The sequence below is a fragment of the Microcystis sp. 0824 genome (assembly GCF_003112475.1).
Lineage (GTDB): Bacteria > Cyanobacteriota > Cyanobacteriia > Cyanobacteriales > Microcystaceae > Microcystis > Microcystis aeruginosa_C.
The window spans coordinates 1-53,095 of the sequence record NZ_BDSM01000002.1 but is presented as its reverse complement, the minus strand read 5'-3'; the positions used below and the strand labels follow the sequence as shown (position 1 = coordinate 53,095).

The 53,095-nt window shown below is 42.7% G+C and carries 53 protein-coding genes, 2 pseudogenes and 1 riboswitch; of the genes and pseudogenes, 33 read left to right on the top strand and 22 right to left on the bottom strand.

The window, feature by feature from the left end; translation table 11 throughout:
• Nucleotides 1-557: 557 nt before the first annotated feature.
• Entirely contained in the window at nt 558-1,214 is a 657-nt protein-coding gene (locus N0824_RS00450; protein WP_108935304.1) for a sigma-70 family RNA polymerase sigma factor, read from the top strand.
• A gap of 113 nt (nt 1,215-1,327) precedes the next feature.
• Complete coding sequence (locus N0824_RS00445; protein WP_108935303.1) at nt 1,328-1,879, top strand: anti-sigma factor; 552 nt, start codon at nt 1,328-1,330, stop codon at nt 1,877-1,879.
• 3 nt (nt 1,880-1,882) lie between these two features.
• Here N0824_RS00445 and N0824_RS00440 read toward each other — a convergent pair whose 3' ends face one another.
• Complete coding sequence (locus N0824_RS00440; protein ID WP_108935302.1) at nt 1,883-3,088, bottom strand: acetate kinase; 1,206 nt, start codon at nt 3,086-3,088, stop codon at nt 1,883-1,885.
• 467 nt (nt 3,089-3,555) lie between these two features.
• On the opposite strand from N0824_RS00440, the gene trxA reads away from it, so the two are divergent.
• The gene (gene trxA, locus N0824_RS00435) at nt 3,556-3,879 is read left to right on the top strand and encodes a thioredoxin (protein WP_108935301.1); all 324 of its coding nucleotides are present in this window, start codon (nt 3,556-3,558) and stop codon (nt 3,877-3,879) included.
• Nucleotides 3,880-3,888: 9 nt separating this feature from the next.
• Here the strand turns inward: trxA and dprA are convergent, their stop codons facing one another.
• From dprA to N0824_RS00410, 5 genes are all read right to left on the bottom strand, one after another.
• Nucleotides 3,889-5,037, bottom strand: coding sequence for a DNA-processing protein DprA (gene dprA, locus N0824_RS00430; protein WP_108935300.1), 1,149 nt, complete (start codon nt 5,035-5,037; stop codon nt 3,889-3,891).
• A 411-nt stretch (nt 5,038-5,448) separates the two neighbouring features.
• Entirely contained in the window at nt 5,449-6,153 is a 705-nt protein-coding gene (gene cobI, locus N0824_RS00425) for a precorrin-2 C(20)-methyltransferase (RefSeq protein ID WP_108935299.1), read from the bottom strand.
• Nucleotides 6,150-6,776, bottom strand: coding sequence for a precorrin-8X methylmutase (locus N0824_RS00420; RefSeq protein ID WP_108935298.1), 627 nt, complete (start codon nt 6,774-6,776; stop codon nt 6,150-6,152). The genes cobI and N0824_RS00420 overlap by 4 nt, the downstream gene beginning before the upstream one ends.
• Before the next feature lies 1 nt (nt 6,777).
• Nucleotides 6,778-8,202 carry a precorrin-3B synthase gene (cobG, locus tag N0824_RS00415; RefSeq protein ID WP_108935297.1) on the bottom strand — a complete coding sequence of 475 codons (1,425 nt, stop codon included), beginning with the start codon at nt 8,200-8,202 and terminating at the stop codon, nt 6,778-6,780.
• Nucleotides 8,203-8,257: 55 nt separating this feature from the next.
• Nucleotides 8,258-8,414, bottom strand: a riboswitch (cobalamin riboswitch).
• On the bottom strand, nt 8,388-9,056 hold the full coding sequence (locus tag N0824_RS00410; protein WP_158269528.1) for a DUF3782 domain-containing protein: 669 nt from the start codon (nt 9,054-9,056) through the stop codon (nt 8,388-8,390). It overlaps the preceding riboswitch by 27 nt.
• Nucleotides 9,057-9,119: 63 nt before the next feature.
• On the opposite strand from N0824_RS00410, the gene cbiE reads away from it, so the two are divergent.
• Complete coding sequence (gene cbiE / locus N0824_RS00405; RefSeq protein WP_108935296.1) at nt 9,120-10,388, top strand: precorrin-6y C5,15-methyltransferase (decarboxylating) subunit CbiE; 1,269 nt, start codon at nt 9,120-9,122, stop codon at nt 10,386-10,388.
• A gap of 93 nt (nt 10,389-10,481) precedes the next feature.
• On the opposite strand, the gene N0824_RS00400 is transcribed toward cbiE, so the two are convergent.
• A complete protein-coding gene (locus N0824_RS00400) occupies nt 10,482-11,063 on the bottom strand; it encodes a Uma2 family endonuclease (protein WP_108935295.1) in 582 nt (193 codons plus the stop codon).
• A gap of 230 nt (nt 11,064-11,293) precedes the next feature.
• Between N0824_RS00400 and N0824_RS00395 the strand changes: the two genes are divergently transcribed.
• The 4 genes from N0824_RS00395 (at nt 11,294) to N0824_RS00380 (ending at nt 15,107) form a co-directional block, all read left to right on the top strand.
• The gene (locus N0824_RS00395; RefSeq protein WP_108935294.1) at nt 11,294-11,941 is read left to right on the top strand and encodes a hypothetical protein; all 648 of its coding nucleotides are present in this window, start codon (nt 11,294-11,296) and stop codon (nt 11,939-11,941) included.
• Nucleotides 11,942-12,012: 71 nt separating this feature from the next.
• The gene (locus N0824_RS00390) at nt 12,013-12,264 is read left to right on the top strand and encodes a BolA family protein (RefSeq protein WP_002755721.1); all 252 of its coding nucleotides are present in this window, start codon (nt 12,013-12,015) and stop codon (nt 12,262-12,264) included.
• Between the two features lie 97 nt (nt 12,265-12,361).
• Nucleotides 12,362-13,657 (top strand): P-loop NTPase fold protein, encoded by a 1,296-nt coding sequence (locus tag N0824_RS00385; RefSeq protein WP_108935293.1) that lies wholly within the window; start codon nt 12,362-12,364, stop codon nt 13,655-13,657.
• A 10-nt stretch (nt 13,658-13,667) separates the two neighbouring features.
• A complete protein-coding gene (locus N0824_RS00380) occupies nt 13,668-15,107 on the top strand; it encodes a tetratricopeptide repeat protein (RefSeq protein WP_108935292.1) in 1,440 nt (479 codons plus the stop codon).
• 138 nt (nt 15,108-15,245) lie between these two features.
• On the opposite strand, the gene N0824_RS00375 is transcribed toward N0824_RS00380, so the two are convergent.
• A complete protein-coding gene (locus N0824_RS00375; RefSeq protein WP_002747500.1) occupies nt 15,246-15,836 on the bottom strand; it encodes a PAP/fibrillin family protein in 591 nt (196 codons plus the stop codon).
• Between the two features lie 179 nt (nt 15,837-16,015).
• Entirely contained in the window at nt 16,016-16,579 is a 564-nt protein-coding gene (locus N0824_RS00370) for a phycobilisome protein (protein ID WP_108935291.1), read from the bottom strand.
• Between the two features lie 149 nt (nt 16,580-16,728).
• Between N0824_RS00370 and rseP the strand changes: the two genes are divergently transcribed.
• From rseP to N0824_RS00355, 3 genes are all read left to right on the top strand, one after another.
• Entirely contained in the window at nt 16,729-17,820 is a 1,092-nt protein-coding gene (gene rseP / locus N0824_RS00365; RefSeq protein ID WP_108935290.1) for an RIP metalloprotease RseP, read from the top strand.
• Nucleotides 17,820-18,476 (top strand): endonuclease III, encoded by a 657-nt coding sequence (gene nth / locus N0824_RS00360; protein WP_108935289.1) that lies wholly within the window; start codon nt 17,820-17,822, stop codon nt 18,474-18,476. Before rseP ends, nth begins: the two co-directional genes overlap by 1 nt.
• Before the next feature lie 69 nt (nt 18,477-18,545).
• On the top strand, nt 18,546-19,154 hold the full coding sequence (locus N0824_RS00355; RefSeq protein ID WP_108935288.1) for a rhomboid family intramembrane serine protease: 609 nt from the start codon (nt 18,546-18,548) through the stop codon (nt 19,152-19,154).
• Here the strand turns inward: N0824_RS00355 and N0824_RS00350 are convergent.
• Nucleotides 19,151-19,477: an antibiotic biosynthesis monooxygenase gene (locus tag N0824_RS00350; RefSeq protein WP_002759792.1), complete on the bottom strand. Its 327-nt coding sequence runs from the start codon at nt 19,475-19,477 to the stop codon at nt 19,151-19,153. The genes N0824_RS00355 and N0824_RS00350 overlap by 4 nt on opposite strands.
• A 162-nt stretch (nt 19,478-19,639) precedes the next feature.
• Between N0824_RS00350 and N0824_RS00345 the strand changes: the two genes are divergently transcribed.
• Nucleotides 19,640-20,182, top strand: coding sequence for an NADPH-dependent FMN reductase (locus N0824_RS00345; RefSeq protein WP_108935287.1), 543 nt, complete (start codon nt 19,640-19,642; stop codon nt 20,180-20,182).
• Here N0824_RS00345 and folB read toward each other — a convergent pair.
• Nucleotides 20,169-20,525 (bottom strand): dihydroneopterin aldolase, encoded by a 357-nt coding sequence (gene folB / locus N0824_RS00340; RefSeq protein ID WP_108935286.1) that lies wholly within the window; start codon nt 20,523-20,525, stop codon nt 20,169-20,171. The genes N0824_RS00345 and folB overlap by 14 nt on opposite strands.
• A gap of 159 nt (nt 20,526-20,684) precedes the next feature.
• Between folB and N0824_RS00335 the strand changes: the two genes are divergently transcribed.
• From N0824_RS00335 to N0824_RS00295, 9 genes and pseudogenes are all read left to right on the top strand, one after another.
• Entirely contained in the window at nt 20,685-21,605 is a 921-nt protein-coding gene (locus N0824_RS00335) for a glycosyltransferase family 2 protein (RefSeq protein ID WP_108935285.1), read from the top strand.
• 14 nt (nt 21,606-21,619) lie between these two features.
• Entirely contained in the window at nt 21,620-22,579 is a 960-nt protein-coding gene (locus N0824_RS00330) for a GDP-mannose 4,6-dehydratase (protein WP_108935284.1), read from the top strand.
• 2 nt (nt 22,580-22,581) lie between these two features.
• The gene (locus N0824_RS00325) at nt 22,582-23,385 is read left to right on the top strand and encodes a glycosyltransferase (protein WP_108935283.1); all 804 of its coding nucleotides are present in this window, start codon (nt 22,582-22,584) and stop codon (nt 23,383-23,385) included.
• Between the two features lie 29 nt (nt 23,386-23,414).
• Nucleotides 23,415-24,149 (top strand): annotated as a pseudogene (locus N0824_RS00320) (glycosyltransferase family 2 protein); the annotation flags it as partial.
• 151 nt (nt 24,150-24,300) lie between these two features.
• A pseudogene (locus N0824_RS00315) lies at nt 24,301-24,549 on the top strand (glycosyltransferase); the annotation flags it as partial.
• Nucleotides 24,550-24,576: 27 nt separating this feature from the next.
• Nucleotides 24,577-25,131 (top strand): phycobiliprotein lyase, encoded by a 555-nt coding sequence (locus N0824_RS00310; RefSeq protein ID WP_002804207.1) that lies wholly within the window; start codon nt 24,577-24,579, stop codon nt 25,129-25,131.
• A gap of 85 nt (nt 25,132-25,216) precedes the next feature.
• Entirely contained in the window at nt 25,217-25,609 is a 393-nt protein-coding gene (locus N0824_RS00305) for a heavy metal-responsive transcriptional regulator (protein WP_108935282.1), read from the top strand.
• A gap of 5 nt (nt 25,610-25,614) precedes the next feature.
• Entirely contained in the window at nt 25,615-26,835 is a 1,221-nt protein-coding gene (locus N0824_RS00300; RefSeq protein WP_108935281.1) for a hypothetical protein, read from the top strand.
• Nucleotides 26,832-27,614, top strand: a complete 783-nt coding sequence (locus N0824_RS00295) for a hypothetical protein (RefSeq protein WP_108935280.1) — start codon at nt 26,832-26,834, stop codon at nt 27,612-27,614. Before N0824_RS00300 ends, N0824_RS00295 begins: the two co-directional genes overlap by 4 nt.
• Before the next feature lie 161 nt (nt 27,615-27,775).
• On the opposite strand, the gene metK is transcribed toward N0824_RS00295, so the two are convergent.
• Nucleotides 27,776-29,026 carry a methionine adenosyltransferase gene (gene metK, locus N0824_RS00290; RefSeq protein ID WP_108935279.1) on the bottom strand — a complete coding sequence of 417 codons (1,251 nt, stop codon included), beginning with the start codon at nt 29,024-29,026 and terminating at the stop codon, nt 27,776-27,778.
• Between the two features lie 326 nt (nt 29,027-29,352).
• Here metK and pcrA point away from each other — a divergent pair, with 326 nt between their 5' ends.
• The 5 genes from pcrA to N0824_RS00265 all read left to right on the top strand — a co-directional run bounded on the left by pcrA (nt 29,353) and on the right by N0824_RS00265 (nt 36,108).
• On the top strand, nt 29,353-31,674 hold the full coding sequence (gene pcrA / locus N0824_RS00285) for a DNA helicase PcrA (RefSeq protein ID WP_108935278.1): 2,322 nt from the start codon (nt 29,353-29,355) through the stop codon (nt 31,672-31,674).
• Between the two features lie 376 nt (nt 31,675-32,050).
• Complete coding sequence (locus N0824_RS00280) at nt 32,051-32,479, top strand: CAAD domain-containing protein (RefSeq protein ID WP_104396012.1); 429 nt, start codon at nt 32,051-32,053, stop codon at nt 32,477-32,479.
• A gap of 628 nt (nt 32,480-33,107) precedes the next feature.
• Complete coding sequence (groES, locus tag N0824_RS00275; RefSeq protein ID WP_002737272.1) at nt 33,108-33,419, top strand: co-chaperone GroES; 312 nt, start codon at nt 33,108-33,110, stop codon at nt 33,417-33,419.
• A 46-nt stretch (nt 33,420-33,465) separates the two neighbouring features.
• On the top strand, nt 33,466-35,091 hold the full coding sequence (gene groL, locus N0824_RS00270; RefSeq protein WP_108935277.1) for a chaperonin GroEL: 1,626 nt from the start codon (nt 33,466-33,468) through the stop codon (nt 35,089-35,091).
• 402 nt (nt 35,092-35,493) lie between these two features.
• Nucleotides 35,494-36,108, top strand: coding sequence for a choice-of-anchor R domain-containing protein (locus N0824_RS00265; RefSeq protein ID WP_306438732.1), 615 nt, complete (start codon nt 35,494-35,496; stop codon nt 36,106-36,108).
• A 108-nt stretch (nt 36,109-36,216) separates the two neighbouring features.
• Here N0824_RS00265 and N0824_RS00260 read toward each other — a convergent pair whose 3' ends face one another.
• From N0824_RS00260 to N0824_RS00245, 3 genes are all read right to left on the bottom strand, one after another.
• Complete coding sequence (locus N0824_RS00260; RefSeq protein WP_108935275.1) at nt 36,217-36,504, bottom strand: shikimate dehydrogenase; 288 nt, start codon at nt 36,502-36,504, stop codon at nt 36,217-36,219.
• A gap of 164 nt (nt 36,505-36,668) precedes the next feature.
• Nucleotides 36,669-36,878 (bottom strand): hypothetical protein, encoded by a 210-nt coding sequence (locus N0824_RS00250; protein WP_108935274.1) that lies wholly within the window; start codon nt 36,876-36,878, stop codon nt 36,669-36,671.
• Between the two features lie 109 nt (nt 36,879-36,987).
• Nucleotides 36,988-37,191 carry a type II toxin-antitoxin system HicB family antitoxin gene (locus tag N0824_RS00245; RefSeq protein WP_004160718.1) on the bottom strand — a complete coding sequence of 68 codons (204 nt, stop codon included), beginning with the start codon at nt 37,189-37,191 and terminating at the stop codon, nt 36,988-36,990.
• A 203-nt stretch (nt 37,192-37,394) separates the two neighbouring features.
• Here N0824_RS00245 and N0824_RS00240 point away from each other — a divergent pair, with 203 nt between their 5' ends.
• On the top strand, nt 37,395-38,672 hold the full coding sequence (locus N0824_RS00240; RefSeq protein ID WP_108935273.1) for a recombinase family protein: 1,278 nt from the start codon (nt 37,395-37,397) through the stop codon (nt 38,670-38,672).
• A 91-nt stretch (nt 38,673-38,763) separates the two neighbouring features.
• Entirely contained in the window at nt 38,764-39,924 is a 1,161-nt protein-coding gene (corA, locus tag N0824_RS00235; RefSeq protein ID WP_108935272.1) for a magnesium/cobalt transporter CorA, read from the top strand.
• A gap of 751 nt (nt 39,925-40,675) precedes the next feature.
• On the opposite strand, the gene N0824_RS00230 is transcribed toward corA, so the two are convergent.
• The 3 genes from N0824_RS00230 to N0824_RS00220 all read right to left on the bottom strand — a co-directional run bounded on the left by N0824_RS00230 (nt 40,676) and on the right by N0824_RS00220 (nt 42,532).
• The gene (locus N0824_RS00230; protein WP_108935271.1) at nt 40,676-41,185 is read right to left on the bottom strand and encodes a tetratricopeptide repeat protein; all 510 of its coding nucleotides are present in this window, start codon (nt 41,183-41,185) and stop codon (nt 40,676-40,678) included.
• A gap of 107 nt (nt 41,186-41,292) precedes the next feature.
• Entirely contained in the window at nt 41,293-41,805 is a 513-nt protein-coding gene (locus N0824_RS00225; RefSeq protein WP_108935270.1) for a hypothetical protein, read from the bottom strand.
• Between the two features lie 241 nt (nt 41,806-42,046).
• Nucleotides 42,047-42,532: an allophycocyanin subunit alpha-B gene (locus tag N0824_RS00220; protein ID WP_004161407.1), complete on the bottom strand. Its 486-nt coding sequence runs from the start codon at nt 42,530-42,532 to the stop codon at nt 42,047-42,049.
• Nucleotides 42,533-42,764: 232 nt separating this feature from the next.
• Here N0824_RS00220 and N0824_RS00215 point away from each other — a divergent pair, with 232 nt between their 5' ends.
• Nucleotides 42,765-43,550 carry a slipin family protein gene (locus tag N0824_RS00215; RefSeq protein ID WP_108935269.1) on the top strand — a complete coding sequence of 262 codons (786 nt, stop codon included), beginning with the start codon at nt 42,765-42,767 and terminating at the stop codon, nt 43,548-43,550.
• A gap of 46 nt (nt 43,551-43,596) precedes the next feature.
• Here N0824_RS00215 and gorA read toward each other — a convergent pair whose 3' ends face one another.
• Nucleotides 43,597-44,949: a glutathione-disulfide reductase gene (gene gorA / locus N0824_RS00210; protein ID WP_108935268.1), complete on the bottom strand. Its 1,353-nt coding sequence runs from the start codon at nt 44,947-44,949 to the stop codon at nt 43,597-43,599.
• A gap of 174 nt (nt 44,950-45,123) precedes the next feature.
• Between gorA and dacB the strand changes: the two genes are divergently transcribed.
• Both dacB and glgA read left to right on the top strand, forming a co-directional pair.
• Complete coding sequence (gene dacB / locus N0824_RS00205; protein ID WP_108935267.1) at nt 45,124-46,548, top strand: D-alanyl-D-alanine carboxypeptidase/D-alanyl-D-alanine-endopeptidase; 1,425 nt, start codon at nt 45,124-45,126, stop codon at nt 46,546-46,548.
• A gap of 256 nt (nt 46,549-46,804) precedes the next feature.
• Nucleotides 46,805-48,283 (top strand): glycogen synthase GlgA, encoded by a 1,479-nt coding sequence (glgA, locus tag N0824_RS00200; RefSeq protein WP_108935266.1) that lies wholly within the window; start codon nt 46,805-46,807, stop codon nt 48,281-48,283.
• A 137-nt stretch (nt 48,284-48,420) separates the two neighbouring features.
• On the opposite strand, the gene N0824_RS00195 is transcribed toward glgA, so the two are convergent.
• From N0824_RS00195 to trmB, 3 genes are read right to left on the bottom strand one after another with little or no spacing between them, the layout of a single operon-like run.
• Nucleotides 48,421-49,221, bottom strand: coding sequence for a tetratricopeptide repeat protein (locus tag N0824_RS00195; protein WP_108935265.1), 801 nt, complete (start codon nt 49,219-49,221; stop codon nt 48,421-48,423).
• Nucleotides 49,222-49,240: 19 nt separating this feature from the next.
• Nucleotides 49,241-49,849, bottom strand: a complete 609-nt coding sequence (locus N0824_RS00190) for a hypothetical protein (protein ID WP_108935264.1) — start codon at nt 49,847-49,849, stop codon at nt 49,241-49,243.
• A 34-nt stretch (nt 49,850-49,883) separates the two neighbouring features.
• A complete protein-coding gene (gene trmB / locus N0824_RS00185; RefSeq protein WP_108935263.1) occupies nt 49,884-50,519 on the bottom strand; it encodes a tRNA (guanosine(46)-N7)-methyltransferase TrmB in 636 nt (211 codons plus the stop codon).
• A gap of 65 nt (nt 50,520-50,584) precedes the next feature.
• On the opposite strand from trmB, the gene N0824_RS00180 reads away from it, so the two are divergent.
• Both N0824_RS00180 and N0824_RS00170 read left to right on the top strand, forming a co-directional pair.
• On the top strand, nt 50,585-51,721 hold the full coding sequence (locus N0824_RS00180) for a metallophosphoesterase (RefSeq protein WP_108935262.1): 1,137 nt from the start codon (nt 50,585-50,587) through the stop codon (nt 51,719-51,721).
• A 717-nt stretch (nt 51,722-52,438) separates the two neighbouring features.
• Nucleotides 52,439-53,095, top strand: a 657-nt coding sequence (locus tag N0824_RS00170; RefSeq protein ID WP_199224868.1) for a reverse transcriptase N-terminal domain-containing protein, incomplete at its 3' end; no start/stop codon positions are given.

Below are 53,095 nucleotides of genomic sequence, written 5' to 3'. Positions count from 1 at the left end.
GGTTTGACTTCTTTGTTATAGAATTGCTTCTAAACGAGGCTTTTTTTGCTTGGCTTTCAAACTATTGTTTTGTCTAGGTTCGAGCGTCGTTTGTTTCGCTTCGCTTTCGCTTCGCTTCAACCGCGCATTTACCAATGTATCTAACTTCCCCAGGTTTGTCAACCCCTTTTGGCAAAATTTTTTGATCTTTTTTCTATCCCTTGCTACGTAAGCCTTTCAGCTTTTGGTCTTTTTTTGGTGGGGTATTTTTGTTTAGTACTTTTGTTCTAATTAGCTCTTGATGGTGGTGACAGCGTTTCTCATAGGTGGGAACTGTTTAGGCATCAAATAAGGATGCAGTGGCTGAAATAACTGATTAGCAAGGGTTTCAGCCCCGTGGACCAACAAGATTGAATGCCCCGCTCAAATCCCAGTCCAGCAACTACCAACCCGATCAGATCGCTTCGATCAGTTAGAATCAAAATATGGAAAAAAAATTATTTATTTTTGGGAACCTTTGCTAACTTCTCCCGTCCTCAAGCCCTGAGTGAGGAGTTTATATCCTTAGAGGAAATCCCATGAGTCAATCGATTCCAGCATCTTGGTCACTTGAGACCAAAAAGTCTCAAAACCCCGTGTCCCCTGACAAACTCTCCAACTACGATCTAATTGCACGCTGTCAGGAAGGGTGTCAGCCAGATCGAGCAGCCTTTGCGGAACTGCTGCGGCGCTATCAAGCTCATGTTGATAAATTACTCTATCATTTAGCTCCCGATTGGCAAGATCGAGCTGATTTGGCTCAAGAGGTCTGGATTCGCGTCTATCGCAATATTAACCGTCTCCATGAACCTCTCAAGTTCCGCGGTTGGTTAAGTCGCATTGCTACTAATCTTTTTTACGACGAATTGCGGAAACGCAAGCGGGTTAATCACCCCATTTCTCTCGATGCTCCCCGGCGCGTGGAAGATGGCGAAATCGATTGGGATATCGAGTCCGATTACCCCAGTCCCGATGAACATCTCACCACCCACGAATTCTACGATCAATTACAGGCGGCGATCGCTGATTTACCAGAGGCTTTTCGGACAACTATTATTCTCCGAGAAATTGAAGGTATGGCCTACGAAGAAATTGCCGAGATCACGGGAGTTTCTTTAGGAACTGTTAAATCTCGCATTGCTCGCGCTCGCGCTAAATTACAATCTGTTTTACAGCACTATTTTACAGAAGGCTAAAGAATATTGTGGTGATTCGGCACTAACGGCCGAAGTGAGGAGTCGTTAAAGTTAACTAGCTCCGTGCTGGTAAAAAGTGATTGCATACCGATCTCTTCTGGTCGAGGTCAACCATGAATAATTATCAACCCGAAGACGTTCAATGGATCAAGTCTTTGTTACGTCACGATGACAGCGATTGCAACTCCGCAGCCGAGGATATTTTGTTTTTAGATGAGGATAACGAGGAAAGTCATCGTTTCGATTTAATTAGCGCCTATATTGATAACGAAGTAACGGCAGAGGAAAGAAAGCTAGTTCAGCATTGGTTAGACCATGATGCTGCCGCTAAAAAACTCTATCGGCAGCTCTTGGGATTACAAACTAATTTAAGGCAGATTCCCGTACCGGCTACAATGGCCAACGACCGATTGGCAGAACAGGTGTTCAGAAAAGTCGATGGTCAGCGTCGTCGGCAATATTGTGTTTATGGTGGCGCAATTTTAACGGCTATGGCGATCGCTGTTGGCTCCTACTTCGTCTCGGGACGCAATGATCCCCTCTCCCAAATGGCGAGCAGTCCGAGCAGTATTAGCCAAGAGGGAGACCATTTGATGATTGCTCTCAACCATCCGATTATGGAGATTCCCACAACGGAAGAGCCAAAAGAGAATGGCCAAAGGTAAGGTCTATGGAGATAAATGCCAGCATTCTCGTGCGATCGCCCAATCTTCCGCCGTAGCAATTACCATCACTCGCACTTTAGATGTGTCGGTGGCGATATCCTCATCCCGGGGACGAGCGGCATTTTTAGCCAAATCTAACTCTAAACCCAAAAAAGACCAGCCTTGACTGGCTTTTTCCCGTACTAAAGCTGAATTTTCGCCGATTCCTGCCGTAAATACCAACACATCCAACCCCTCTAGAGAAGCGATCATCGATCCGATTAAACTTTTCAGACGATGAATATACATCTCAAATGCTAATTTTGCCCTCTCGTTGCCTTCGTCTATCGCCGTGGTAATTGCCCGCATATCCCCAGAAATACCCGAAATTCCCTTTAAACCCGATTCTTTATTGAGTAAACTATTTAAACTATCGGGATTATATTGATATTCTCGCTCTAGATAAATCAGAATCCCTGGATCGATCGAACCGCTGCGGGTTCCCATCATCAATCCCTCTAGGGGAGTAAATCCCATAGTAGTATCGACACTTTTACCCCCCTTGACTGCCGATAGGGAAGCACCATTGCCCAGATGACAAATCACCATTTTCAAGGATTCTAGGGGTTTTCCCAACAATTCGGCGGCCCGTTGCGAGCAGTACTGATGACTGGTGCCATGGAAACCATAGCGACGGATTCCCAGTTCACTCCATTGGTAGGGAATGGGATAAAGAGAAGACTCAGGAGGGATAGAACGATGAAAAGCGGTGTCAAACACTGCTACTTGAGGAACATCGCCCAAAACTTGCTCGATCGCCTCAATTCCTTCTAAATGAGCGGGATTATGGCTAGGAGCCAGTGGAATCAGCTTTTTAATCGTTTCTTTGACCTGGGGAGTGATCATGGTCGCCTGGGAATATTCCGTGCCACCATGGACAACTCGATGACCGACTATACTAATGTCGGCGAGGTTAGCTACTACCTTAGTTTCGCCAGTGACTAAGGTATCTAACATCCGAGCAATTCCCGCCGGACGGTCTTGACTAGAAAGATTAATTTCCTGTTTAATTCCCTGAGCTTTGACTGTTAAAACCCCGTAATCAGGGTTAACTGTCCAATCGATACCCGCTTGCCAAATTGGTTGCGGAGGATGGCCGGGGAGAAACTCTAAATCGTATAAACAACTTTTTTGACTGCTCGATCCCGCATTTAAGACCAGAATTTTCATAAAAAAGCTCAATTAGGAGGTGGCTTGTGCTGATCATCATCAAACTCAGGTTAAGCCTAGATAAAATCGATTACTTTTGGGGTTTTTCTTCAGGAAAATTTTATCTGGCTGCCATCACCCCTCCCTGACTTGAAAGAGGGTGTAGGGTCTGGGGTGTGGGGTGTAGGGAAGGAAACCTCTTTCATCTCTGGTGGTGAAAATTTTTTCATCGAGACTGACTCGGGCAATATTACAAAACTTTATCAAAAAAAAGTCAAAATAGAGCCTCTAGGGTTATAAAATAGAAGAATACCCCTTGTGAAATTGATCCAAGAAGCTACCTCTGATGCAAGTTAAGGCCTCTATAGTGGATTTAGAGCTAGTTCTCGTCCTTTTCACCAGTGGAATGTCAACATCGCACCACGAATCTCTAGAATGAAATTTTTGTGTATTCTAGATAACCGTGATTACTAGAGGATTTCTTAAGTATGTCAGAGGTTACTGCCGTTACAGATGCCACCTTTAAAGATGAAGTTTTAGATAGTGCCAACCCTGTCCTAGTAGATTTCTGGGCTCCTTGGTGCGGCCCTTGTCGAATGGTGGCTCCCGTTGTCGGAGAAATTGCCGAAATGTTCAAAGGGCAAGTCAAGGTGGTGAAACTCAACACCGACGAAAACCCCAATATCGCTAGTCAGTACGGGATTCGCAGTATTCCTACTCTGATGATCTTCAAAGGAGGTCAAAAAGTTGATATGGTGGTCGGGGCTGTACCGAAAACCACTTTAGCTAATACCTTAACTAAATACCTGTAGAGGAGTTGACTAGGTTTTCTGGTAACGCATACCGGGTAACTGAGTCACTAAGCCCATTAATTCTAATTCCAATAAAATCCCCGCCACTTCTGAGGTGGGGATTTGCATTTTTTGAACAATAATGTCAAACAACAGGGCATCTCTGTCAAATAACTGATACACTTGTGCTAGTCTAGGTTCTAGATTGACTGGAGGAGCAGCATTAACGACTGGGGATGTCTCTAGAGGGAGTGAAGGGGAGAGATTAAGCGGTGCAGATTGGTTCGTGGTGGGAATTGCCCCCAACATTTCTAATAATTTCTCCTCAGAAACGATAATTTCCGCTCCCTGATGAATGAGTTGTAAACAGCCCCTAGCGGCAGCAATATCGGGAGAATTGGGTAAAGCATAGATATCGCCGCCAAATTCGTTGGCATAACTGGCCGTAATCAGGGAGCCAGACCTTTCGGGGGCCTCGATAACAATCGTCGCGCGACTTAAACCAGCGATAATGCGATTACGACTGGGAAAATGGGGTTTATTCGGCTGAGTTGCGGCGGGATGTTCACTAATGACTAAACCCTGCTTTTGGATGTCCGCCTGTAGCTGCCGATGATGACTAGGATAAACCACATCGACCCCTGTTCCCAAGACGGCAATCGTTCTTCCCCCTGCTTTTAAACAGCTTTGGTGTGCCTCGCCATCAATTCCTTCGGCCATGCCAGAAACAATAGTAAATCCCTGTTGGGCCAAAAGGGTACTTAAGCGCCGCGCCCAGCGCCGGCCGTGATCCGTGGGGTTACGAGTACCCACAATGGCGACGGTGGGGATATTTCCCTGATTTTCCTCTAAATTGACCTTTCCTTGATAGTAAAGTAAGGGGGGAGGACTGGGAATTTCCCGGAGAAAGCGGGGATATTGTGGGTCGCTAGGAGTCCAAAAAAGGGGATTTTTCTGGATATGTTCGGCGAAAAGAGCTTCTGGGTCAATTTGCGATCGCCCTTCCCGTACCGCTACCATTAACTTTTTGCCAAATCCCGCCCCTTCTGCGATCGCACTATCGGTGGCATTCCAGGCCACAGCGACACTGCCAAAATGCTGATAGAGTCGCTTCAGGGAAATTGCCCCAACTCCAGCAATACTTGACCATGCTAACCAATAAACGCGCTCGTCTGTCAATTTAAAAAGCTCCTCAAACCAAGTAATATTTTCAGTCGGTTAAAACTGACTGCGGCCAGATGACCTTAATTTATTTTAATCATGCCGGAATCCCTTCCATTAGTTGTTGAGGTATGGTTGAGCCTCGTCGTGGGCGTAGCGTCGCCCCCAACCCCCCCGCGCATTAGCTTTTTGGTGGGATGCTTACAGGCAGCTGCTGATACATTTGTCATCATTTAAGAGTCACTGATAATTGCTGATTGTCGGTATTTCTGCAAATGTGAGATGCACCCAGTAGGGGATAGAGGATTTAAATTAGTGTCTATAGAGTTATTGAAAAAATCGGGTCTAAAACCTCGCCTTAAGACGAAAAGTTTTGGGAGCGGGGCATAAATCCCCGTTACAAAAACGGCCTCCTGCCTCCTGCCTTTGTTATTGGGGTTTAGTTTTACTAGGAATGAGAATTAATGACCAGTAAGTAGCAGCCTCTGGATCGACTTCTGTAATCGGAATAATTTGCTGATTGGGTAGGGTTGCTCGTTCGATGTAGAGGGCGCGTTCTAATAATCCTAATTCCTGGAGAATATTGCGAACTTTAGCGAAATGTCTGCCTAATTTAATAATCGCTGCTGCATCGATAAATGCTAGGCGATCCCGCAATATTTCCGCCTCTAAAGTAGCGGGCATAATACTAAATACGTCATTTCGATAAGTGATAGGTACACCCAGCATTGCTGCACTTGCCATCACTGAAGAAATACCCGGCACGACTTCAATGGAAAAGCGATCGCACAGGCGATTAAAGATATACATAAATGTGCCATACAACATCGGATCGCCCACACATAAAACCGCCACATCTCGACCTAAATTTAACTGTTCGGCGATATTTTCGGCGGCAATATCATAATGAGGTTGAGAACTGCGCTCGACACTAAAAGGTAAAGGCATGGGAATTTCTATCTGCTCGGGACGGATAAAATCCGAAACAATTGCCCGTGCCAAAACTTTGCCACTTTCTAAGGTAGGATAGGCAATTACCGGAACAGTTGTGAGAATCCGGTGTGCTTTTAGCGTCAACAATTCGGGGTCACCAGAACCGATTCCTAATCCATAAAGTTTGCCTAATTTATTCATAATTCGTTCTCTTTTGCTAAAGCATTGACTGCTGCTGCTGCGATTGCGCTGCCGCCCCTACGTCCGTGCAGGGTAATAAATGGCACACCACGACTATTAGTTGCTAATTCTATTTTCGACTCTGCCGCTCCTACAAATCCCACGGGAAAGCCTAAAATCAAAGCCGGTTTAGCTACATTTTGATCGAGCAATTCTAGTAGGCGAAAAAGTGCGGTTGGTGCATTACCAATGGCTACCACCGCTCCAGCTAAATGAGGTTGCCAAAGTTCTAAAGCGGCAGCGGAGCGAGTATTATTAATTTGCCGTGCTAACTCGGTCACTTCTAGATGATTGAGGGTACAAATAATCGGATTATCTTTAGGTAAGCGGGCTTTGGTAATGCCATTAGCGACCATTTGAGAATCACAGAGAATTGCTGCACCACCAGCGAGGGCATTTCGTCCGATTTTAACCGCGTCTGGTGATGCTTCTAAATCTTCTGTTATGTCTGTCATCCCGCAGGAATGAATTAGACGAACCGCCACATGAGCTAAATCATCGGGGAGATTTTCCCAGTTAGTTTCAGCCCGAATAATAGCAAAAGATTTGCGGTAAATTTCCTCGCCATTCTTAATGTATTCCATTCTATTCATCTAAATTTTTCGATTTTTGGGAGCTTAAAATTTGGGCTATGAGGGGGGGAATCTTGGTAAATTCTCCCTCAAATATGGGTGTTTCTAAGAACTTTTGACTATCACCCACATAGACTTGATAAGCTTCTAGTATTTGGCCATTTTCCTCGATGGTAGTTCCTAAAAGGGTAATTTCGGCTGGACCCGGTTGAGCGCAGGATTTAGCACAACCCGTCAAATGAATATTAACAGGAGAATTGCAGGTTAAGTGTTCCTGCAAATAATCTGCTAGGAGAGAAGCATGAATTTGAGTTGCAGTGGCCGCCGCTGCACAGCCCGGTTTACCGCTACAGGCAACTATCCCCGCATCCCATCCGGGAGAAGCGGATAATCCTAAGGATGCCAGTTTTGGCAACAATTCTGACACTTTTTCATCGGGAATATCGGGTAATATAACAGTCTGCCAAGGGGTTAATCGTAACTGACCACTGCCAAAAGTTTCTGATAGTGTCGCTAATCCCCATAGTTGATTAGCCGTCAATTGTCCTAATCTTAATGATAGACCAATATAAGATAATCCGGGTTGCTTTTGAGGATGAATTCCCAGATGAAAATAGGGTTGAGTAGAATGGGCAGCCTGCTGGTATTCTTGCCCTTTTATTATGCCGGTAGAAGTCCGATGTAATTGGGAGTTAACTTGTTCGAGATATTTTGTCAATCCCCAATCTTTGAGCAGGTGTTTCATCCGAGGTTTTTTACCCTTGATATTGGGGGTTTGTTGAACATAATCGATATAAACTGTTACTAAAGCTTTGACCACAGCTAAACAGTTTTCTGGCTCAATTAATAAGTCCGTATTATAGAATTGTTTATCTCCTCCGAGGGCTAATCGAAAGCAAACAAGAGAAGTTAAATTTTTCGGATTATTGACGGTAATTGCCGATAGCTGAATCTCATTATAGCGGTGTTGCCAGGCCATAGTTGAACCGGTGCCAATTCCCACTGCACCACCGCCATCGATACCGATACTAAATTTAGGACTTAGTTGGACAATTGATGGATAATTTTGGATAAAATTATCTAATTCTTGGACTAATGGACGAGTATCGATCAATTCTTGGCAGTCAATTCCAGCCGTGGGACTTGACATGATATTACGCAAATGATCAACACTGGGATTATGGGCAGCTAACCCTAATTTTTGCAGGGTTTGAAATTCTTCTAAACTGGGGGATTTTTGCAGTCCGCGAATTTGCAGATTTGCCCGATTGGTAACTTGTATTGTCGTCTGCCATTGTTCGAGCCAAGTGGCGATCGCTTTTCCCTGTGGAGAATTGAGCCATCCACCGGGGGTGCGGAGACGAATTAAAAACCCATCCTGGGCAGCAGTTCCATAAAATAAACCGGGACAAGCATTTGCTTCAACTAACCAATTCACCGTTATTTGTTCTCCATGCGACGCAGAGAAGTAGTTAGAAAATTATTTGTCTATCTACCGATTAAAAACTTGTAATTGGTATTCTGACTCGCAAGGAAAAAGGGAAGATGTACTCTTTTTACTTTTTACTTGATTACAGCTGCGGCACAGTACCAGAATTGCACTGGACTTTCCCAAAGACAAGTTTAAGGATTATACCACGTTTTCGGTTGAAACTCAGTATCGTTAAGAATCGCTACATTTTCACCCCTTTGTGCCAAGACAAATAAACCTTGACGATAAGCATATTTATCCGCTCCTTCTTCGATTTCAATGCCTGCTACTGCCCCATATAATTGTTTGTGGTTATATTCGGGAAAAAATTGCCTAAATTCTGTTAGATTCTTGATTAATTCTTTGACATCATCTACACTTAAACTACTTTTAACTTCCACTACTAGCACATGATTTTCATTAGTTACTAACACATCAATTTCTAGGGTTTTACCGTCGAGACGTTTTCTGACTCTTTGACTAACTTGATGTACGGGAATCTGACGATTTAAAAATAAAGTCTCACAAGCGGGGGCTACCATATTTTCGACAAAACGTCCCCATTTACCGCCAAGATTACCAATTTCTTGACTGAGTCTGGTAATTTGGCGATCAGTTTTTAAAGATTGTTCTTTGAGAATCCGCTCGGTTTCTAAAGATTGTTCTTTGAGAATCCGCTCGGTTTCTAAAGATTGTTCTTTGAGAACACGCTCGGTTTCTTGAAAGCGTCGCTCGGTTTCTTGAAAGCATCTTTCTGTCTCTTTTTGAGCTTCTACTAATTCGGCTAATAATCTCCAAACGTCATCGGCGGTGGTGGTCATAATTTTTCCTCTGAATTAACTTGACAATAACCTGATTATATCTTGTTTGAAGGATAGAGCCTGATGGCAGATAATGAAATAGTAGCGATTTTTTTTAATATGGCGGATCGCAATTGTCAGTCGAAATGGCTATCGATTATAGGAATTGGTGAAGATGGCTTAGAAGGGTTAAGTTCAGTAGGGCGAAGTCTGCTTTCTTTAGCATCAGTTATTGTCGGTGGTGAACGTCATCTGGCAATGTTACCCCCAGAGGATCAACGGCAAAAACTGCTCTGGACTTCTCCGATTCAAGACTCTATTAACGAGATTATCCGCCGTCGTGGTCAATCCGTCTGTGTTTTGGCCAGTGGTGATCCCATGTGCTACGGAATTGGTGTCACCCTCACCCGCCAGATTCCCCTTGAGGAAATGACGATTATTCCCTCTCCTTCTGCCTTTAGTCTTGCCTGTAGTCGTTTGGGTTGGTCCCTAAGTGAAGTGGAAACTTTGAGTTTGTGCGGTCGGCCCCCGGCTTGGTTGAATGGGGTGCTTTATCCCGGTGCTAAACTGCTGGTACTGAGCGCCGATGCCCAGACTCCGGCGATCGCTGCTCGGCTGCTCCGGGAGGGAGGTTTTGGCGAGAGTTCCATCACGGTTTTAGAACATCTAGGGGGAACCCTAGAACGCCACCTTCAAGGCATCGCCAACGATTGGGAGTTTACAGATCTGGCGGATCTAAATGTCATCGCCATTAGCTGCATCTCCTCTAATCCTCCTACCTGGGCGCCGCGCCTTCCAGGACTGCCGGATTCTGCCTACCATCATGACGGCCAGTTGACAAAAAGAGAAGTTCGTGCTATCACGCTGAGTAGATTGGCTCCCCTACCCGGACAATTGCTCTGGGATGTGGGGGCGGGTTGTGGTTCCATTGCCATTGAGTGGCTGCGGAGCGATCGCCGTTGCCAGGCTATTGCGATCGAACATCATCCCACCAGATTACAATACATTGCCGATAATGCCGCCGCCCTGGGAACGCCCCATCTGCAAATCGTCGCCGGAATCGCACCGAGCGCCCTAGAAGATTTACCGCAACCGGACGCTATTTTTATTGGTGGCGGTATCACCACACCCCACCTATTGGAAACCTGTTGGTTAGCCCTGCGCCCCGGGGGTCGTCTTGTTGCCAACACTGTTACAATTGAAAGCGAATTAGTCCTCTTGCAATGGCATAGTAAATTAGGAGGGGAACTGCTGCGGATTGGCATTGAAAAAGCCGAACCGGTCGGCAAGTTTTTAGGTTGGAAAGCCATGGCCCCCGTAACCCAGTGGACTGTTGTGAAACCGAGATTGTAAATCCTTGATTTTCTCCTTGATCCCTCTTGCAAAAGCGGAACGATTAGCGAATAAACTGCGGGAATTAGGCATTAATCCTCACGATATCTAAGTTTACCCCTTGATCTCACTTTTATTGCCGAGTATTTCAATTAAAGTTAACTCTATTTCTGGAAAGGATTCAATAAAAATACTTTCACCTCGATAATATTTCTGAATAGCTTGATAACTACCATGCAGCGGATGGCGATAAACTTCTAAACATTCTTCCTTGAGATTAACGATCCAAACTTCTTTAATATTTGCCTCTGCATAAAGAGGAATTTTAGTATAGCGATCATAATCGAGGGTAGAATCGGAAACTTCAATAATTAAATAGATATCTTGAGGACAAGGATAGGCAGCAACATAAAAATCCGATCGAGGTATTAGTAAACTTAAATCTGGTTCTGGTTGAGAATTATTATTTAATCTAATCGGGTTTTGTACTCCTAAGAGAATAAGATCACCAAATTTTCGAGAAAATAACTGGGTTAATCTAGCTATACCAGCAGCATGACGGGTTCCCATCGGTGACATTTTGATAATTTCTCCTCGAATTAATTCCACTTTTTCATCGGGTTTGATTATTCCCTCGGTTGCCATTTTTTCGTATTCTTCCACCGTAAACTTACGAGTAATCAGTGATAAAGACATTTCAACTAAACTCCTGCTTTTTCTTTATTCTATCTGGGCAGCTTGTCAAGGGGTGAATTATCGGTGTTTAAACCATTAATCGGGGGGATAAACTAACTTTTTGGGGACTTGTACTGATTCTTCGGGAAAAATCAGCGCTTGCCATGGTGACAAAACCGCTAGATCCAACGTCTAGAAAGCTGGGGTCGGATCGAAACTGCCCCAAAAAAGCTACTATAGGTCAGTTGTCGATGTTAAAAAAAATAGCCGTTCCCATGGGGAACATTAAGTCGAGAAATTTTATGGTTAAACGAAAACAGCCTTATAGTTTAATTTATCTGCTCACTCTGGTGATCGGTTTAGTTATTGCGATCGCAACTGACGGACAAGCACAAACCCCCGACTCTAACAATCCCACCAGCGATCCTAACGAATTGAAACCCTTAAATCAAGCCGATAGTGTCCTGAGTCTTCAGGGGGGACAACGTTTAGTGGAAGAAGCGAACGCCGCTATTAATGCCGCTAAATACAGTGTCGCTGTGGACAAACTCAATCAAGCGCGTCGGATTTTTAACCAACTATCTAACTATCATCTGCAATTAGCTAATAGTTTCTCAGGAATTGACCCGAAAGTATTCGATTCTCAGCGTCAAAGTGCTTTAAACACCGGACAACTGCGGGATGAAGCCACCTATCAGCTTGCTTTGGTCCATAGGGCGCAAAATCAGCCAGAATTGGCGGTTCCTTTGTTAATTCAGGTGATTCAATCCCAAAACCCCACCAGTGAATTAGGACAAAAAAGCTATCAACAACTCTACGAGATGGGATTTGTCAGCACACCCATCTCCGCACCGACTCCCACCTCGGCAACTCCTAACAACTCCCCCCCACGGCAGTAAATTTTGTCCCCATTGACGAGCTTTCGGTAACAATGGGATCAGAGTATCTTTAATTGTTTTGAGGAGTTAAGATGGTTGACTTTCGCCAAGTAGAAGCGATGATTCAAGAACAAATCCCCGATGCACAGGTGATGGTTCGGGATTTGACGGGAGGTGGTGATCATTTGGAAGCGGTGGTTATTTCCGGCGAATTTGCCGGCAAAACCCGCGTTAAACAGCATCAAATGGTTTATGGCGCTTTACAATCGGCACTGGCTACCGAAGCCATCCATGCTTTGGCATTAAAAACCTACACTCCCGACAGTTGGGCAGCAGAAAAATAACAGTTATCAGTTATCAGTTATCAGTTATCAGTTAATTTTTTTCTAGTTTTCTTTGTGGCTAATTATCTTCACAACACACAGTCTAATTTAATTACTCATGGTTAGTCCTTTACTAGAACCCTTTCGAGAAGCCTATCGCAATTTGGAACTTTTACCCCTGCGATCAGATAAAGAATTACAGCGTTTTGCTGTTAAATACGGCACAGAAATTATCGACGAATTAGAACAATTGGTAGAAGATAGTCCTTCGGAAGACGGAAAAATTATTCTAGCAGGACATCGGGGTTGTGGTAAGTCAACCCTACTCTATGAATTTAAAAGAAAGTTAGATGATCGCTATTTTGTTGTTTTCTTCTCGATCTCAGACATGATCGAAATGTCAGACGTAAATCATGTTAATATTTTATTCTCGATCGCCGTTCAGATGATGTCAGAAGCGGAAGCCCAAAATTTAACTATTAAAGATTCTATTAAAAAAAGCTTTTATCAATGGTTTGCTGAACAAATTCGCACCGAAACTAATCAAGCAGATGCCACTGTCGAAACAGGTTTTAACTTTTCTACTTTACTAGCTCACATTAAAGGAATTCTCAAAATTAATTCGACTATTCGTCAGGAAATCAAACAAAAGTATGAGCGGAGAATTACCGATCTAGTTGCCCAAATTAACATTATAGCTAGTGCGATCGAGTCCCAAAGTCAGAAAAAAATCTTAGTAATTGTTGATGACATTGATAAAATTGACTTAGCACAGGTAAGGGATATTTTTCAATCCCATATTAAAGCGATTATGTTGCCGAATTTTCGGATTATTATGACTATTCCGATCGCCGCTTTAAGAGAGGTAGCTTTAAAGGCAACTCTCCAAACAGAAACTAATGATCAGATTGTACAAATGCCTGTATATAAACTCTTTAAACAGGGAGACATTAATTCACCTAATGCTATCCCCGATCAGCAAATTATTGATACTTTAACCGAGATAATCACTAAGCGCATCGATCCCGCTTTAATCGATCCTGACACCCTCGAAAAAATTTGTCTTTATAGTGGGGGAGTATTACGAGAATTAATTCGCATTACTAATGATTGCTGTCGGGTTTGTTTGCGATCGGTTCGTCGTTATCCTGATGATAATACCCTAAAAATTAATCAAGCTGTTTTAGAACAATCAATCACAGAACTTAGTCTCGATTTTGCTGAAAGTATCGGTACAGCAGATGAGGAAATTATTAAAACTGTTTATGAAAAGTTAAAACCGAAGGATCTCAAGGATCAAAATTTTCTAGATCTTTTGCATGGTTTATATATTTTGGAATACCGCAATGGCGATCTCTGGTATAACGTGCATCCGATTGTGGTTGAGTTAATGAAAAAAAGAGGAACAATTTGAATGGGATATTATGACTGATGAAACATCTTCAATTATTGACCAAAATGAAAGAGAATACGAAGGTTTAATCGTGTCTCTAGAGGCAAATCAAGAGAGATTAAATATATTGATTTGTGTGTGTGATCAGGAAAAATTGCGAGAAGAAATCATCGATCGCTATAGCAAAGAATTAGAACCAGTAATCCCTTGTTATCGGATTGATTTAGATCAAAAAGAACCGAGTTTAAGAGCAGCAATTGCTAGTTTAGTCTCCAGAAAACCAGAGTTATTACAAAGCAAAAACGCCGTGATCACAACCACAGGAGTGGAAAAATTACACTCGATCGAATGGCAACGGGAAAAATCGGAACTAGATAAATTTTTTGGTTATCTGCAATGGACAAGGGAAGGATTGCGAGAATTTCCCTATTCCATCGTTCTTTGGGTAACAAGCACAGTGGAGGTAAATTTACGCAAAAAGTCCCCCGATTTTTGGAGTTGGAGAAAAGGAGTTTTTCGCTTTATTTCTCCTCCAAGTAACTTTTTACCTTGTCAGGAATTTTTACCAATTTTACAATCTTTTGACGAAATTACTATAGATAAAGATATTCCTTCAATCTCTAAGGAAGACTTGTTAGAACTAATCGAGCAAATCGAGGTAAATAAAGGCAAAAAAGAGCCAAGACTAGCGAGTTTATATGCCAGTTTAGCTAAGATTTATAACCTTCGTTTATTAAATCTGCCATTGTCAGATTATCGTCAGGAACAACAGCTTGCGATCGAGTATTATCAAAAGGCGATCAATTTACAAAAAGAGTTAAATCTAGAACTTGATTTAGTTGCGAGTCTCAACTCATTAGCTGGTATTTACTATTGCCTAGGAGAATACCAAAAAGCGATCGAGTTTTATCAACAGTCCTTAGCAATCTTTCAGAGAATCCGAGATCGCTGGAGAGAAGCAGATTCTTACAATAATTTAGGCAATGCTTACCGTTTCCGAGGAGAATACCAAAAAGCGATCGAGTTTTACCAACAGTCCTTAGCAATCAAACGGGAAATTGATGATATAAGGGGAGTAGCGTATTGTTACAATAATTTGGGCAATATTTACAATTACCTAGGAGAATACCAAAAAGCGATCGAGTTTCATCAACAGTCCTTAGCAATCAAACGGGAAATCTCTGATATAACAGGAGAAGCTTATTCCTATCTAGGTTTGGGGAATGTTTACGATTCCCTAGGAGAATACCAAAAAGCGATCGAGTTTTATCAAAAGTCCCTAGAAATCTTTCAGGAAATAGGGTATATCATAGGAGAACCAAAGACTCTGTTGAATCTGGGAGTTACCTACTATAAACTCAAACATATATCGGAAGCGAAAGAAGCAATTCTTCAAGCGCGGAAATTATTTCAAGCATTGGGGTTAGCAGGATATGTTCAATATTGTGATCAGGCAATTCGGCAATTATAATTACCCAGTTGCGATCGAGTAAAAATTTGTTGCTTACCCCTTGACTTTTGCTTGTTTTAATGCTAGGAATTACCGGACTTGATTGCTTATAAGTGGCAGCTAGACACAATTGACTCCTGACTCCCGACATATCTTAAGTTAGGTTTTTTCCTTAGCCAGAATAAAGACGCTGCCTTCGCTGCCGCGGCCGATGCGGAGATCTTCATCGAGATAGGTGATATCGAGCCAACCTTTTTGTTCACGATTATTGAAGGAAAAATCGAGGGGAGGAAATTTTTTGCCACTTTCGATCGCGTCGATAAATTCTTGGGGAGAATGATAATTGAGAAAACGTTGCAGACCGAGGATCGAGCGCTCAAATTTGACCATGACCCGACGCTCGGATGTGGGTTCAAAGGTAGCGGCGACGATCACTGCTCCTTCTAACCAAGGTACACCGGTAATTTCAGCAATATTGTAGAGTTTGGCCTTGTTCAGGTCAAGATATTGATAAATTTGCCCTAATTGAAAAAAAGGTAGGCGATCTAGTCCCAGAATGTCGCGGCTGCTGGTGAATAGTAAACGCCAATTCCCCCCTAATAGTTGTTTAACTTCGAGGGGATGAGGATGGGGATTGTGATCCTCCAATTGTTCGATCGCCGCTAAAATCCGCACGCGGTCGCTTTCCGTGGCCAGGAGTCCGCGATTTCTACCAGCGATCAATTCTAGTAATTTCGCTTTGGCATCCATAGAATCTCCCTCATTTGATAAATTACCTCGACCCGCCAGGCACTCGATCGAGGTTTTTGGTGGCCCTAAGAGGCCCACCCGCGCCGATGATTTCATGGGTTCAACGGAGTTTTAACCTCGGTGAGCGGCATTTTTAACTGTTGGCCTCACTATTTTAACACGGATTAAATGCCTCGGTTTTAAAACTTTTTCATAACCGCAATTAAGTGATCAAAATAGGGAGTAATTGCGGTTTTTTCTGAGTCGCTAAAATAATCTAAACTGTATTGTTTTAAGGCTTCTAACCCCGAAATCATCGCCCCTAATGGTACTTGCAATTCTTGGTAAAGAAGACGCATATTTTCCAATCCCTCGGCGCTGGTGTAGGGAATCTGCTGTCCGGCGACACCGTAGGTAATACAACGTAAAAAGTTCCAGAAATCACGCCAACAAGCTTCGGCACGGTGGGGTGGATGAAGATCGCCTCCGGGTTGAAAAATGGTGGGAAATTGGCTTAATAAAGCCTGACGAGCGTTATCGACGATACTATTAGCATTATCCCGCAGTTTTCGAGCTTGCTGACTAGAAACCAGTAAATCAGGCTCTAAATTGACGATAGTATCTAAATCACTATCATCGAGATAGCGAGTTTGATCATCCGCTTGTTGCCAAACAGCGATCGCTGCTTGCTGATAGGGCCAATTGGCGAAACTGATGATTCTCGCTTTTGGGATTAATTGCTGGGCGCGCTCACTCAAAGGCATCGATCGCTCTCCGTCGGGTCAAATTAGGCGGTTAAGATCACTTTTAGCATAAATGATCGAAAAATTAGCGATAACTAGAGATTTTTTGCAATCTGCCCGGGAGGATCGCTTACAATTAACAAAAGCTAATTCATTATATTTTGATCATCATGTCAGTTTTAATAGCGATCGGTGTCCTTGCCCTATTAATTGTCGTTCACGAATTAGGTCATTTTGCCGCTGCTCGTTGGCAATCTATCCATGTTAATCGCTTTTCCATCGGTTTTGGTCCAGCTTTAGCTAAATATCAAGGTAAAGAAACAGAATACGCCCTCCGCGCCATTCCTTTGGGGGGTTACGTTGGTTTTCCCGATGACGATCCCGATAGTCAAATTCCTAATAACGATCCTGATTTATTACGCAATCGTCCTGTTTTCGATCGAGCTATCGTCATTAGTGCGGGAGTAATTGCTAATTTAATTTTTGCCTATTTTTTGCTTGTTACCCAAGTCGCTACGGTGGGTTTTCCCCAAATTAACTATCAAGAAGGGGTAATTATTCCAGAGGTTTTCACCTCGGAGAATTCCGTCGCTAAACAAGCGGGAATGAAAGCGGGGGATATCGTTCTTGCTGTCAATGATCAGCCCCTTACTGCTTCTCAAAATGCCATTATTGACTTCCGTGACATTATTCAATCTTCCCCCGATCAACCCCTAAAATTAACCATCAAACGCCCCACAGAAACTCTCGATTTAATCGTTACTCCTGAATTGGGAAGTGATGGTCAGGGTAAAATTGGGGTGAGATTGGCTCCTAACGGTGAAGAAACTCGCCTGAAAGCCGATAATTTTGGTCAAGCTTTTAGCTTAGGTGCGGGTGAATTTCAACGATTAATTGTATTAACCGTGCAAGGTTTTGGGCAGTTAGTTAGTAACTTCAAAGACAGTGTTCAACAGGTAGCAGGACCGGTTAAAATTGTTGAATACGGAGCAGCAATCGCTCGTAATGATGCGGGTAATCTTTTTCAATTTGCCGCCCTAATTAGTATTAACTTAGCGGTGATTAATATTCTGCCTTTACCTGCTCTTGATGGTGGTCAGTTGGTATTTTTATTAATCGAGGCTTTAGTAGGTAAACCTCTCCCAACTAAACTGCAAGATAACATCATGCAAACAGGTCTAGTTTTACTCTTAGGATTAGGAGTTTTCTTAATCGTGCGCGACACGGCTAACCTAGCAGTTTTTCAGGATTTATTCCAGTGATGGCCCCGCGAAAAAAAACTAAGCTTCAACTACGCGCCCTAGAGATTTTAAGCAACTTAAAGCGATTATATCCAGAGGCAACCTGTAGCTTAAATTATCAAACTCCCGTGCAGTTATTGGTGGCAGTTATTCTCTCGGCACAATGCACTGATGAGCGGGTAAATAAGGTGACTCCTGCTTTATTTGCTCGTTTTCCCGATGCTAAATCCTTAGCTTTTGCCGAGCGAGAGGAGTTAGAAACTCTGATTCGTTCCACGGGATTCTATCGCAATAAAGCCAAAAATATTCAGGGTGCTTGTCAAAAAATTCTTAAGGATTTTCAGGGGGAAGTACCCAAGACAATGGAGGAATTATTAACTTTACCCGGAGTAGCTAGAAAAACGGCTAATGTGGTACTTGCTCACGCTTACGCGATTATTGAGGGGGTGACAGTAGATACCCACGTTAAGCGCTTAAGTAATCGTTTGGGTTTAACTACTAATAACGATCCGGTGAAAATTGAACGGGATTTAATGGCTTTACTACCTCAACCAGATTGGGAAACTTTTTCTATTAGTATTATTTACCACGGCCGGGCGGTTTGTAAAGCGAGAAATCCCGCTTGTTTTTCCTGTCAATTAGCCTCTCTTTGTCCTGCAGCAAACAGTAAACAGTAAACTGAAAACTCACACCTGATAACTGGTAACTGAATCACTGATAACTGATAACTGATCTGGGGGGCTATAATGGGAAAAAATAGCTCATCCATCAATCTTATGAGTCAAGGATCACGGCAAGAAATAAAAACCCAAGCAATAATCCTCGCTACTTTTGTGGCGATTTTTTGGCTGTTAGAGATTTTAGATCAATTTGTTTTTCGGGGCAGTTTAGACTATTTCGGGATTATTCCCCATCAAGTCATCGGATTGCGGGGTATTCTTTTCGCACCTTTCCTACACGGTGACTTTCCCCATCTTATTGCTAATACGGTTCCTTTTCTGATTCTCGGTTGGTTGGTGATGTTACAGGAAACCAGTGACTTTTTTATTGTGACTGGGTTAACTATGCTGGTGGGGGGGTTAGGAGTCTGGTTATTTGCTGCTCCCGGATCTATCCATATCGGGGCAAGTATCTTGATTTTTGGCTATTTAGGTTTTTTATTACTGCGGGGCTATTTCCAAAGAAATATTCCTTCTATACTCTTGTCAATTCTAGTCTTTTTACTCTACGGTGGCACAATTTGGGGCGTTTTGCCTTCCCATCGGGGAATTTCTTGGCAAGGACATTTATTCGGTTTTCTAGGCGGGGTTTTAGCCGCCAAATTAATCGCCACCGAAAAGAAACATTATTCCTAAATGGGGGAACCTTCTATCTCGCTACATACTTCGTAAAAATCGGTGACAGGCGGTTTCGCAAATAGAGGGGCCATGGATTTCAGCAATAATTCATGGGCTTCGCTTTTATTTGCCTCCATATCATCGATTTTATCCCAGATGATTACGGCAATTCCTTCGTCGGTTCCGGGTTTTTGCAACAGAAAAGCCCCCTGGAATCCCGTAGAATAGGTGGAAACGGCTTTTTCGTAGAGTTTTTGGGCCTCGGAAAAACACCCCGGTTTGAATTCACCAATAGCCACATAGGCATATTTATGTTTGAGAAAATCGAGAAATTCTGGCATGGCAATCAGGGGAAATGGAATAAATCTTTCTTTCTACTCCCATTAAAACTTAGATCGATCGCTCCCCCAGCCCCATCGACATATTTTTTTAACTAAGCTTGCCCCAATTGTCTGTTTTTTTTGTTAGCTTATATGTAGTCGTTATGAGTTCGTATAAATTCTATGATCAAAATTGTTGGTATTAATGGCAGTTTACGCCCGGGATCCTATAGTGCGATGGCGTTAGAAGTTGCTATCAGTCGAGTAGGGGCGTTAGGAATAGAAACGGAGATAATTGACCTGAGAAAACTCTCTTTACCCTTCTGTAACGGGGGAGATGACTATTCTGACTATCCCGATGTGGCCAAAATGCAGCAAACGGTTAAATCGGCAGCGGGGTTAATTTTGGCGACACCGGAATATCATGGCAGTGTCAGTGGTGTGATGAAGAATGCCCTAGATTTAATGAGTTTTGAGGAGTTATCGGGAAAGGTTGCGGGGTTAATCAGTGTTTTAGGCGGCCAATCCAATAGTAACGCCCTCAATGATTTAAGAATCATTCTCCGTTGGGTTCATGCTTGGGTAATTCCCGAACAAATTAGCTTAGGACAAGCGTGGAAAGTCTTCAACGAAGAAGGAAAAATCCTTGACGAGAAGCTTTCCCAACGTTTTGACGCTTTTGCGCGAAGTTTAGTCGATAATACCCGTAAACTCAACGAGATCTAGTAATATCAATGGTGATTTTACCAGTAAAATTGGGAATTGGGGCGGCAGGTTTCGATAATTGTACTCTTACCTGTCGCACTCCCTCGAGTTTTAGGATATCCTCAGCGATAACCGTGGCCAACTTTTCCACTAGGGCAAATTTGCCGGTTTCAATCTGGTGTTTGACAATTTTGATCGCCTGTCGATAATCTAGAGTATCTTCAATTGCGTCACTTTTGCCAGCAATGCTGATATCAACTTCTAGGGATAAATCTACCTCAAACCATTGACCTAAAACCTGTTCTTCGGCCAGATATCCTGTGTAACCGTAGGCACGAATTCCTGTAACGTGAATAGTATCCATAGATAGTTAAATTAAAAAACTGGTAGCGTTGGTCACAAATTTACGAGAAACTCTATAAGTAAAAAGCAATCTCGGAGTCTCGGAGTCTCCTCAAGTATTTTTACATTTTTCCAAAGGAATGCTAAGTTTTAGGGTATTAAATGAGTAACCTTGATAGCCATGGCTCCTAAGATAGCAGGTATTATCTGTACCCACAACCGCGATCACTACCTAGAAGGAGCGATCGATAGTCTTTTGGCGCAAACTTGCCCAGATTGCGAGATTTTAGTGGTTGATAACGCATCTACCGATAAAACCCGTCAAGTGGTAGAGTCGCGTCTGGGAGATGGGCGGCTAAAATACGTTTACGAACCTATTTTAGGGCTATCTACCGCCAGAAATCGCGGGGCGAAGGAAACTAGAGCGCCGATTTTAGCTTATTTGGATGACGATGCGATCGCCAGCCCTCAATGGTTGCAAATTCTGTTAAATGCCTACGAAAATAACGAAAAACTGGCAGTAGCAGGGGGAAAAGTCACCTTAATTTGGCCGCAAGGCTACAGTCAACCCAATTGGTTATCCGATCAGTTAGCAGGGAGTTTAGGGGCTTTCGATTTGGGCGACAATGTGATATATATCAGCCAAGCGGATTTAACTCCGCGAGGGGTTAATTACTCAATCCGGCGGGATTTCTGGGAGAAGATCGGCGGTTTTGACCCTAATTTGGGAAGAATAGGCAAAAAACTTCTCTCTAACGAGGAATTATACACTACAGAACTGGCACTTGCCCAGGGATGGCAAGTGGGCTATTTTCCCGAAGCATTAGTGGAACACAATGTTGCGCCAGAAAGAATCAACCGTCAATGGTTTATGCGTCGCAGTTGGTGGCAAGGCATCAGCGAACACTACCGGGAAGAAGTGGCAGGAAAGACGGGATTGGCTCAATTTGGGCGAGGAGGTGAGCGTTTGGTGAGAGGATTGGTTAAATCTGTCAAATTTATCAATGATCCTGCTAAAAGCTTTGATAGTCTTCTCTATGCCTATGGACAAATCGGTTATTTAAGCGAAGCCGCCAAGGCGATGTTAACCCCTCAAAAGTAAATTATTGTAAATAAATGGGTAAAAAAGCGTTAATTTGTGGTGTATCGGGGCAGGATGGAGCCTACCTAGCCGAATTACTGTTAGAAGCCGGCTATACAGTTTGTGGCACCTCCCGGGATGCCCAAATGTCCTCTTTTAGTAACCTGAAACGTTTGGGAATCAAGGAACAGGTAAAACTAGAATCAATGGCACTGAATGACTTTCGCAGTGTCCTACAGGTCTTAATTAAAATTCAGCCCGATGAGGTCTATAATTTGGCCGGACAAAGTTCTGTGGGTTTATCCTTCGAGCAGCCGGTGGAAACCTTAGAAAGTATTGCCACGGGAACCTTAAATCTCTTAGAAGCAATTCGATTTACTGGAGCAAAAATTAAATTATATAATGCCGGATCGAGTGAATGTTTCGGGGATATAGGCGATAATTCTGCTGATGAAAATACCCCTTTTCGTCCTCGCAGTCCCTACGCTGTGGCTAAATCGGCGGCTTTTTGGGAAGTGGCTAATTATCGAGAAGCCTACGGAATTTTTGCCTGTTCAGGCATACTTTTCAATCATGAATCTCCCCTGCGTCCCGAGCGCTTTGTTACCCAAAAAATTATCGCTGCCGTGGCTAGAATTGCCCAGGGAAGCCCCGAGACTTTACACTTAGGAAATATGGATATTCAAAGGGATTGGGGTTGGGCGCCGGAGTACGTTGAAGCGATGTATTTAATGCTGCAACAGGAGCAACCCGATGATTACGTCATTGCCACGGGAGAAAGTTCAAAACTAGAGGATTTTGTCGCCACAGCTTTTGCTACTGTTGGCTTAAATTGGCAAGATCATGTAATTTCTGATCGCAGTTTATTAAGACCAACAGATTTAGCCATTAGTCGTGGTAATCCAGGCAAGGCTAAGGAAAAATTAGGTTGGCAAGCACGATACAAAATGACCGATATTGTCCGCATGATGGTGGAAAATCGTTTAGAGAAATAGCTATGAATATCTTAATGATTAGTTCCACCCTTCTCTATCCATCTCGCAAAGGAGGAACTCAAGGCAGAACTTTTAATTTACTCAAGTATCTTAGCAAAAATCATGATATTACTGTCATCGTTCAGCCTAATGCTGATGTCAGCGATGAGGAGGTAGAAAAGTTAGGTAAATTTGTTAGTGAATTGGTAGTTTTTACCCGTCCTCGAGATGCCAAAACTGGAATAATTGCTAAACTGCAAAGATTAGCTCAATTCCTGCAACAAGAGATGCAAAACTGGATAGATAGGGCAGTTAAGAGTCAAAAATTCTCCATAATTACCAGCGAACATAGTGTTAATGAAATTTATATTCGTCCCCAAGGACAACTTACTTACCCCGATACTTTAATAGTCGGTGGTAATCCATCCCTAGAAGTGCAAGAATTAACTAAGTTAAAAGGAGTAATTGTAACGGGACGAGTACCATCAATGACCACCTATCTTCATCAGGCAACTATGGCAGTTATTCCCCTAAGAACAGGTTTTGAAATTCATTCCAAAACCCTAGAATCTATGGCTGCAGGGGTGCTGGTGGTGGCCAGCGATCGAGGTTTAGAAGGATTAACAGTGGTGGGAAATAATGTTCCTTTAGCAGCCTTAAGTGCTAATAGTATTGAGCAATATTATACGGCGATTAGTAGTTTTTTTGAATCGGCAGAGTTGCGAGAAAAATTATCTAGAAATGCTCGCAAATTAATCGAAGATAATTATACTTGGCAGCAAGCAGTTGCTAAGTATGAACAAGTTTTGACTGCTGACATTTGTTAGGTAATTTCTCTAGTTTTTTGTCAATTAATATGCTATCAAATCAAATACCAGTGAAAATATCCGTTGTTGTTCCTCTGTATAACGAAGAAGAAAATGTCGATGCTCTCTTTCGGCGACTTTTAGCGGTTTTAGAGGCAATAAATACCAGTTATGAGATTGTTTGCGTTAATGATGGTAGTCGTGACAATACTCTCAAAAATCTCGTGGAATATCATCAACTTTACCCACAAATTAAAGTGGTTAATTTATCGCGTAATTTTGGTAAAGATATCGCCATGTCAGCAGGAATTGATTACAGTCAAGGAATGGCAGTTATTCCTATTGATGCTGATTTACAAGATCCCCCAGAATTAATTGCCGAAATGATCGAAAAATGGCAGCAGGGTTATGATGTGGTTTATGCGTCCCGTCGGGTTAGAATTGGCGAAAGTTGGTTGAAACGTTTCAGCGCAGAAGGTTTCTATCAAGTCATTAATAAATTAAGTCGGGTTCCTATTCCCCCTAATACGGGAGATTTTCGCTTGATTGATCGCCGAGTGGTAGAATCAATTAAAAAGATGCCCGAACGTCAAAGATTTATGAAAGGAATATTTGCTTGGGTGGGATATAAACAGACATCAATTTTATTCGATCGAGAACCCCGGTATCAAGGACAAACTAAATGGAATTACTGGAAATTATGGAATTTTGCCATCGATGGTATTACCTCTTTTATTTTTTTACCTCTAAAAGTCTGGACCTATGTAGGATTTATCATTGCATTTAAGTAGGTAGGCGTTAAAAGTTGTCAGATGCCCCCCTTATCAAGGGGGGATTAAAGGGGGGACTAAGGGGGGATCGGCACCCCCCTTATCAAGGGGGGCAGGGGGGATCGAACCTAAAATCCATTTTTAATTTAATTATAACCAGCTACTTATTAGTCTTGTTTATGCTAGTTTTTTAATGCTTAGGACTATCATTTTAGGAATCGATGTACCCGGATACGCTTCTCTGATGGTTGCTGTCTTATTTTTAGGAGGAATTCAATTACTCACCCTGGGTATTATTGGCGAATATATTGGCAGGGTTTATGAGGAAGTAAAAGGCCGGCCACTTTATCTGGTTCGAGATTGTTATGGTTTTGAAAATAGGGAACAAGTTACTGATAAAATAACTCAAAATTAAAATACTGACAAGAGGAGAATTAAGTCTATGAATACCGAAGTTTTTCAGCAATTTTTTGCCTATTGTGTCGGTAGTTGGCAAACGGAAAGAACCTATCATTATCTAGCGGATCAAGAAGTGGAACGTTCCCGTACTGAATTCCTCATTCAACCCCTGACTAGGGAGATTAAACAGAAAGTTCTGACAGATAATAACTATCCTGATATTGCTGATTTAGAAAGTATCCCCGGGTTTAATTTAGGTTTCTATACCATCTCGGAAAAAGGCGAAGAAGTGCGACAAAATCTTAATCTTTTATTTGTGGTTAAAGCAGAAAATAACGGTTATTTAGAAGGGGATTATCTTCGTGATCGCGCCTACGAAGAAGCAAGACCAATTATCTCCGCTTTTCGCTTTGATTCCACTACCAGAGAGTTATTAATGACCACCAATTATACTCGCAGTGTTTCCGTCGATTCAATTACTTTAATCAATCCAGACCTGCGAATTCGCAAAATTATTAACTATCAACGTCCCCAGGAGGGGGAACCCTTGGAAAAAGTTCTCTTGGTCGGTTTTGGGGTTGAGTGTAAAGTCAGTTAAAAAAATATTTCTTCTCCCCCCCTTGATTCTCCAGTCGGGGGGAGATTTTATCATGGAGAAACGATAGGATTAAGGAGCAAAAATAATGCTCAAAATCGGTCAACTTTCCCTAGAAAGTGGCGTTTCAATTAAAACGATTCGTTATTACGAGGAATTAGGACTAATTCAGTCCCCTGAAAGGACAGAGGGAAAATTTCGCCTATTTACTCCCGATACTGTCCATCGCTTGCTATTTGTCAAGAGATTACAATCTTTGGGTTTAAGTCTGCAAGAGATCCGCGAATGTTTAGTAATTCATGACCATGGTGAGTTACCCTGTGCAGATATTCAGGAAAAATTAATTAAACATATTGCTGAGATCGATCGACAAGTGGAACAATTGCTTTTATTGCGTCAACAATTAACCGAAACCCTGCAAGGATGGACGGATACACCAGCAAAAGACGATCAATTTATTTGCCCTAATCTCAAGGTTTAACTATTATGAAAAAGTTAATTTTATTGGTAAGTGTAGCACTTATTTCTACTCCTGTTATTGCTCAACATTTACATCTTGATTCACCTCAAACTCAGACTTTACAAGCAATTCCTGCCAATATACCAGCTTGGATGTACAACAAGCAACGTAATCATATTTATCCCCAAAGAGGGGTTTATAACAATGCCATTTATAATGTCAGAGATTTAGCTTTAGACTTGAATGCGATCGCTGTTGGTCATGCCTTTGCCTACGAAGATATCGTAACGGGAAAAGCGAAAGATTTAGAAACTAAGACATACCAAAAAATTAATTGGGTTTTAAAAAATCCGCCTAAATTTATGCCCGACGAGGGTAATATTTCTCCAACTTTTGGCAGAAAATACGGTGTTTTAGAACAGGTTTTCGAGTGGGCGCATATTTTCCATGCTCAAACCGTTGATGTTTTAGCCAGCAGCAAATTAACCAACGAGGAAAAAGAAGCAGAAATTGAAAAATTATATCAATTTTACTTGACAAAAGTTCCCTATGCTATTACGGGATTACCGATGAATATGGGTTATCTGGATTCCCAGCCCTATTCTAAAGCTTTTCGCCAGAAATATCCGAAAGTAAATGGCTTATTTTGGGGCTACCATTGGCTACAAGGAACCATGTATGACTTGCTTTATGAGAAAACTTTAGAGGAACAAAAACAGGCTTATAAACAGGTGGGTAAACAATACCATACTAAGGAATTATATCGCACAGATCGAGCTTTTATGCCCATGTTTGCCGAACTTAGTCCCAAGTTTGCCCGACGTTTTCCCGCAATATCTAACACCTTTGATAACCTGCATATGTTGCACGATATGGTTAATGATATTCTGGCATCAGATTGGCTAACTCCCCAACAAAAAGACGAACAAATTACCCGCGCTATTTGGTTAGTAATGGCCGCTAATCATCAAGGAATGGCAGCAGGAAAAAATTATGGTGGTGAAGGACTACATGATCATCGTTTTGAGTCAGGAATTCCGGGTATGGGATTAATGCCAGCAGATATTTCTCACGAAGGTCATAATCACGAAAATCCTGATAATTCTGAGAAAAAACCTGATGATTCTCAAGTAGATCAGGGAAGAGATCACCAACACCATAACCACGAAAATCACTCCCCAGAAAACCCTGCTAATACGGAGAAAAAACCTGACCACAGCAATGCTCAAGAGGAACCGACAAAATGAGAAGATTTTTATCGATTGCCGTGGGTTTAGTTGCCAGTTTTACTAATCCAGTTTTTGCCAACGATCATAACAATCTTGATTCCGGTCGTCCCCTTTCTTTTGATGATGCTGAAAGTATGGGTTTTGGGGAACAATCGATAGAATTTGGAGGAAGTCTAGTCTTTCCTGAAAACAGCAATGTCGGTGGTGAATTTGATATTGAATACCTCAACGGTATTATTCGCAATGGTCATATTATTATCGGCATCGATCCGCAAGTGGGAGGACGAGTTAATAGTGATGATACAAGTTTTGATGTGGGAAATTTATCTGTAGGTTTTTTCTATAATTTCAATCGAGAATACGATAATATCCCCGCTTTTGCTATTCGTACCGATGTGGGATTACCGACAGGAAATAACGCCGGGGGATTAGATTTTCGTCTGCGGGGAATTGCCAGTAAAACTGTTGGTCAATTCGATCGCTTGCATCTTAATCTCGATTTAAACATAAAAACTGACCCCGATGACGGCGATCGATCTTTTTTACCCGCTGCAATTCTCGGTTACTCCCGACCGATTGGTTATCCGAAACGCTTCGATCAAACTTTTTTAGCAGAATTGGGCGTAATTACCAGCGAGAATAGTAATGGTGGTGCTTTAATTCGCACTGGAATGGGAATTCGTCAGCAAATTAATCGTCAAGGTGTGATCGATTTCGGTATCGAGGGAGATATTGCCACTAATAGCCATGATCAAAGTCAATTAAAGCTAAAAATTGGTTATTCTTTCAGATTTTAGCCTAGCATACTGAAGATTAATCTTCAGGTTAGAAAATCTGATTATTTATTCACCCTTTTGCCTCTTCTCATAAGTAGCCTATACTCAACGAATTTAGTATAAAAAAGGAATAGAGCCTGAAACTCTATTCCTGAATCAAAATTTTCAGTTAATTTTTAACCCTATACCACCGCAGAAGTCAAAGCTTCTTTGAGGATAGCGGCTTTATCGGTTTTTTCCCAGGGTAAATCGAGATCATTGCGACCAAAATGACCATAAGCGGCTACATCTTGGTAAAAACGCTCGCCTCTTTCACTGGGTAAACCGCGCAGGTTAAAGGTTTGGATAATACCGGCCGGACGGAGTTCAAAGTATTTATTGATTAAGTCCAGAATCACATCATCGGCGACTTTGCCAGTGCCAAAGGTTTCCACGAAGACACTCACCGGACGAGCTACCCCAATCGCATAACCCACTTGAATCTCGCACTTATCGGCCAAACCAGCAGCGACGATATTTTTGGCCACATAACGGCAAGCATAGGCCGCAGAGCGATCAACTTTGGTAGGATCCTTACCGGAGAAAGCACCGCCACCGTGACGAGAATAGCCACCGTAGGTATCGACGATAATTTTCCGTCCCGTTAATCCCGCGTCGCCTTGGGGTCCACCAATGACGAATTTTCCAGTGGGATTAACCAGATAACGGGTGTTGGCATCGGGTTTAATCTCTAAATCGCTGAAGACCGGTTGTACTACCGCTTCCCAGAGATCACTTTTAATCTTTTGTTGGACGAGATCATTATCGGTGATATCGCCGATAGTAGCATCGTGTTGGGTAGAAACAAGGATAGTATCGATACCCACGGGACGACCATCTTCATAAATGACCGATACTTGCGTTTTACCGTCGGGACGCAGATAGGACAGTTCACCCGTTTTTCTGACTGCCGCTAAACGGCGAGCGATGCGGTGGGCTAAACTAATCGGTAAGGGCATAAATTCGGGGGTTTCATTGCAAGCGAAACCAAAGACAATACCCTGGTCTCCCGCACCAATTTTATCGAGTTCATCATTGCTGAGAAGTTCGCGATTTTCCTGAGCAGCCGTGACACCCTGGGAAATATCGGGAGACTGTTCGTCTAAAGCGACTAAAACGGTGCAACTATTCGAGGAAAATCCGTTATCTGCGTTGATATAACCGATTTCAGCGATTTTACTGCGAACTAAATTGACGAAATGAACCTGCGCTTTCGAGGTGATTTCACCGGTAATCAAGACTAACCCTGTATTGACAACCACTTCAGCCGCTACACGACTGTGGTCATCTTGGGATAACAGAGCATCGAGAATGGTATCAGAAATCTGGTCACAAATTTTATCGGGATGTCCCTCTGTAACCGATTCGGAGGTGAACAAATAACGTTTAGACAAGTGATGTCCCTCACATAGTAGTACATTTGAACGTGAAAAGATTCCAAGAAATCTTTGATCATACAGTGTAACAGGGAATTTGTAGAGATCAAGTATTTTCAATAAGAAACCGCCCGAACATTGTCCGGACGGAGTGTGGTGTGAGGAGTGAACGGAAACTTGCGTCTCCGCTAATTCCATTGTAGAGGACAACTTAGAATCTTGAACGATTTGAAAGAAACTGGCCCAAAAAAATTTTTATTTCTGGAAGGGGTTGACTAATGCCCGATACCCGTCTCGATGATGTAGCCTGAGTAATAGAGGTCGCAGAGCTATATGGAAAGATTATGACAGTCACAGCCGATTATTTAGAACAACTCAATCCCTCCCAGCGCCTTGCTGTCGAGCATTTTTGCGGCCCCTTGTTGGTGGTTGCTGGAGCAGGATCGGGAAAAACCAGCGCTTTAACCTATCGTATCGCCCATTTGATCCGTCATCACGGGGTCGATACGGAAAATATTCTCGCGGTCACTTTTACCAATAAGGCAGCCCGGGAAATGAAAACGAGAATTGAAAAAACTTTTGCTCAACAGAAAGCACAGGAAAAATACGGTCAAAGATTAGAACTTTTAGAAGAATACGAACAGAAAAAAATCTTTTCTCAAGTTTATCGTAATTATACTAAAAAACTCTGGATCGGGACTTTTCACAGTCTTTGCGGTCGGATTTTGCGCTATGACATTAATAAATATCAGGATGAATATGGTCATAGTTGGCAAAGGAATTTTTCAATTATGGACGAATCTGATGCCCAAAGTTTAGTGAAAAATATCGTCACTAAACAGATGAATTTAGACGATAAAAAATTTGATGCTCGCAATCTACGTTATGCGATTAGTAATGCCAAAAACTTAGGGTTAACTCCCAGGGATTACGCCAGAGAAAACCCTCATTTTCGGGGAAAGGTTATTTCTGAGGTTTATCAGGCTTATCAGATGCAGTTAGCCCAAAATAACGCCCTAGATTTTGATGATTTGATCTTGGTTCCAGTCCGTCTTTTTCAGCAAAATGAATCTATTCTCGGTTATTGGCACACGCAATTTAAGCATATTTTAGTCGATGAATACCAAGACACTAACCGGATTCAGTACGAGTTAATTCGGCTTTTGTCCACCAATGGTGAAACGAAAAAAAGTGAGTGGAATTGGACGGATCGCTCGATTTTTGTGGTGGGAGATGCCGACCAATCTATCTATAGTTTTCGGATGGCGGATTTTACTATTCTGCTCAATTTTCAAGCGGACTTTGGTGATGGTTTACCCGATGATGATACTCGCACGATGGTGAAACTACAGGAAAACTATCGTTCACGGGAGAATATTCTGCAAGCAGCCAATAAGTTAATTGAAAAGAATAGTCAAAGAATCGATAAAGTCCTTGTTCCCACCAGAGAAGGGGGCGATAGTATCTATGTTTTTAAAGCCAGAGATGAACAGGAAGAAGCAGCTTTTGTTATCGATAAAATTCGAGAATTTACCCAAGAAAACCCCGAATTAAATTGGGGTAGTTTTGCCATTCTCTACCGAATTAACGCCCAATCTCGTCCCTTTGAAGATGGGTTAATTCGCAATAATATTCCCTATAATATTGTCGGGGGATTTAAATTTTATGATCGACAGGAGATTAAAGATGCGATCGCTTATTTACGAGTGATTGCCAATCCTGCCGATACCGTTAGTTTACTGAGAATTATTAACACTCCCCGGCGCGGTATTGGTAAAACCACAATCGATAATTTGCTCAAAGCTGCCCAAGAATTAGGAGTACCTCTATGGGAAATTATCAGCGATGAAACTTCCGTTAATACTCTCGCCGGTCGTGGGACTAAAAGCATCAATAAGTTAGCTAAAATTATCCAAAACCTGCAAGAAAAAATCACCGATTTATCCGCTAGTGAAATCTTAGATAAAATCATGGAAGATTCGGGATATATTGATGAATTAAAACAGCAAGGAACCGAGGAAGCTGATACCCGCATCGAGAATATTCAAGAATTGTATAGCGCCGTCGTACAATTCCAAGAGGAAAACGAAGAAACCAATCTCCAGGAATTTCTCGCTAATGCTAGTTTAGCCTCGGACTTAGATAATCTTCAGGAAGGTCAAGAAAAAGTCTCCTTAATGACTCTACATTCCGCCAAAGGTTTAGAGTTTCCTATCGTCTTTTTAGTCGGTTTAGAACAGGGCATTTTTCCCCATAATCGTAGTTTAAACGATCCCATTGCTCTTGAGGAAGAACGCCGTTTGTGTTATGTGGGAGTGACTCGGGCCAAGGAACAATTATTTTTAACCTACGCAAAAGAAAGATATGTCTGGGGGAATAAAGAGACTAAGGTAGCTTCCCAATTTTTGCAGGAATTGCCCCCAGAATTGCTCACAAGCAACCTGAAACCGAAAAAGACCCCAAAAGTGGTGGCGATGGAAAAAACTGTCTCTGATCAAAGAAAATGGCAGGTAGGCGATCGAGTGTTACACTCTACTTTTGGAGAAGGAGAAGTGACCCATATCCTCGGTACCGGCAAAAAAATGAATCTAGCGGTCAAATTTTCGGGTTTAGGTCAGAAAATCATCGATCCTCGCACCGCACTCATGCAACTTATCGAGGAATAGGTAATCATCTGTAGGGTGGGTGAGGCGAAAATTAAGTTATACTCTCACTAAAAATTGAGTATTCGCCGTAACCCACCGGCTTTTTACTCCCTATCTCCCCACTGATAACTGATTACTGTTCACTGATAACTGACACCCCCTGATTCCTCAACTCCGATCGCTACCTGCTGTTAAAATAGAGAATTGCGGTCAGACTGACGATAAAATTGAGAAGCTAAATCCTTGATTCTTAATAGTTGTTGAGAAACTTTCCGCCTACTATCGAAATTGTCCGATAATATGGGCAACAGCGAGTTAGTCTATTAAGTCTGTTAAAATTGACCCCCGTTGGTCGTATTCGCGCACTGTCTAACCTTTATGATGAGGATCAGTTAATATGGAATCAATGCAACCCACCGAGACCAAAAATCCGATTAGAACGGATTCACCCGGGTCTCTGAGCAAACCCAGCAGCAGCACCGAACAGATTTGGTCTGAATATGTAGAACCCGTTTGGGATTCGGTGATGTCCTATCTGGCTAACGTCCCCGATTATATCGGTAGTTTCTTCTCTGGATACAAAAAACCTTTAATCGTTCTGGGGGCAATTTTAGCGAGTTTTGTCACCGTAAAAGTTACCCTAGCGGTTTTAGATGCGATCGATGATATTCCCCTCCTTGCTCCTATCCTACAATTAGTTGGGATCGTTTACACTGGTTGGTTTGTCTGGCGCTATCTGCTCAAGGATGAAAATCGTCGCGAGTTATTAGCCGAAATTGATGCACTAAAAGCGCAAGTTTTTGGCAGTCACAATAACACTTTATAGATAGAATCAAGCATAAAAAACAAAGGAGTTGAGTGTTTCCGCTCAACTCCTTTGTTTTTGCACAACAGCTTACACTAGAGTTCTTGCATAAGTAGGGTTTGCGGCAAAAAGTACGGGCGAAGCATTCGGATAGAAAATCTCCGGTTTCACCGATAGGTTATTGCCCGAATGCTTCGCCCCTACAGGACGCGGGCCGATGAAGACGCAAGGTTTTGAAGCACGATTCTCTCAAAATCTTGCACCTGTTTCGCGAGAAAAGCCACAAAACCGCTACCTTGCCTACATTTCACATTTATTCAGCAAACCCTAATTAATTTTTGAAAGGGCAAAAATGAGAAAAATAAGCATAAAATTGCCTAAAATCGCTAAATAGAGCATTTAATTGATTAATGCTCATTCTTAATTCTCCTGACGACCGACTCCTGACTCCTGAATCCTGAATCCCGGCTCCTAACCCCACCAACAAACTTTTTGCCGCAAACCCTAGCTTAACACCATAGTTCGGAAACCCGTACCGATCGAGCAGTTGTCAGGGGGCCTCGTATTTCGGTAAATTAGCACTCGGAAGGTAAGAGTGCTAATCTGGAAAAGACACTTACCCAAATACAAGACAAACGGAGGATATTCCATGGCTGCAGTCAGCATCAACGTAACAACTGTTAAACCCCTAGGCGATCGAGTTTTCGTTAAAGTTAGCCCCAGCGAAGAAAAAACCGCCGGTGGTATTTTCCTTCCCGATGCCGCTAAAGAAAAACCCCAAATCGGGGAAGTCGTGGCCGTCGGCCCCGGCAAACGCAACGATGACGGTAGCCGTACCCCTGTAGAAGTAGGTGTGGGTGACAAAGTTCTCTACTCCAAATATGCCGGAACCGATATCAAACTTGGTGGCGAAGAATTCGTTCTCCTCTCCGAAAAAGACATTCTCGCCGCCGTTTCCTAATCATCTACCCTTGAAAACCCCTATTTTGCACGAATAACGATACATTATGGCTAAATCTATTATCTACAACGAAGATGCTCGTCGCGCCTTAGAAAAAGGCATGGATCTGCTGGCCGAAGCGGTAGCCGTCACCCTTGGCCCCAAAGGTCGTAACGTCGTCCTCGAAAAGAAATTTGGCGCACCCCAAATCGTCAATGATGGCATCACCATCGCTAAAGAAATCGAACTGGAAGACCATATCGAGAACACCGGTGTGGCTTTAATTCGCCAAGCCGCCTCAAAAACCAACGATGTAGCGGGTGATGGTACAACTACCGCCACCGTTCTCGCCCACGCTATCGTTAAAGAAGGTTTACGCAACGTCGCCGCCGGTGCTAACCCGATTTCTCTGAAAAAAGGTATCGATAAAGCTGCCGATTTCCTCGTCAGTCAAATCGCCAAACACGCGAAACCCGTAGAAGATTCTAAGGCGATCGCACAAGTGGGCGCTATCTCTGCCGGTAACGATGATGAAGTCGGTCAAATGATCGCCTCGGCCATGGATAAAGTCGGTAAAGAAGGCGTAATTTCCCTAGAAGAAGGGAAATCGATGACCACCGAACTAGAAATCACCGAAGGGATGCGTTTTGACAAAGGTTATATCTCTCCCTACTTTGTCACCGACACCGAGCGCATGGAATGCGTTTTTGAGGATCCCGCTATTCTGATTACCGACAAAAAAATCGGTTTAGTACAGGATTTGGTTCCCATTCTCGAACAAGTGGCCCGTCAAGGTAAACCCCTAGTAATTATCGCCGAAGACATCGAAAAAGAAGCTTTGGCAACCCTGGTGGTTAACCGTCTGCGCGGTGTTCTTAACGTCACTGCGGTGAAAGCTCCCGGATTTGGCGATCGCAGAAAGGCGATGTTAGAAGATATCGCCGTCTTAACCGGTGGTCAAGTAATCAGCGAAGATGCGGGTTTAAAACTGGAAACCACTAAAATTGACAGCTTAGGTACGGCCCGCCGTATCACCATGACCAAAGATACCACCACCATCGTGGCCGAAGGAAACGATGTGGCAGTGAAAACCCGTTGTGAGCAAATTCGCCGTCAAATCGAGGAAACCGATTCTTCCTACGATAAAGAAAAACTGCAAGAACGTCTGGCTAAATTAGCTGGCGGTGTGGCAGTGATTAAAGTCGGTGCCGCTACGGAAACGGAAATGAAAGACCGCAAATTGCGCCTAGAAGACGCAATTAACGCCACTAAAGCAGCCGTAGAAGAAGGTATCGTCCCCGGGGGTGGTACTACTTTAGCTCACCTGGCTCCCCAATTGGAAACCTGGGCCAAAGAAACCCTACACCATGAAGAATTAACCGGTGCTTTAATCGTTTCTCGCGCCATTGCTGCCCCCTTAAAACGGATCGCTGAAAATGCCGGCCAAAACGGTGCAGTTATTGCCGAACGGGTGAAAGAGAAGCCCTTTAATGTCGGTTATAATGCCGCTACCGGTGAGTTCTCCGATATGTTTGAGGCGGGTATCGTTGACCCCGCTAAAGTGACTCGTTCTGCCCTACAAAATGCCGCTTCTATCGCCGGTATGGTTTTAACTACCGAGTGTATTGTGGTGGATAAACCGGAAAAAGAAAAATCCGCTCCTCCCGCCGGCGGTGGTGACTTCGACTATTAATAATTAGTCTGTTTTTTCTTGACTCGATCGCTTAATTGCGATCGAGTTTTTTTTGATGAAAAAATATCACTTCGGGTTAATACGGAGTGAAACCCAACCACCGAGGATCTATTACCCTCTCCCTAAAGGAATCGCACTTGGCACGACCAGAAACTGCCCGATGTTGCTTACCACTTTCTAGCCGTTTTGTCAACACCCTATAGAATTAAATATCATACCAGACGGTAAATGATGACAAAATCTAATCAATGATTGAACAGAAGAGACAGCTGCTATAGAATTAAGGCAATCTTTCTGAACTTTTTTAGAGATCATGAAAACCTTACCTATGTCTTTGGTGTTGGCGGGCATTGGTAGTTCTTTTGTACTAATGGGGGGGTAAACCCTGTCCGCGCGGCGGTTATCATCGGGAATCTCCCGCAAACCAATGATAATATTCCGTCTGGGATCAGCAGTAGCAACATAGTAGTAGCGATCCCCTTTATCCTGCCCGCGGGTAACAATTACAGCCTCGGCAACGTGATCCTGCGACTCGGGGACTACGAAACCGGAGACAATCCCCTCGTCCAGATTCGCCAAGATAACGGAACAGACAATCCGGGCAGTACCGTCCTCGCCAGTTTCACCAATCCCACCCCTCAAGGAACGGGAAACTTTGGCTACACCTTCACTCCCACTAGCCCCTTCACGTTTAACGCCAGTACTAAATACTGGTTATACGTTACCACTACCAGTGGATCTTTCAGCTGGCGCGTCAATCAGCCGAGTATAACCCCGACGGAAATCGCGACGCTATCGTCAATGCCAGTAGTATCCGGAACAGGAGAAACGGGATTGCAGAGATTTAGTACTAACGGTGGCGCTACTTTCACGTCTGGTTCCATGGCCCCCAGTTTCCAGATCAACACAGCCGACATACCCCCCTCGGTCGCCACTCCCGAACCTGGTGCGATCGCGGCGTTGTCCCTGTTCGGATTGGGTTTACTGGGGGTTAAAGGTCGTCGGAACGAGGGATAATTTGCTGTAGGTTGGGTTTCACTCTGTTCAACCTAACCACCGAGGATATAGGTCGGGTTTCGTTGCCTCAACCCGACCTACGAATTTACTATACAAACGGGGAAGCTTTTAAGGATTAGGGATCGATCGCACCAGCAGAGTCAGAATACTGGTTAATACTGCCACTACCACGGGAATAATCAACGATTTTGCTCCCTTAAGGTCCGATACATCCTGAATTAAAGCGTTCTGTGTTCCCTCTACTTTTTCCAATCGCCTATCAATACTTTTGAGTTCGGTTTTCACCTCGGCCATATCTACTTTTAGATCGGTGAAATCTTTCTGTAAAGAGTCTAATTTTTCCGTGATATTTGTCAGGATAATTTCTAGGGAATCGGTGACGGGGGATTGACTCATCTGAATTTCCAGGAATATTTGATCGCCTAGTAATATTGTAGGCTGTTTTTGTAGGTGATGCGTTCCTTACCAACGTTCTAAAATCAGTCCATCTACATAATTAAAATCAGTATCATCTGTCACCAATACCCAATTATTTTCTATACATTGAGCAGCAATCCATTTCACCACTCATTGACATCTACCTGACGACATTCTGTTTTAATGGCTTGTTGCAGTTCTTGTGCCTCTGAATCGCTTAAAATGCCTGAAAAATTGGCTAGAGGATGACTGTTGCCTGTTGCCTGAACTCGATGTAAAAAATCTAACACGGTTTCTATTAGATCATCAGGTGCTTGTTCGAGTTCTTGAATTAATTGTTGACGATGGTTCATAGACAGTCTGAACGAGTAATACAGTAAATGTGATGGCTACCTTGAATTCTCAATAATTCCCATCCGTGACGCTCTAAAATTTTGGCGAACTTTTTCCCAGAAATCGATTTCATATCGCTATCTCTAGAATCCGAGTTTTCGGATCGGTCGGCAAGGATTCCACATCTATGGATAGACAACCTTCGATCGCCTCGTGTAAATTCTCTAGTAGTTCCTCGAAAGTTTCTGCTTGGGTGGCACAGCCGGGGAGCGCCTGGACTTCCCCCCAGAAGCCACCTTCCTCCGCCTCGTGAACGATAACTTTCATTTTCATTGCTTATCTCCTAGATCGATCAATGGGAGGGATAGATAGATAAATTATCACCACCCCTAAAATCTAACATTTCTACGGGGTTGTATAAATAATCAGTCTTTAATAACTGGATTTAGTCTAAATATTGTAGGCTGTTCTTGTAGCGGTGGGGTGCGTCATTTTTTCAGCACTACAGCTTATCTATACTAGGATTTCGGCAAAACATGAAAATTATCGCCTACACCTATACCAATCCCCTGCTTGATAGTCCCCCCGATGCCTCGATTTCGACCTATTCTCCCGAACAAGTGTATCAGGATTTTGGCGATCGCTCACAACGGCAGCAACTGCTCCGCGATTGTCAAGAGACTCCCCCCCGACTGCTGATCCTGCGTCGTCTAGCAGAATTGGGAGACAATGGCACAGAAGTTAGCAAAATTTTACAATCCTTAGAAGCCCTCGACATAGATATAATTGCCCTAGAAGACCCAGATTATAAGCTGAATTTTGCCAAGATTCTGCAAGAAATATCAAAAAACGAACTAAGTAATCGTTTAAAAGCAGGCCACGCTCATAATCGTCTGCAAGCTTTGCCTCCCCCCGGAAAAGCACCCTACGGTTATCGTCGTGGCAAGGAGCGTTATATACTCGATCGCAGTACCGCGCCAGTAGTCAAAGACTTTTTTGATCGCTTTTTGATTTCCGCTTCCCTGCGTTCCACGGTGCGCTATCTAGAAAAACGCTACGGTAAGAAGATATCGGTAGCTACTGCCCATAAATGGCTGACTAATCCCGTTTATCGCGGCGATTTGTGCTATCTCGGTCAAGATATTATCCCCGATACCCACACCCCGATTATCTCCCGGGAAGAAGCGGCCCAGATCGATCGCATCCTGAGAAATAATCGCAAATTACCCCCCCGCAGTGCCAGCGCCCCGCGTTCCTTAGCGGGTTTAGTCGTCTGTAGTCAATGTCAATCGGGGATGACGATTACCAAAGTGACAGCGCGAGGAAAGGGCCTAGAATACCTCTATTTGCGACCTTTGCAATGTCCCAGGACAAAAAAATGTTCGGCGATCGCTTATGAGAAAATTCTAGATAGCACAATCGAGCGCATTTGTCAAGACCTACCACCGACGATCGCTCAGATATCTTTACCAGATTTAGAGGGGATCAAACGGGGAATGAGCGAGGAAATAGGACAAAAAAACGATATTTTGTCGCAATTGCCCTCCCTAGAAGCGGCGGGAATTTTAGATCAAGAAACGGCTAATCTACGGGCCTATAAACTGAAAAACGAGATCGCGCAGATTCAAGGACGTTTAGACCAATTACCCCCGGATAACCTGACTATTATCGCTCGTGCCGTTGCTTTTCCGCAATTTTGGCGAGATTTATCGGAAATCGAGCGCCGTTTTTATTTTCGCGAGTTTATCCGTCGCATCGAAATCGAGAGGGAAACGGCTAATAATTGGCATTTACGTTTAATCTTCGTTTTTTAAGAGTCTCGGACAATCTTAAAGTTAGCTAAAAATTGAGGAATGTTTGAGCGATCAATGCTAAGAAAAAGGCAAACAGCGATCGATCTCAACTATGAGCAATAACAAAAGATTAACTAGGTATAAAAAAGGGCGAAAATCCTCCAGGACAAAACCCCACCTTTATGATTATCACTATAACCAACCGGGGACGATGCCGGGGTTAATCACCATCGATGAAAATGCCGTTGCTACCGAGATATTTTTAATTAATTATAATTCTCAAAAAGCCACTATAGTTAATAATCTTTTACCTCAAGACTGTCTTAAATATTTATCCGATGATTCCATCTCTTGGGTTGATATCGTCGGTTTGGGTAATGAAGATAAACTGCAAGAGTTGGGAGAAATTTTTCATTTACATCCCTTAACTCTTGAGGATATAGTCAGTATTCCCCAAAGACCAAAAGTGGAAGAATGCGAGAATTATCTTTTAATTATAGTGCCAATGGCCATCCTGATCGATCATCAGGGTTTTTTGTTAGAACAAATCAGTTTAGTAGTCGGGAAGAATTATATTTTAACTGTGCAGGAAGAAGGACAATACGATTCTTTGGAAGGAGTCAGGGAAAGAATCCGTTTAAATAAAGGTTCCATCCGGCAGCAAAAATCGGGTTATTTAGCCTACTCGATTTGGGATGCCATTATTGACGGTTATTTTCCTGTTTTAGAGTCCTACGGAGAAAGAATCGAGGAGTTAGAAAACGAAATTTTAGCTAGTCCCACGGAACAGACTTTATCAAAAATTTACCAAATACGTCAGGAATTACTCTCCCTGCGACGAGCAATTTGGCCGCAAAGAGACACCCTCAATGCTCTTTTACGCGATGAGTATATTGTCATCGATACAACCATTAAACCCTATCTAAGAGACTGTTATGACCATGTGGTACAAATCCTCGATGTTATCGAAAATTACCGGGAATTTGCCAATGGTTTAATGGATTTTTACCTATCTTCCGTGAGTAATAAAATGAACGAGATTATGAAAACTTTAACGGTAATCTCGACGATTTTTATCCCGCTCACCTTCATTGTCGGTATTTATGGCATGAACTTTAATACTGATAAATCCCCTTATAATATGCCCGAATTAGAATGGTATTGGGGCTATGTATTCGTCTGGGTGTTGATGCTAACGGTTGCTTTCAGTTTAATCATTTTCTTTTGGCGACGCGGCTGGTTTAAGAACCTATCGACAGTGAAGAAAAGATAAACTGTTAAGCAGATTAGACAGACTGGATTACCTTGCCGGCATCTAGCAAGAGAAAATGGCTATCACAGAGAAATCAATAATTTAGTGTCAGAGGTATTTTTTAACACTTTCAGTTGATGACTTCTAATTTTGTCCAACCAACTATAGTGCTGGTTGCGACATTGGTAGACGATATCAATGTCACCAATCTCTGACTTAATCTGAGCCAAGTAGTTTTCTAGTTCGCTAATTTTCATAACCAATCTCGCTTGCGCTGAAGGACATCAACCCTAAACCAAGAATTATCCCTAAAGGATCGGGGTGACTACAATTATTATTATAGGCCGATCATAATTAGACCTCTTGCAAAAATCAAAAATCTGACCTTAGGTGAGGAGTCTCCGAGCCAGTATTCAGGAGTCAGGAGAATTAAGAATGAGCATTAATCAATTAAATGCTCTATTTAGGGCTTTTATGCAATTTTATGTCTATTTTTCTCATTTTTGCACTCTCAAAAATTAATTATGCAAGAACTCTATTCTTAAAAAAGTTCTTATCTAACAAAGTTAGCTAATGTCAGGGTTAGATGATATTGGCAAAGTTTCTTTCTAGTTGTCTAGGGGGCAGCGCCATGACCAGGTAAAAGGGCTAATTTACCGAAGAATGGCCGCAGTGATGCCCAAAATGCCGATAATCGCAACAAGTCAAGAAATAAAAAATGCTCGATATTGTCTTTCACTTCGCCCAGCTTCGATAATTAATTCTTTTTTCATTACTTTTTAGGTTCTGGGGGTTGCTGTTGGGAAGCTGCCGCGATCGCTTGATTTAAGCGAGTTAATTCCTCCTTAAACTTCGGTTCTTGGGGATAGTTTTTGACTAATTTTTCTAGGAGACTTTTTGCTCCAGAAAAATCTTGAGTTTGTAATCTTGTTCCATAAAGAACTAGCATAACTTCCAGATTGTCGGGATATTTTTGATATAACTTTTCTAAAGGTTCTCTGGCTCCGATAAAATCTTTTAACTGTAAGCGAGCTTGTGCCAGTCCTTGTAAAGCAGTGGGGTTATCCGGTTCGCGTTCGAGAATTTTCTCGTAACCTTTGACCATTTCTTCTAATTTTTCGGGGGGAATAGTTGCCTCTTGTCCTGGTTGACTGCCTTGGGGGGAATTAGAATTATTATTTTTCAATAAGCCTAAAGTTGGCACCACCATTAAAGCCAGAAATACTAAACCAGAGGAAACAATTAAGACTCGTTTGAGGGTATCGTTATTTTTTTTGGGCATACTTTTTAACAATTAGAGATAAGCAATTTTGTAGGGTGCGTGTTTGCGGCGATAACCTTGTAATGAAAAACCAAAATTAGTAATCGGCCGTAACGCACCAGATAAGATTAATCAGTAGTCACTCGATGAAATTCTTGACCCCAAAGATTATAAGCCCAAATTCCCAAGCCAAAACTACCTAAGCAGAGGATGGTGATCATCAGGAAAACTTGCCACCTATTGTAACCCGCTTCCTGAAGTTCTAGACGACCGAGGATAGTAGCAGCTAATAGGATTAACACTCGACTAAATACCGCCCACTTGTGGAAGATAAAGACTACCGCCAAAGACCAGCCGAGAATTGATAATACAGCGCTAATATCGTTTTTAAACCAACTGCGGAAAAATAGCGGCATTAAGTGACTAAACAAAGTTAATCCTAGGGCAATTGAGAGGATAACCCCCACCGCTAGGATATAGATGATCATTTCTAGCCATTCGCTAGTGAGAGTCCAATTCATCTCATCACCACGGGCAAGTAACCAATCACTCCATGATAAACGCTCATGGGCGATCGACCAGCCAAACACCCCATAGACCGATGGAATCAGAAAAGTAAGTAGTATAATTCGCCAAAACATAATCAGTTATCAGCTTCTGAAGGCAAGAGGCAAAAGGCAAAAGGCAAGAGGCACAAAACAGAATCTGGCAATTCTCCTACCTAAAAAAAGGTTAGAAACTAAGTACATCAAAGCTTTTAGCTTAATCAATTAGGTTTTAGATTCGGCCCTTGTTATCATTGAAAAAAGTTAAGCCTGAACTCTGAAAGAGACGAAAATTGCCCCTTTTCAGACTTCAGGCCTCTGGGATTGTCCCGATCGCTTAGGACATATACTGGATGATAAAGTCGAAGTAGGGGGCTGCTGCCACAGCATCCTCTTGAGTCAAAAGAGCTAAAGCGGCCTCTTTGAGACAACGAATCGCCTCCACCATGCCGGGGACGGGAACATTAAGAGAGTTATACATCTCTTTGACCCCGATCAGGCCGGTTTGTTCGATCGGTCCTTTATCTCCGGCTAATACCCCATAGGTAACTAGACGCAGATACCAACCATAATCGCGCAAGCATTGATTATATTGACGCTGACCGTAGGCATTACCCCCCGGCGCTCTATAATCGGGACGTTTCTTGAACAGTTGTTTTTGAGCCTGATCGACGATTTTTTTCTCATTTTCAGCGAGAGTCTCGGCAATGCGAATTCTCTGCTCACCGGTTTTTAAAAATTGCCCGATACCCTGTAGTTCACCACTACTAGGATAACGAAGTTCGTCGTCGGCTTTGAGGATGACTTGGCTAACTACGCTCATAATATCAAGGTAAATTCTGATAACATTCTGTAGTTTATCTCAGGTCGGGGTCTGGAAGTCGAGTCATCCCTGCCGGTTAGGCAATTCCTAAAAATTGTAATATTTCGTTATGAGTTTCCCCGACAGCCCGGTTACTGTCTAGAATGAATGTATTAGTGGTCAGGAGCGAGGAGATGGCAATTGAGATGTCACCGCACACCGATTAACTTGAACCCGATAACTGGTAATTAATATGGAATTTTTAGCACCCTTGCTGTTTATAGCGGGCATTCTGGGATTAAATGGCTTTAAAATCGATCGAGAATACCAGCGTGGTGTTATCTTTCGCCTAGGGCGTTATCAAGACACCAAAGGTCCCGGACTGTACTGGATCATTCCCCTAGTTGACCAAAAAATGCAGCTGGATATTCGCACTAAAACCGTCGATATCGCCCCGCAAGAAACTGTCACCGCCGATAATGTCACAATTAAGGTTAATGCGGTTCTCTACTATCGTATTATCGACCCTAGCAAAGCGATTAATAAAGTCGAATCCTACCCCGCGGCCGTTTATCAAGCGGCCATGACCACTTTAAGAAATGTCGTCGGTCAAAATCATCTCGATGATGTCTTGCAAAAACGGGACAAAATCAATCAAGCGGTCCAACAAATTGTCGATGAAATTAGCGAACCCTGGGGCATTGATATCGAACGGGTGGAGATGAAAGATGTGGAAATTCCCACCGGTATGCAGCGGGCCATGGCCAAGGAAGCGGAAGCATTGCGAGAAAAACGGGCCCGTTTGATTAAAGCTGCCGCAGAACAGGAAGCCTCCTTAAAATTAGCGGAAGCTTCCCAATTAATCATGGAAAACCCCGCCGCCTTGGAATTACGCCGCCTACAAATGTTAACGGAAATTGGAGCGGAAAATAACACCAGTACCGTGATTATGCTCCCCTCTGATATCTTAAATCTCGCTCAAAAATTAACCGAAAAAACATCACAAAATGGCTCAATTGTCAATAGCCCAAAAGTTTAATTTTCTCTGGTGTGTTAGGTTGGTTTAACACACCTAAAATTGCTGATTAACGCATGGTGACAAATTCCTCGGCAGCACTGGGATGAATGCCGACAGTGGCATCAAAATCGGCTTTTGTTGCGCCCATTTTTACGGCAATGGCTACTCCTTGAATAATTTCGGCGGCGTGATCTCCCACCATGTGCGCTCCGAGAATTTTACCACTTTCCTGATGGACAACTAATTTCATCAAAGTTTTGTCCTCTCGGTCTGGTAAAACATTGTAACCAGGGCGGAATTTAGACCGATAAACTTTAATTACCGTGTCACCATATTGTTTTTTTGCTTGCAATTCTGTTAATCCCACCGTCGCCGCTTCAGGAGTAGAAAATACTGCCGAAGGAACATTTTCATAACTCATTAACCGGGGTTTATTACCGAAGACTGTATCGGCAAAAGCTCGTCCCTCATTAATCGCCACGGGAGTTAAATTAATTTTATCGGTGCAATCGCCCACGGCATAGATATTATCTTCACTGGTTTGGCTATACTCGTTGACGACAATTGCCCGATTTTTTACCTCGACATTGACATTCTCTAAGCCTAATTTTTCCAGCTTAGGAATTCTGCCAGTAGCGGCTAATCCTAGGGCATCAACAAATAAGATTTCTGAGGTTTCTTGACCCTGAATATGTACTTTTAAACCCTCAGCAGTTTTCTCGATCGAAGTGGGGAAAGTTTCGGGCATAATTTTAATTCCCTGACGGATCATTTCCGCTTGAATCTCATCGCGGATATCCTCATCAAACCCTCTTAAAATCTTGTCTCTACGGATTAACTGCACCACTTCTGTCCCTAATCCGTGCATAATACCGGCAAATTCTACCCCAATATATCCCGCCCCTAAAACTATAATTCTTTTTGGTTGTTCTGGCAGTTGAAACATGGCATCAGAAACTACTGTATGTTCGATCCCCGGAATATCAGGTTTAACGGGATGTCCCCCCACGGCAATTAAAATTTTATCGGCAGTAATTTTCTGATCTCCCACCTCTAGGGTATGGGTATCAATAAACTTGGCATAATTAGGAAAAAGCGTCACTTGAGAATTATCGAGCATCTTTTGATAAATGCCATTTAAACGGATAGTTTCCTGATTAAGCGCGCTAATTAATTTTTGCCAATTTAACTGACTCTCTACCGGACTCCAACCGTAACCTTCCGCATCCTTAAATAGTTGGGGAAAACGACTAGAATAAACCATTAATTTTTTAGGAATACAACCGCGATTAACACAGGTTCCTCCTAAACGATCGTATTCTGCCAATCCCACTTTTGCCCCGTATTCGGCAGCCCGTCTAGCGGTGGCAATACCCCCAGAACCACCACCAATCACGAATAGATCAAAATCATAACTCATAAAAATATCCTCGCAAATAAATAGAAATTTGACGGAATCAAAAAACTTTCAGGGCAAAAAGGAGAGCGAATATCTCGGATCAATCCCTAACCGAATCTATCGAGTAACTAGCACAATATAGTCACTAATGCTGCTAAATTAGAGCCAATTTGACTACTGCCAAGATTTAATTCTATGCTAACACGCCGATCAAAATTATCTTTTCTCTTGGGGACTTGTTCCCTATTTCTCTGGGTAAACCATCCCCTCACCCTCGCAAACCCCATCAGTCAAGACAATTCCCCCCCTTCCCAGTTTATCTGTCCAGCAGACTTAGCCACCGAGATCGATCGCATTTTGGCCCGCCCCGATTATCAAGGCGCTTATTGGGGAATTTTAGTAAAATCCCTCAATTCTCAGGAAAATCTCTATAGTCTCCACGAAAATAACTTTTTTACTCCCGCTTCTACTGCGAAATTATTAACCACTGCCGCCGCTTTTAGCAAATTTAACCGCGATTATCGTCTGAAAACCCCCATTTTAGCCCAAGGCAACCCCCCCGATTTAGAGACTTTAACCTTAGTCGGCAGGGGAGATGCAACCATAACCACAGAAAAGTTAGAAAAATTAGCAGAAAAGTTAAAAGCAAGGGGAATTAACTCAATTTATCGCTTAATTGTCGTTGCTAGTCCTTTTGTCGTCTCCGATAGTCAAAAAACTTGGGAATGGGAAGATGTCTTTTTTGACTATGGAGTTAGTGCTTCTAGCTTGGTTTTAAACGAAAATTCCGTCAATTTAAGGCTTTTACCGCGACAATTGGGGCAAAACTTAGATTTACAATGGTCCGATCCCATTGCCGCTAAACAATGGCTAATTGAGAATCAAACCAGCACGGCAGCGCAAGGAAGCCCGAATACTCTGGCAATTAAGGGCAATTTAGCCAATAATCGCCTGATTATCACTGGTTCTCTGGCTATTGATAGTCAAGATGATTTTAATTTAGCTATTCCCCAACCCTCGGAGTATTTCCTCGATCGCTGGCGTAATATCCTTGAAAAAGCGGGAATTACCGTTAAAACCGCCGAAATTAGCTCAGAAATTCGCGGCGATGAAATCACCCATTTAGAATCAGAACCCCTAGCATATTTGGTGGAAAAAGTCAATAAAAATAGCGATAATTTACTAGCCGAAACCCTACTACAAATGCTCGGCGGTGTGTCGGGATTGCAAGAAATTTTAACAAAACTGGGAATTAACAGTGATAGTTATAAAATCGGCGATGGTTCGGGGCTATCAAGACAAAATCTGATTAAACCCAAGACTTTAGGCGAAATATTACAACTAATGGCAGAAAATCCTGATTATCGTCGTTCTTTAGCCATTGGCGGCATTGATGGCACTTTAACCAATAGATTTCGCCAGACTCCCCTAGAAGGACGATTACAGGCAAAAACCGGGACATTAACCGGAGTTATCGCCCTCGCTGGTTATCTAGAAACCGCCGACAATCAACCCCTAATCTTTAGCATAACCGTCAATAACAGCGATAAACCCGCCACTACCCTCAGAAACGGCATCGATGAGGTGATTTTGCTCCTAGGACAGTTAAAACGCTGTTAATCTTTAGGAGGCAAAAGGCAAAAGGCAAAAGGCAAAAGGCAAAAGGCAAAAGGCAAAAGGCAGCTTTGTTCTCCCCAACACCCCACTACCCCAACACCCCAACACCCCACTCCCCAATTCATAATTCATAATTCATAATTCCCACTTCCCCAACCCGCAACTAATTCGACCGACCAATTTAATCACAGAAGACTGTATACTTTTGTAAAAATTGCTTCTAGCTGACCTGTAGATTAATCGAGGGAGTTATTGATATATGTATATAGTTCAGGTTGCCTCTGAGTGCGCCCCGGTGATTAAAGCTGGGGGATTGGGGGATGTGGTATATGGATTGAGTCGAGAATTAGAAATTCGCGGTCATTGCGTGGAGCTAATCCTACCCATGTATGATTGTATGCGCTACGACCAAATTTGGGGCTTACACGAGGCTTATCGGGACCTGTGGGTGCCTTGGTACGGTGGGGCAATTCACTGTAACGTTTTTTGTGGTTGGGTACACGGGCGCTTGTGTTTCTTTATTCAACCCAATTCGGGGGATAATTTCTTTAATCGCGGTACTTACTACGGCTGTAAAGACGATAATATGCGTTTTGCTTTCTTCTGCAAAGCCGCTTTAGAATTTTTGCTCAGAAGTAACAAACGTCCCGATATAATTCATTGTCACGACTGGCAAACTGGTTTAATTCCGCCCTTACTTTTTGAAGTTTATAAATATCATGGTATGGGCAATCAGCGCGTTCTTTACACCATCCATAACTTTAAACACCAAGGATTTGGAGGTGCAGAAATTCTCTGGGCAACAGGATTAAATAACGATCCTTACTACTTTAGCTATGCCCGAATGCGTGATAATTTCAATCCTTTTGTGATTAATTTTATGAAAGGTGGCATCGTCTTTTCCAACTATTTCAATACCGTCTCGCCCCACCATGCTTGGGAAGCACACCACACCGATGTTAGTTATGGTTTGGGCCATACAATTCACCAGCATCAACACAAATTTACTGGCATTCTCAACGGTTTAGATTACAATATCTGGAACCCAGAAGTGGATAAATTTATTCCTGCACCCTACGGTGTTGATAGCTTCTCCGAGAAGGCACGCAATAAGAAGGCACTGCGAGAAAGACTCTGGTTAAGAGATGAGGCAGAAAAGCCCTTAATTTGTTATGTCGGTCGTTTAGATGACCAAAAAGGCGTACATTTAGTTCACCATGCCATGTATTATGCCTTAGCTCGCGGGGCGCAATTTGTCCTCTTAGGTTCCGCCACCGAATCGTTAATTAATAACTGGTTCTGGCACGAGAAAAATCACCTCAATAATAACCCTGATGTTCATATTGAATTGGGCTTTAATGAGGAATTATCTCACCTCATTTATGCGGGTGCTGATATGATTGTGGTTCCCAGTAATTTTGAACCCTGCGGACTGACACAAGTAATCAGCTTAAAATACGGAACTGTTCCCATTGTCCGGGGAGTTGGTGGTTTAGTTAATACGGTTTTTGATCGGGATTATGATACCTATCACAAACCGGAAGAACGCAATGGTTTTGTCTTTTTTGATCCCGATAATAATGCCCTCGAATCAGCCATGTCCCGGGCATTGGAATTGTGGTACACTCAGCCAGAAGAATTCCAAAAATTAGCGATTCAAGGCATGGAATGCGATTACTCTTGGAATGGCCCCGGGGAAGAATACGTTGCCCTCTATGAAATGATTCGCCACAAATAAACTGTCTTGTTTCTAGCAATTCCCTGGGGGTTGTCAACAGAAATTCCAGGAATAGATTTGTTGAAATTTCTAGGGGAATTGCTTTAGTTTTGACCGACTCCTAACCCCACCAACAAACTTTTTGCCGCAAACCCTACCTAGTAGAGCAGAAATGTTAACTTTGCTTGGTATTCTTGGGTGAGGGGATGACTAACTCCCAAAATCTGAAATATCGCTAACATGGCTTTTCTTGCCCCATCCTGACGATATTTTCTACTTTCTTCCACCAGGCTGATCAGTTTATCTAAAGCGGCAGCATAATCTTCTTTTAAGGCGAAATTAATCCCAGTAAAAAATATCAGATCGAGGGGATTATTTTCTGGTTTTAACTGTTGAAATTCTAGGAGAGTTTTCCAACCTTTTATAACAGGATTTTCCTCTTTAATAGCACTAATTAATCGATAGGCATCTGACCATTTTTCTAGACGCATGAGAAATTTGACCGCCATAATAATTAATCGCGGTTCGTTGGGATATTTAGGGAAAAGACGATCAAATAATTGTTTAGCTGCGGGCAAATTATCGAGGGCAATTGCTTCTTTGATTTCTGCTAATCCTGTTTCTAATTCCGATTGTAAATCGAGACGGGAAAATAAGTCTCTAATTTGTTCTTCTGGCAAAGCACCGACAAAACAGGGTAACACTTCTCCCTTGCTGACAATTCGCACATCGGGAACTCCTTCTACATCGTATTGTTCGGCTAATTCGGGATTTTTATCTATATCTATTTTGGCCAAGATAAAATTATATTCACTTGCTAGTTTTTCTAGCATCGGTTTTACCAATTTACAGGGTCCACACCACAGGGCATAAAAGTCTAAAATCACCGTATTTAGATAGGATTTCTCGATCACTTCACTGTCAAAATTTGTCCCATCTACATCGATAGAATATCCCATCTATTTCTCCTCTAATAAATTATTTTTCAGCTAGTTTTGTCTCACTTATCTCTTTTACCCAAAGGGCTAATCCTCCCCCTCGTCCCCGGGCTGCTATCATTGTTTCTGTGATCAGAAAATAGGCAAAAAATGCCTGTTTTTTGATATTTTCCTGATAAAAATTAGCTTCGCTTACCTGGCCATTTCTAATAAAACCTGAATAGAGAGAGCGATTAAATAGGGTTAGGTTGAGCCTGGTGAAATCAAAGGCAAGAAGACGGGTTTTAGGAAAAAACTTAACCGGACCGCTTACAGATAGTTTTACTGCCCCTAAAAATATCTGATTGCTGACGGTTCCAGAGATAAATTCTCCCAGTTCTAAGCTCTCATTTCTTTGGTAAGAGATGGTAATTTTTAACCAGGATGGTAGATAGCGCCCCTTACCCAAAACAATTCCCGCTCTCTTTTTCGCTTTTTGAGTTCCTGTGATCAAGTATAATCGCCAAGTACCGACCAAAGCCTCAAAAGTAAGATTTTCTTTAGTTTTTTTCTTGTTTTTTTCTTTGGTTAAGAGAAATTCCAGCAATTGAGAGACAGGGGGGCGATTATTCTCCTCAAGTATTAGGGGTGAGTCAAGATTTATAACCATGATTTGAGACAGTGCCAAGATATTTTAACTAAAGCTACCGAACTCGAAAAAGCGAGCGATAAACCGGTTGACCCTTATTATAAGTGGACTTTTCCCTTTCCGTCGGTACGGGGAAAATATTTTCCTCTAACCAGGGGGTTTCATGTTGCCGAACAAAATCGGGATGTGCTTGAAATCTCTCCGTCATTTCCAGGGCGATCGATTCCACATCCGACTGTAAAAAAACCCAGCCTCCAGCTACCATATACTTAGCCAAAGCTATGACTAATTCCGGCTGCACAACCCGACGCTTACTGTGACGCTGTTTAAACCAAGGATCGGGAAATTGAATCGACACCCAAAATAACTTATCTGCGGGCAAAGATTGCAGTAAAATTTCTGGGGCAACATTCATATTGCCAAAAACAAAAGCGAGATTACTTAATCCTAACCTTTCCCGTTCCTGATTGGCTTCAATTACCAAAGGTTGACGAATTTCAATCCCCAAAAAATTAATTTCTGGATATACTTGGGCCATTTGTAACAAAAATTTACCCCGCGCACAACCAATGTCAAGATGGAGAGGTAGTGTCATATCCTGATAAACTTGATCCCAATCGGGGGGAGCGATCGGATGGCGATATTTATGACTTAAGGGATTGACGTGCTGACGAACGCGAACTTTAGCCAAAGATATTTTCTCCTCATTTCTCCTCGGTCAATCTAGTTTACCGATATTTAGCCCAATTGAATGCGATGAATTTCCGTTTCGCCATTCTCAGCGATCCTCATATCGCTTTACCCACAACGATTTTGAACCATTCTAATCGCTTTCATCTGGTGGAAGTGAGTATTCCCGCTTTACAAATTGTTTTAGACCATCTCATCACCCTTAACCTCGATTTTCTGCTGATTGCTGGCGATTTAACCCAAGATGGTGAACCAGAAAATCATCGTTGGTTAGCCGATTGTTTAGCCACTTTACCCTTTCCCGTCTATGTGGTGCCGGGTAATCATGATGTTTTGAGTTTAACCGCAACAGAAAACCAGATCGGTTTAGCAGATTTTCCCTTTTATTATCAACAATTTGGCTACAGCCATTCCGAACAAATATACTATCAAAAAGAAATTTTACCCGGAGTGCAATTAATCGGTCTTAATTCTAATCAATTTGATGAGCAAGGTAAACAAATTGGTAGTTTAGATGCAGAACAATTGCATTGGTTAAAACAGACTTTACCATCGCTAAAAAACGATCTAGTGATGGTGATGATCCATCATAACGTTATCGAGCATTTACCCGGACAAAGCAATCATGAATTAGGTAAACGCTATATGTTGGCTAATGCGGGAGAACTGCTCGATATACTAGAGGAAAACGGCGTAAAATTGTTGATTACTGGCCATCTCCACGTGCAGGATCTGGCTTTTAGTAGAGGTATCTATGAAATTACCACCGGTTCCCTCGTCAGTTATCCCCATCCCTACCGGGTGCTAGAATATTGCGAAAACACGGGAGAATTAGCCATAGAATCCTTTCATCTGCAAAATATACCCGGATGGGAGAATTTACCCGCTATTTCTCGGCAATGGTTAGGCGATCGCTCTTATCCTTTTATGATGCGTTTGTTAACCTGCCATCCCCTCAATCTTCCCATGAGTCTAGCGGAGGAATTAGCCCCGAAATTACGAAATTTTTGGGCAGATGTGGCCCAAGGTGACACAATCTTCGATTTTAGCGATTTTCCGCCCCTAGCACGCCGTTATTTTTACGCTTTCAGTGCCATCGATCCCCTCGGTAATCCTCATTTTATCGACAATCAAGCCGTAATTAGTTTCAAGCATCAGTTCAGTTATCAGCGCTCAGACTTGCTGGTGGAGATGAGAGAATAGCTGCAACCAATAATTAACTATAGCTATAGTTATGGGTGCGAAACGTTTAGGCATGAAATAGGGCTGAAATGCCTGAAATAACCGCCTAGTAAGGTCTTCAGTCCCCCGACTGAATCTAAGAGGTCAACCCTGACCAACCTTATAACTGTTTATATGTCCCAACGTTTAGTATCACCCGATACCAAATAAGGCAAGGGGACTCAAGGTCAATACACTTGTAATAAATCTTTACAAGGTGAGAGTAACGGCGATAGCCACCCCCAGATTCAGAAATCACAACTCTGGGACTGAAGCGGGGAACGGAAGGCTCCGAGGTGTAACCTAACACCAGAACCGAGACCACTGCCAACCATCCATGATTAGGTGTGAACCGAATGTCTGACCTGAACCATCGTAAAAGCTAAGTAGTGAAATAGGTTTACACACTGCGTTCAAAAGAACAAAGGGAAAAGTAAGGAACTCCATAAATCACTCACACAGACCTTTAAAAGTACCCCGGTGGAGAGGACAAATCTATAGATGGAATGCCCATATAAACGGAACGTGATAAGCCCTTTTAGGCTCTGGGTACAGGTCGAAATACCCAGTAGTGATAAGTGTAAGCGCAAGCCTTAAAGGGTGTGAGATGTAACCAAAAGCCAACGCTTGACGTTAATAGTCAAGATACGCTAACAGGTTACGGTTTGATTGTAAGGATAGAGTCTAGTAGGAGTCTATATGACGAAATCGAGAGAAGGTAAAGGGTTCGGGAAACCGGAAACCACTAAGACTACGAATGTATGGAAAGCTATCAACTGGGGTAAAATCCAAAGATATGTTTTCAAGCTCCAAAAGAGGATATACCAAGCGGCTAAATCGGGACAGGATGCAAAGGTTAGAAGGTTGCAACGTCTATTGGTGAAATCGTATTACGCTCGTCTATTAGCAGTTCGCAAAGTAACCCAAGATAATCAAGGAAAGAAAACAGCAGGAGTCGATGGAATGATAGCAGTATCTCCAGAACAAAGGCTAAATCTAACCGAAGAAATCAAGGGAACACTGAAAGCAAAACCGTTAAGAAGGGTATGGATTCCTAAACCCGGTAGGGATGAAAAACGTCCATTAGGAATACCAACCATCAAAGACAGAGCTAGACAAGCATTGATTAAATCGGCACTTGAACCAGAATGGGAATCAAAAATGGAAGGAACCAGCTATGGTTTCCGACCGGGAAGGTCTGCCCATGACGCAATATCAAGGATATACATCACCATTAATCAAGGTAGCTACTTTGTATTAGATGCCGATATTGCCAAGTGTTTTGACCGAATTAATCACAACTTTTTACTGTCCAAAATTCATTGTCCAAGTTCCCTGAAAAGAGACATAAAACAA

Coding starts and splice junctions, on each gene's coding strand:
- N0824_RS00450 (WP_108935304.1), top strand. CDS start 558: ATGAGTCAATCGATTCCAGCATCTTGGTCACTTGAGACCAAAAAGTCT.
- N0824_RS00445 (WP_108935303.1), top strand. CDS start 1,328: ATGAATAATTATCAACCCGAAGACGTTCAATGGATCAAGTCTTTGTTA.
- N0824_RS00440 (WP_108935302.1), bottom strand. CDS start 3,088: ATGAAAATTCTGGTCTTAAATGCGGGATCGAGCAGTCAAAAAAGTTGT.
- trxA (WP_108935301.1), top strand. CDS start 3,556: ATGTCAGAGGTTACTGCCGTTACAGATGCCACCTTTAAAGATGAAGTT.
- cobI (WP_108935299.1), bottom strand. CDS start 6,153: ATGAATAAATTAGGCAAACTTTATGGATTAGGAATCGGTTCTGGTGAC.
- N0824_RS00420 (WP_108935298.1), bottom strand. CDS start 6,776: ATGGAATACATTAAGAATGGCGAGGAAATTTACCGCAAATCTTTTGCT.
- N0824_RS00410 (WP_158269528.1), bottom strand. CDS start 9,056: ATGACCACCACCGCCGATGACGTTTGGAGATTATTAGCCGAATTAGTA.
- cbiE (WP_108935296.1), top strand. CDS start 9,120: ATGGCAGATAATGAAATAGTAGCGATTTTTTTTAATATGGCGGATCGC.
- N0824_RS00400 (WP_108935295.1), bottom strand. CDS start 11,063: ATGTCTTTATCACTGATTACTCGTAAGTTTACGGTGGAAGAATACGAA.
- N0824_RS00395 (WP_108935294.1), top strand. CDS start 11,294: ATGTTAAAAAAAATAGCCGTTCCCATGGGGAACATTAAGTCGAGAAAT.
- N0824_RS00390 (WP_002755721.1), top strand. CDS start 12,013: ATGGTTGACTTTCGCCAAGTAGAAGCGATGATTCAAGAACAAATCCCC.
- N0824_RS00385 (WP_108935293.1), top strand. CDS start 12,362: ATGGTTAGTCCTTTACTAGAACCCTTTCGAGAAGCCTATCGCAATTTG.
- N0824_RS00380 (WP_108935292.1), top strand. CDS start 13,668: ATGACTGATGAAACATCTTCAATTATTGACCAAAATGAAAGAGAATAC.
- N0824_RS00375 (WP_002747500.1), bottom strand. CDS start 15,836: ATGGATGCCAAAGCGAAATTACTAGAATTGATCGCTGGTAGAAATCGC.
- N0824_RS00370 (WP_108935291.1), bottom strand. CDS start 16,579: ATGCCTTTGAGTGAGCGCGCCCAGCAATTAATCCCAAAAGCGAGAATC.
- rseP (WP_108935290.1), top strand. CDS start 16,729: ATGTCAGTTTTAATAGCGATCGGTGTCCTTGCCCTATTAATTGTCGTT.
- nth (WP_108935289.1), top strand. CDS start 17,820: ATGGCCCCGCGAAAAAAAACTAAGCTTCAACTACGCGCCCTAGAGATT.
- N0824_RS00355 (WP_108935288.1), top strand. CDS start 18,546: ATGGGAAAAAATAGCTCATCCATCAATCTTATGAGTCAAGGATCACGG.
- N0824_RS00350 (WP_002759792.1), bottom strand. CDS start 19,477: ATGCCAGAATTTCTCGATTTTCTCAAACATAAATATGCCTATGTGGCT.
- N0824_RS00345 (WP_108935287.1), top strand. CDS start 19,640: ATGATCAAAATTGTTGGTATTAATGGCAGTTTACGCCCGGGATCCTAT.
- folB (WP_108935286.1), bottom strand. CDS start 20,525: ATGGATACTATTCACGTTACAGGAATTCGTGCCTACGGTTACACAGGA.
- N0824_RS00335 (WP_108935285.1), top strand. CDS start 20,685: ATGGCTCCTAAGATAGCAGGTATTATCTGTACCCACAACCGCGATCAC.
- N0824_RS00330 (WP_108935284.1), top strand. CDS start 21,620: ATGGGTAAAAAAGCGTTAATTTGTGGTGTATCGGGGCAGGATGGAGCC.
- N0824_RS00325 (WP_108935283.1), top strand. CDS start 22,582: ATGAATATCTTAATGATTAGTTCCACCCTTCTCTATCCATCTCGCAAA.
- N0824_RS00310 (WP_002804207.1), top strand. CDS start 24,577: ATGAATACCGAAGTTTTTCAGCAATTTTTTGCCTATTGTGTCGGTAGT.
- N0824_RS00305 (WP_108935282.1), top strand. CDS start 25,217: ATGCTCAAAATCGGTCAACTTTCCCTAGAAAGTGGCGTTTCAATTAAA.
- N0824_RS00300 (WP_108935281.1), top strand. CDS start 25,615: ATGAAAAAGTTAATTTTATTGGTAAGTGTAGCACTTATTTCTACTCCT.
- N0824_RS00295 (WP_108935280.1), top strand. CDS start 26,832: ATGAGAAGATTTTTATCGATTGCCGTGGGTTTAGTTGCCAGTTTTACT.
- pcrA (WP_108935278.1), top strand. CDS start 29,353: ATGACAGTCACAGCCGATTATTTAGAACAACTCAATCCCTCCCAGCGC.
- N0824_RS00280 (WP_104396012.1), top strand. CDS start 32,051: ATGGAATCAATGCAACCCACCGAGACCAAAAATCCGATTAGAACGGAT.
- groES (WP_002737272.1), top strand. CDS start 33,108: ATGGCTGCAGTCAGCATCAACGTAACAACTGTTAAACCCCTAGGCGAT.
- groL (WP_108935277.1), top strand. CDS start 33,466: ATGGCTAAATCTATTATCTACAACGAAGATGCTCGTCGCGCCTTAGAA.
- N0824_RS00260 (WP_108935275.1), bottom strand. CDS start 36,504: ATGAGTCAATCCCCCGTCACCGATTCCCTAGAAATTATCCTGACAAAT.
- N0824_RS00250 (WP_108935274.1), bottom strand. CDS start 36,878: ATGAACCATCGTCAACAATTAATTCAAGAACTCGAACAAGCACCTGAT.
- N0824_RS00245 (WP_004160718.1), bottom strand. CDS start 37,191: ATGAAAATGAAAGTTATCGTTCACGAGGCGGAGGAAGGTGGCTTCTGG.
- N0824_RS00240 (WP_108935273.1), top strand. CDS start 37,395: ATGAAAATTATCGCCTACACCTATACCAATCCCCTGCTTGATAGTCCC.
- corA (WP_108935272.1), top strand. CDS start 38,764: ATGAGCAATAACAAAAGATTAACTAGGTATAAAAAAGGGCGAAAATCC.
- N0824_RS00230 (WP_108935271.1), bottom strand. CDS start 41,185: ATGCCCAAAAAAAATAACGATACCCTCAAACGAGTCTTAATTGTTTCC.
- N0824_RS00225 (WP_108935270.1), bottom strand. CDS start 41,805: ATGTTTTGGCGAATTATACTACTTACTTTTCTGATTCCATCGGTCTAT.
- N0824_RS00220 (WP_004161407.1), bottom strand. CDS start 42,532: ATGAGCGTAGTTAGCCAAGTCATCCTCAAAGCCGACGACGAACTTCGT.
- N0824_RS00215 (WP_108935269.1), top strand. CDS start 42,765: ATGGAATTTTTAGCACCCTTGCTGTTTATAGCGGGCATTCTGGGATTA.
- gorA (WP_108935268.1), bottom strand. CDS start 44,949: ATGAGTTATGATTTTGATCTATTCGTGATTGGTGGTGGTTCTGGGGGT.
- dacB (WP_108935267.1), top strand. CDS start 45,124: ATGCTAACACGCCGATCAAAATTATCTTTTCTCTTGGGGACTTGTTCC.
- glgA (WP_108935266.1), top strand. CDS start 46,805: ATGTATATAGTTCAGGTTGCCTCTGAGTGCGCCCCGGTGATTAAAGCT.
- N0824_RS00195 (WP_108935265.1), bottom strand. CDS start 49,221: ATGGGATATTCTATCGATGTAGATGGGACAAATTTTGACAGTGAAGTG.
- N0824_RS00190 (WP_108935264.1), bottom strand. CDS start 49,849: ATGGTTATAAATCTTGACTCACCCCTAATACTTGAGGAGAATAATCGC.
- N0824_RS00180 (WP_108935262.1), top strand. CDS start 50,585: ATGAATTTCCGTTTCGCCATTCTCAGCGATCCTCATATCGCTTTACCC.